At 53.3% G+C, this 57,047-nt stretch carries 53 protein-coding genes, 1 tRNA gene and 1 riboswitch (2 of these 55 cut by a window edge); of the genes, 30 read left to right on the forward strand and 24 right to left on the reverse strand.

Annotated elements, in window-relative coordinates; all coding sequences use genetic code 11:
- The 9 genes from PMI17_RS13145 to PMI17_RS24885 form a co-directional block, all read left to right on the forward strand.
- Nucleotides 1-266, forward strand: the 3' portion of a protein-coding gene (locus tag PMI17_RS13145; RefSeq protein WP_009127625.1) for a tail fiber assembly protein. 136 nt of this gene lie to the left of the window's left edge; 266 of the gene's 402 nt are visible here — the last part of the coding sequence; the start codon falls outside the window, past its left edge; its stop codon occupies nt 264-266.
- Between the two features lie 118 nt (nt 267-384).
- Nucleotides 385-1,554: a phage tail sheath protein gene (locus tag PMI17_RS13150; protein ID WP_009127626.1), complete on the forward strand. Its 1,170-nt coding sequence runs from the start codon at nt 385-387 to the stop codon at nt 1,552-1,554.
- A gap of 12 nt (nt 1,555-1,566) precedes the next feature.
- The gene (locus PMI17_RS13155; protein ID WP_009127629.1) at nt 1,567-2,082 is read left to right on the forward strand and encodes a phage major tail tube protein; all 516 of its coding nucleotides are present in this window, start codon (nt 1,567-1,569) and stop codon (nt 2,080-2,082) included.
- Nucleotides 2,083-2,135: 53 nt separating this feature from the next.
- Nucleotides 2,136-2,438: a phage tail assembly protein gene (locus PMI17_RS13160; RefSeq protein WP_009127631.1), complete on the forward strand. Its 303-nt coding sequence runs from the start codon at nt 2,136-2,138 to the stop codon at nt 2,436-2,438.
- 14 nt (nt 2,439-2,452) lie between these two features.
- Nucleotides 2,453-2,572 (forward strand): GpE family phage tail protein, encoded by a 120-nt coding sequence (locus PMI17_RS24880; protein WP_071531062.1) that lies wholly within the window; start codon nt 2,453-2,455, stop codon nt 2,570-2,572.
- On the forward strand, nt 2,565-5,711 hold the full coding sequence (locus PMI17_RS13165) for a phage tail tape measure protein (RefSeq protein ID WP_009127633.1): 3,147 nt from the start codon (nt 2,565-2,567) through the stop codon (nt 5,709-5,711). Before PMI17_RS24880 ends, PMI17_RS13165 begins: the two co-directional genes overlap by 8 nt.
- A complete protein-coding gene (locus tag PMI17_RS13170; protein WP_009127635.1) occupies nt 5,711-6,184 on the forward strand; it encodes a phage tail protein in 474 nt (157 codons plus the stop codon). Before PMI17_RS13165 ends, PMI17_RS13170 begins: the two co-directional genes overlap by 1 nt.
- A complete protein-coding gene (locus PMI17_RS13175; RefSeq protein WP_009127637.1) occupies nt 6,181-7,281 on the forward strand; it encodes a phage late control D family protein in 1,101 nt (366 codons plus the stop codon). Before PMI17_RS13170 ends, PMI17_RS13175 begins: the two co-directional genes overlap by 4 nt.
- Before the next feature lie 62 nt (nt 7,282-7,343).
- Complete coding sequence (locus PMI17_RS24885; RefSeq protein WP_071531063.1) at nt 7,344-7,562, forward strand: ogr/Delta-like zinc finger family protein; 219 nt, start codon at nt 7,344-7,346, stop codon at nt 7,560-7,562.
- A 148-nt stretch (nt 7,563-7,710) separates the two neighbouring features.
- Here PMI17_RS24885 and PMI17_RS13180 read toward each other — a convergent pair whose 3' ends face one another.
- The 4 genes from PMI17_RS13180 to PMI17_RS13195 form a co-directional block, all read right to left on the reverse strand.
- On the reverse strand, nt 7,711-8,772 hold the full coding sequence (locus PMI17_RS13180; RefSeq protein WP_009127639.1) for an FRG domain-containing protein: 1,062 nt from the start codon (nt 8,770-8,772) through the stop codon (nt 7,711-7,713).
- A gap of 69 nt (nt 8,773-8,841) precedes the next feature.
- Nucleotides 8,842-9,528 carry a hypothetical protein gene (locus PMI17_RS24505; protein WP_009127641.1) on the reverse strand — a complete coding sequence of 229 codons (687 nt, stop codon included), beginning with the start codon at nt 9,526-9,528 and terminating at the stop codon, nt 8,842-8,844.
- 368 nt (nt 9,529-9,896) lie between these two features.
- Nucleotides 9,897-9,972: transfer RNA gene (locus tag PMI17_RS13190), tRNA-Ile, on the reverse strand.
- A gap of 189 nt (nt 9,973-10,161) precedes the next feature.
- Complete coding sequence (locus PMI17_RS13195; RefSeq protein WP_009127643.1) at nt 10,162-10,944, reverse strand: SDR family oxidoreductase; 783 nt, start codon at nt 10,942-10,944, stop codon at nt 10,162-10,164.
- A gap of 135 nt (nt 10,945-11,079) precedes the next feature.
- Between PMI17_RS13195 and PMI17_RS13200 the strand changes: the two genes are divergently transcribed.
- Both PMI17_RS13200 and mug read left to right on the forward strand, forming a co-directional pair.
- Nucleotides 11,080-11,667, forward strand: coding sequence for a TetR/AcrR family transcriptional regulator (locus tag PMI17_RS13200; RefSeq protein WP_009127645.1), 588 nt, complete (start codon nt 11,080-11,082; stop codon nt 11,665-11,667).
- On the forward strand, nt 11,664-12,179 hold the full coding sequence (mug, locus tag PMI17_RS13205) for a G/U mismatch-specific DNA glycosylase (protein WP_009127646.1): 516 nt from the start codon (nt 11,664-11,666) through the stop codon (nt 12,177-12,179). Before PMI17_RS13200 ends, mug begins: the two co-directional genes overlap by 4 nt.
- Before the next feature lie 62 nt (nt 12,180-12,241).
- Here mug and rpoD read toward each other — a convergent pair whose 3' ends face one another.
- The 3 genes from rpoD to rpsU all read right to left on the reverse strand — a co-directional run bounded on the left by rpoD (nt 12,242) and on the right by rpsU (nt 16,524).
- On the reverse strand, nt 12,242-14,083 hold the full coding sequence (rpoD, locus tag PMI17_RS13210) for an RNA polymerase sigma factor RpoD (RefSeq protein ID WP_009127647.1): 1,842 nt from the start codon (nt 14,081-14,083) through the stop codon (nt 12,242-12,244).
- Nucleotides 14,084-14,444: 361 nt separating this feature from the next.
- The gene (dnaG, locus tag PMI17_RS13215; RefSeq protein WP_009127650.1) at nt 14,445-16,190 is read right to left on the reverse strand and encodes a DNA primase; all 1,746 of its coding nucleotides are present in this window, start codon (nt 16,188-16,190) and stop codon (nt 14,445-14,447) included.
- 118 nt (nt 16,191-16,308) lie between these two features.
- Nucleotides 16,309-16,524, reverse strand: coding sequence for a 30S ribosomal protein S21 (gene rpsU, locus PMI17_RS13220; RefSeq protein WP_008103436.1), 216 nt, complete (start codon nt 16,522-16,524; stop codon nt 16,309-16,311).
- Between the two features lie 281 nt (nt 16,525-16,805).
- On the opposite strand from rpsU, the gene tsaD reads away from it, so the two are divergent.
- Nucleotides 16,806-17,819, forward strand: a complete 1,014-nt coding sequence (gene tsaD, locus PMI17_RS13225) for a tRNA (adenosine(37)-N6)-threonylcarbamoyltransferase complex transferase subunit TsaD (protein ID WP_009127654.1) — start codon at nt 16,806-16,808, stop codon at nt 17,817-17,819.
- A gap of 31 nt (nt 17,820-17,850) precedes the next feature.
- Here the strand turns inward: tsaD and plsY are convergent, their stop codons facing one another.
- Entirely contained in the window at nt 17,851-18,450 is a 600-nt protein-coding gene (gene plsY / locus PMI17_RS13230) for a glycerol-3-phosphate 1-O-acyltransferase PlsY (protein ID WP_009127656.1), read from the reverse strand.
- Between the two features lie 107 nt (nt 18,451-18,557).
- Between plsY and folB the strand changes: the two genes are divergently transcribed.
- Entirely contained in the window at nt 18,558-18,917 is a 360-nt protein-coding gene (folB, locus tag PMI17_RS13235; protein WP_009127658.1) for a bifunctional dihydroneopterin aldolase/7,8-dihydroneopterin epimerase, read from the forward strand.
- A 192-nt stretch (nt 18,918-19,109) separates the two neighbouring features.
- The gene (bacA, locus tag PMI17_RS13240) at nt 19,110-19,928 is read left to right on the forward strand and encodes an undecaprenyl-diphosphate phosphatase (protein WP_009127659.1); all 819 of its coding nucleotides are present in this window, start codon (nt 19,110-19,112) and stop codon (nt 19,926-19,928) included.
- Nucleotides 19,929-19,946: 18 nt separating this feature from the next.
- Here bacA and PMI17_RS13245 read toward each other — a convergent pair whose 3' ends face one another.
- Both PMI17_RS13245 and PMI17_RS13250 read right to left on the reverse strand, forming a co-directional pair.
- Nucleotides 19,947-21,179 carry a multifunctional CCA addition/repair protein gene (locus tag PMI17_RS13245; protein WP_009127662.1) on the reverse strand — a complete coding sequence of 411 codons (1,233 nt, stop codon included), beginning with the start codon at nt 21,177-21,179 and terminating at the stop codon, nt 19,947-19,949.
- Between the two features lie 143 nt (nt 21,180-21,322).
- Nucleotides 21,323-21,946: a TIGR04211 family SH3 domain-containing protein gene (locus PMI17_RS13250; protein ID WP_009127663.1), complete on the reverse strand. Its 624-nt coding sequence runs from the start codon at nt 21,944-21,946 to the stop codon at nt 21,323-21,325.
- A gap of 204 nt (nt 21,947-22,150) precedes the next feature.
- On the opposite strand from PMI17_RS13250, the gene PMI17_RS13255 reads away from it, so the two are divergent.
- From PMI17_RS13255 to hldE, 3 genes are all read left to right on the forward strand, one after another.
- Nucleotides 22,151-23,461: an inorganic triphosphatase gene (locus PMI17_RS13255; protein ID WP_009127665.1), complete on the forward strand. Its 1,311-nt coding sequence runs from the start codon at nt 22,151-22,153 to the stop codon at nt 23,459-23,461.
- Nucleotides 23,462-23,486: 25 nt separating this feature from the next.
- Nucleotides 23,487-26,345, forward strand: a complete 2,859-nt coding sequence (gene glnE, locus PMI17_RS13260; protein ID WP_009127666.1) for a bifunctional [glutamate--ammonia ligase]-adenylyl-L-tyrosine phosphorylase/[glutamate--ammonia-ligase] adenylyltransferase — start codon at nt 23,487-23,489, stop codon at nt 26,343-26,345.
- 61 nt (nt 26,346-26,406) lie between these two features.
- Nucleotides 26,407-27,831: a bifunctional D-glycero-beta-D-manno-heptose-7-phosphate kinase/D-glycero-beta-D-manno-heptose 1-phosphate adenylyltransferase HldE gene (hldE, locus tag PMI17_RS13265; RefSeq protein ID WP_009127668.1), complete on the forward strand. Its 1,425-nt coding sequence runs from the start codon at nt 26,407-26,409 to the stop codon at nt 27,829-27,831.
- A gap of 36 nt (nt 27,832-27,867) precedes the next feature.
- Here hldE and PMI17_RS13270 read toward each other — a convergent pair whose 3' ends face one another.
- Nucleotides 27,868-28,173 (reverse strand): accessory factor UbiK family protein, encoded by a 306-nt coding sequence (locus PMI17_RS13270; RefSeq protein WP_008103418.1) that lies wholly within the window; start codon nt 28,171-28,173, stop codon nt 27,868-27,870.
- Between the two features lie 171 nt (nt 28,174-28,344).
- Nucleotides 28,345-28,494: riboswitch (FMN riboswitch) on the forward strand.
- A gap of 104 nt (nt 28,495-28,598) precedes the next feature.
- Between PMI17_RS13270 and ribB the strand changes: the two genes are divergently transcribed.
- On the forward strand, nt 28,599-29,255 hold the full coding sequence (gene ribB / locus PMI17_RS13275) for a 3,4-dihydroxy-2-butanone-4-phosphate synthase (RefSeq protein WP_009127670.1): 657 nt from the start codon (nt 28,599-28,601) through the stop codon (nt 29,253-29,255).
- 57 nt (nt 29,256-29,312) lie between these two features.
- On the opposite strand, the gene PMI17_RS13280 is transcribed toward ribB, so the two are convergent.
- Nucleotides 29,313-29,696 carry a cell wall hydrolase gene (locus tag PMI17_RS13280; RefSeq protein WP_009127672.1) on the reverse strand — a complete coding sequence of 128 codons (384 nt, stop codon included), beginning with the start codon at nt 29,694-29,696 and terminating at the stop codon, nt 29,313-29,315.
- A 329-nt stretch (nt 29,697-30,025) separates the two neighbouring features.
- On the opposite strand from PMI17_RS13280, the gene ygiD reads away from it, so the two are divergent.
- Nucleotides 30,026-30,811, forward strand: a complete 786-nt coding sequence (ygiD, locus tag PMI17_RS13285; RefSeq protein ID WP_009127674.1) for a 4,5-DOPA dioxygenase extradiol — start codon at nt 30,026-30,028, stop codon at nt 30,809-30,811.
- Nucleotides 30,812-30,849: 38 nt separating this feature from the next.
- Here the strand turns inward: ygiD and PMI17_RS13290 are convergent, their stop codons facing one another.
- From PMI17_RS13290 to tolC, 3 genes are all read right to left on the reverse strand, one after another.
- Entirely contained in the window at nt 30,850-32,013 is a 1,164-nt protein-coding gene (locus tag PMI17_RS13290; RefSeq protein WP_009127677.1) for a glutathionylspermidine synthase family protein, read from the reverse strand.
- Between the two features lie 8 nt (nt 32,014-32,021).
- Nucleotides 32,022-32,696 (reverse strand): DUF1190 family protein, encoded by a 675-nt coding sequence (locus PMI17_RS13295; protein ID WP_009127679.1) that lies wholly within the window; start codon nt 32,694-32,696, stop codon nt 32,022-32,024.
- A gap of 140 nt (nt 32,697-32,836) precedes the next feature.
- Nucleotides 32,837-34,309 carry an outer membrane channel protein TolC gene (gene tolC / locus PMI17_RS13300; protein WP_009127681.1) on the reverse strand — a complete coding sequence of 491 codons (1,473 nt, stop codon included), beginning with the start codon at nt 34,307-34,309 and terminating at the stop codon, nt 32,837-32,839.
- Nucleotides 34,310-34,522: 213 nt separating this feature from the next.
- On the opposite strand from tolC, the gene nudF reads away from it, so the two are divergent.
- Genes nudF through parE form a run of 5 tightly spaced genes read left to right on the forward strand, consistent with a single transcriptional unit; the run spans nt 34,523 to nt 38,977 of the window.
- Entirely contained in the window at nt 34,523-35,158 is a 636-nt protein-coding gene (gene nudF / locus PMI17_RS13310) for an ADP-ribose diphosphatase (protein ID WP_009127684.1), read from the forward strand.
- Entirely contained in the window at nt 35,155-35,580 is a 426-nt protein-coding gene (locus tag PMI17_RS13315) for a DUF1249 family protein (RefSeq protein WP_008103400.1), read from the forward strand. The genes nudF and PMI17_RS13315 overlap by 4 nt, the downstream gene beginning before the upstream one ends.
- A gap of 42 nt (nt 35,581-35,622) precedes the next feature.
- Entirely contained in the window at nt 35,623-36,450 is an 828-nt protein-coding gene (gene cpdA, locus PMI17_RS13320; protein ID WP_009127687.1) for a 3',5'-cyclic-AMP phosphodiesterase, read from the forward strand.
- 3 nt (nt 36,451-36,453) lie between these two features.
- Nucleotides 36,454-37,035, forward strand: a complete 582-nt coding sequence (gene yqiA / locus PMI17_RS13325; protein ID WP_009127689.1) for an esterase YqiA — start codon at nt 36,454-36,456, stop codon at nt 37,033-37,035.
- A gap of 46 nt (nt 37,036-37,081) precedes the next feature.
- Entirely contained in the window at nt 37,082-38,977 is a 1,896-nt protein-coding gene (gene parE / locus PMI17_RS13330; protein WP_009127691.1) for a DNA topoisomerase IV subunit B, read from the forward strand.
- 28 nt (nt 38,978-39,005) lie between these two features.
- On the opposite strand, the gene PMI17_RS13335 is transcribed toward parE, so the two are convergent.
- Complete coding sequence (locus PMI17_RS13335; protein WP_009127693.1) at nt 39,006-40,478, reverse strand: tetratricopeptide repeat protein; 1,473 nt, start codon at nt 40,476-40,478, stop codon at nt 39,006-39,008.
- A 94-nt stretch (nt 40,479-40,572) separates the two neighbouring features.
- Here PMI17_RS13335 and PMI17_RS13340 point away from each other — a divergent pair, with 94 nt between their 5' ends.
- From PMI17_RS13340 to PMI17_RS13355, 4 genes are all read left to right on the forward strand, one after another.
- Nucleotides 40,573-41,472, forward strand: a complete 900-nt coding sequence (locus tag PMI17_RS13340) for a LysR substrate-binding domain-containing protein (protein ID WP_009127695.1) — start codon at nt 40,573-40,575, stop codon at nt 41,470-41,472.
- Nucleotides 41,473-41,738: 266 nt separating this feature from the next.
- A complete protein-coding gene (locus PMI17_RS13345) occupies nt 41,739-43,898 on the forward strand; it encodes an Ig-like domain-containing protein (RefSeq protein ID WP_009127699.1) in 2,160 nt (719 codons plus the stop codon).
- Nucleotides 43,899-43,952: 54 nt separating this feature from the next.
- Nucleotides 43,953-44,831, forward strand: a complete 879-nt coding sequence (locus PMI17_RS13350) for an OmpA family protein (RefSeq protein ID WP_009127701.1) — start codon at nt 43,953-43,955, stop codon at nt 44,829-44,831.
- Nucleotides 44,832-45,041: 210 nt separating this feature from the next.
- Complete coding sequence (locus PMI17_RS13355) at nt 45,042-48,248, forward strand: Ig-like domain-containing protein (protein ID WP_009127703.1); 3,207 nt, start codon at nt 45,042-45,044, stop codon at nt 48,246-48,248.
- 87 nt (nt 48,249-48,335) lie between these two features.
- On the opposite strand, the gene PMI17_RS13360 is transcribed toward PMI17_RS13355, so the two are convergent.
- Nucleotides 48,336-48,647, reverse strand: coding sequence for a putative quinol monooxygenase (locus tag PMI17_RS13360; protein WP_009127705.1), 312 nt, complete (start codon nt 48,645-48,647; stop codon nt 48,336-48,338).
- Nucleotides 48,648-48,678: 31 nt separating this feature from the next.
- Complete coding sequence (locus PMI17_RS13365) at nt 48,679-49,260, reverse strand: NAD(P)H-dependent oxidoreductase (RefSeq protein WP_009127707.1); 582 nt, start codon at nt 49,258-49,260, stop codon at nt 48,679-48,681.
- Between the two features lie 159 nt (nt 49,261-49,419).
- Here PMI17_RS13365 and PMI17_RS13370 point away from each other — a divergent pair, with 159 nt between their 5' ends.
- Nucleotides 49,420-50,184, forward strand: a complete 765-nt coding sequence (locus PMI17_RS13370) for a transporter substrate-binding domain-containing protein (RefSeq protein ID WP_009127709.1) — start codon at nt 49,420-49,422, stop codon at nt 50,182-50,184.
- A gap of 112 nt (nt 50,185-50,296) precedes the next feature.
- Here the strand turns inward: PMI17_RS13370 and PMI17_RS13375 are convergent, their stop codons facing one another.
- The 6 genes from PMI17_RS13375 to PMI17_RS13400 form a co-directional block, all read right to left on the reverse strand.
- The gene (locus PMI17_RS13375) at nt 50,297-51,157 is read right to left on the reverse strand and encodes a ketose-bisphosphate aldolase (RefSeq protein ID WP_009127711.1); all 861 of its coding nucleotides are present in this window, start codon (nt 51,155-51,157) and stop codon (nt 50,297-50,299) included.
- 155 nt (nt 51,158-51,312) lie between these two features.
- Nucleotides 51,313-52,164: a class II fructose-bisphosphate aldolase gene (locus PMI17_RS13380; RefSeq protein WP_009127713.1), complete on the reverse strand. Its 852-nt coding sequence runs from the start codon at nt 52,162-52,164 to the stop codon at nt 51,313-51,315.
- Nucleotides 52,165-52,173: 9 nt separating this feature from the next.
- On the reverse strand, nt 52,174-53,265 hold the full coding sequence (locus tag PMI17_RS13385) for a PTS fructose transporter subunit IIC (protein WP_009127715.1): 1,092 nt from the start codon (nt 53,263-53,265) through the stop codon (nt 52,174-52,176).
- Nucleotides 53,266-53,276: 11 nt separating this feature from the next.
- Nucleotides 53,277-53,591: a PTS fructose transporter subunit IIB gene (locus PMI17_RS13390; RefSeq protein ID WP_009127717.1), complete on the reverse strand. Its 315-nt coding sequence runs from the start codon at nt 53,589-53,591 to the stop codon at nt 53,277-53,279.
- Between the two features lie 24 nt (nt 53,592-53,615).
- Nucleotides 53,616-54,086: a PTS sugar transporter subunit IIA gene (locus tag PMI17_RS13395; protein WP_009127719.1), complete on the reverse strand. Its 471-nt coding sequence runs from the start codon at nt 54,084-54,086 to the stop codon at nt 53,616-53,618.
- Nucleotides 54,087-54,103: 17 nt separating this feature from the next.
- Nucleotides 54,104-55,666 (reverse strand): transcription antiterminator, encoded by a 1,563-nt coding sequence (locus tag PMI17_RS13400; RefSeq protein ID WP_009127722.1) that lies wholly within the window; start codon nt 55,664-55,666, stop codon nt 54,104-54,106.
- 407 nt (nt 55,667-56,073) lie between these two features.
- Here PMI17_RS13400 and parC point away from each other — a divergent pair, with 407 nt between their 5' ends.
- Nucleotides 56,074-57,047, forward strand: the start of a protein-coding gene (gene parC, locus PMI17_RS13405; RefSeq protein WP_009127724.1) for a DNA topoisomerase IV subunit A. 1,297 nt of this gene lie beyond the right edge of the window; the window shows 974 of its 2,271 coding nt (coding positions 1-974); the start codon lies at nt 56,074-56,076; its stop codon lies beyond the right edge, outside the window.

The raw sequence follows: 57,047 nt of genomic DNA on the forward strand, positions 1-57,047 counted from the left end.
AGATTGACTTTGCGGTGTTTCCTCCCGCCTGCCGTGAAGTGGTTTTAACCAGAGAGGAAATAATTAAAAAAACGGAATTGTACAAATCCACATTGATCGATTCTGCCGGGAAAACTATCAGCCTCTGGCAGACAAAATTACTCCTTGGACGTATCAGTGATGAAGAGAAAGTGAGCCTGAACGCCTGGCTTGATTATATCGACTCGCTGCAGGCACTTGACGTAAGTTATGCCCCGGACATCAACTGGCCTCAGGTGCCAGAGTAAGAAACAGGCCCGATTCGGGCCTGTTTCTTTTGTGTCATCCGCCGTACAACGCCCACAGGATGCGCCCGCGCGCGCTACCTTTCACCATAGCGGAACCCCTTCACAGGAGAACCGCCATATGGCACAGGATTATCACCACGGCGTGCGCGTTGAGGAAATCAACGAGGGCACCCGAACCATTACCACCATCAGCACGGCGATTGTCGGGCTGGTCTGCACCGGCGACGACGCCGACGCGGCCACGTTCCCGCTTAACCGTCCGGTACTGCTGACCGACGTCCTAACCGCCAGCGGCAAGGCGGGCGAGTCCGGCACGCTGGCCCGCTCGCTGGATGCCATCGCCGACCAGACCAAACCCGTCACCGTCGTGGTGCGCGTGCCGCAGGGCGAAACGGAAGCCGAAACCACCGCCAACATCATCGGCGGCGTGACCGACGGCCAGCGCACCGGCATGAAGGCATTGCTGGCCGCGCAGGCGGTGTGCGGCGTCAAGCCACGCATCCTCGGCGTGCCGGGGCACGACACGCAGGCCGTTGCAACCGAGCTGCTGAGCGTGGCGCAGAGCCTGCGCGGCTTTGCCTACCTGTCGGCGTACGGCTGTAAGAGCGTGGAGGAGGCGATTGCCTACCGCGCGAACTTCAGCCAGCGCGAGGGCATGCTCATCTGGCCTGACTTCATCAACTTTGACGCCGTGCTGAAAGCGGACGCGACGGCCTTCGCCACCGCCCGCGCGCTCGGCCTGCGCGCCAAAATCGACGAGCAGACCGGCTGGCACAAATCCCTGTCGAACGTCGGCGTGAACGGCGTTACCGGCATCTCAAAAGACGTGTTCTGGGACCTGCAGGATCCGGCTACCGACTCCGGCCTGCTGAACCAGAACGACATCACCACGCTTATTCGTAAAGACGGCTTCCGCTTCTGGGGTTCGCGCTGCCTGAGCGATGACCCGCTGTTTGCGTTTGAGTGCTACACCCGCACCGCTCAGGTGCTGGCCGACACCATGGCCGAGGCGCACATGTGGGCGGTGGACGGCCCGCTGAACCCGTCGCTGGCCCGCGACATTATCGAGGGCATCCGCGCCAAGCTGCGCAGCCTCGTGAGCCAGGGCTATCTCATCGGCGCGGACTGCTGGCTGGACGAGAGCGTGAACGACAAGGACACGCTCAAGGCGGGCAAGCTGCTGATTGACTATGACTACACGCCGGTGCCCCCGCTGGAAAACCTGCTACTGCGCCAGCGCATCACCGATCAGTACCTGGTCGATTTCGCCAGCCGCGTCAGCGCATAAGGAGACTGAATCATGGCATTACCCCGCAAGCTCAAGCACCTGAACCTGTTCAACGCAGGCAACAACTGGCAGGGGCTGATTGAGTCCGTGACGCTGCCAAAAATCACCCGCAAGTTCGAAAAGTATCGCGGCGGCGGCATGGCCGGTGCGGTGGACATCGACATGGGCCTGGACGACGGCGCGCTGGACACGGAATTTACCTGCGGCGGCGTTGAGGCGCTGCTGTTCAGGCAGATGGGCACCCTGACCGTGGACGGCGTGCAGCTGCGCTTTACCGGCTCCATTCAGCGCGACGACACCGGCGAGGTGCAGGCGGTGGAGCTGGTGACGCGTGGCCGCCACAAGGAGCTGGACTCCGGCGAGTGGAAGACCGGCGAATCCAGCACCACCAAAGTGTCGGGCACCAACAGCTACGCGAAGCTGACCATTAACGGCGAAGTGCTCTACGAGATTGACCTGGTGAATATGGTTCACATCGTGGACGGCACGGACCTGATGGAAGCGCACCGCAACGCGCTCGGCCTGTAATTAATCCGGCAGGGCAAACCCTGCCGCCTTTACCCTTTTAGCGAGACATCATCATGACCGACAAAACTACCGAAAAAACCGTTGAGCTGGACACCCCGATCCTGCGCGGGAAAACCGAGATTAAGAGCGTCATCGTGCGCAAGCCGCAGTCCGGCGCGCTGCGCGGCACGCGCCTGCAGGCGCTGATGGACATGGACGTCAACGCGATGATCACCGTGCTGCCACGCGTCACCACCCCGGCGCTGACCGTGCAGGAAATCACCGAGATGGACCCCGCCGATCTGGTGAGCCTGTCGGTTGAGGTGGTCACTTTTTTACTGAAGAAGTCGGTGCTGTCGGATTTAGCGACGGCCTGACGGTTGACGATCTGGTGGCGGACATCGCCACCGTCTTTCACTGGCCTCCGTCCGTTACCGAGTTCATGACGCTGACCGAGGTACTGGAATGGCGGCATAAGGCGATAATGCGACACGGGACCAGCGATGAGTGATAAAGACTTGCGCCTGCAGGTTGTTCTTAACGCGGTAGACAAACTGACCCGCCCCTTCCGTTCTGCAAAGGCCAGCACCCGCGAGCTGGCCGATTCACTGCGCACCGCGCGCGCCAGCCTGAAAGATTTAGACGCGCAGGCCGCGCGCATCGACGGCTTCCGCAAAGCCCGCTCGCAGCTTGCCATCACCGCAAACAATCTTAAGGGCGCGCGCGAAGAGGCGGCAAAGCTGGCGACGCAGTTCAGCGCAACTAACCGGCCCACCGCCGCGCAGGCGAGGGTGCTGGAGCAGGCGAAGAACCGCGTGCGCGAGCTGCAGCAGAGCTATAACGGCCTGCTGGGTTCGGTGCAGCGCCAGCGCGCGGCGCTCACCGAGTCCGGCATTGATACCAAAAAGCTGAGTCAGGCACAGCGCGACCTGAAGGGCCGCGCGGACGAGGCGCGCGCGGCGATTGACCGCCAGCAAAAGTCGCTCAAGCGGCTCGGCGAGCAGCAGGCGAAGCTCAACGCGGTGCGGGAGCGCCACGCCCGATCGCTGGAGGTGCGCGATAAAATTGCCGGTGCCGGTGCGGCGACCACCGTCGCCGGGCTGGCGATGGGCGCGCCGGTGATGGCCGCCGTGAAGGCGTCGGCGGACATGGAAGACGCCATGAAGGGCGTGGCGAAGCAGGTTAACGGCCTGCGCGACAACGACGGCAACCGAACGGCTCAGTTCTACGACATGCAGGCCGCCATCAAGGCCGCCAGCGAGCAGCTGCCGATGGACAACGGCGCGATTGACTACGCCGCGCTGGTCGAGGGCGGGGCGCGCATGGGCGTGACCAACCAGAACGATTCCTACGAGGACCAGAAGCGCGACCTGCTGGCGTTTGCCACCACGGCGGCGAAGGCGTCCACCGCGTTTGAGTTGCCCGCCGGTGAGCTGGCCGAGGGGCTGGGCAAGATTGCGCAGCTCTACAAAATCCCCACGCGCAACATCGAGCAGCTGGGCGACGCGCTGAACTACCTGGACGACAACGCGATGTCCAAGGGATCGGACATTATCGACGTGCTGCAGCGCATGGGCGGCGTGGCGGACAGGCTGGACTACCGCAAGGCCGCCGCGCTCGGCTCCACGTTCCTGAGCCTTGGCGCGACGGCGGAAACCGCCGCCAGCGCGGCGAACGCCATGGTGCGCGAACTCTCCGTTGCCACCATGCAGGGCAAGTCCTTTATGGGCGGCATGGCGCTGCTGAAGCTCGATCCGAAACAGATTGAGAAGCAGATGACTACCGACGCGATGGGCACCATTCAGCGCGTGCTGGAAAAGGTGAACAACCTGCCCGCCGACAAGCGTCTTACCGCAATGACCATGGTATTTGGCAAGGAGTTCGGCAAGGACGCGGCGAAGCTCGCCAACAACATGCCGGAGCTGCGACGCCAGCTGCTGCTGACGCAGGGCAACGCGGCCAGCGGCTCCATGCAGAAAGAGTCCGACATCAACAAGGACTCGCTGTCCGCGCAGTGGCTGCTGGTGAAAACCGGCGCGGCCAACACGCTGAGCAGCCTCGGCGACACGCTGCGCACGCCGCTGATGGAAATCATGGACGCGGTGAAGCGCGTCACCGGCACCATGCGCCGCTGGGTGGAGTCGAACCCGGAGCTGGTCGGCAGGCTGATGAAAATCGCCGCCGTGGTGGCAACGGTTACGCTGGCGCTCGGCACGCTTGCCGTGGGCATGGCCGCCGTGCTGGGACCGATGCTGATGCTGCGCTTCGGATTAAACATGCTCGGCCTGAAGGGGCTGGCGACGCTCTCGCCGCTGCTGGGCGGGCTGGGCAAGGCATTCGCAAAACTGGCACCCGGTCTGGCGTCGTCCGGCGACGGCATCAAAAAGCTGTTCTCACTGTTCAGCGGCGGCGAGGCCGGGGAATCGGTGAACTGGCTGGAGAAAATCCGCGACGCGCTGGCGTCCCTGCGCGGCGGTGACGATGACGACGAGGGCGGCGGCATTCTCAACGCCTTCCGCGAGGGGGCGCTGGAGAAAATTAAGGAGAAGGCGCAGGACGCCGGGCAGACGCTGGTTGCCTCCTTCCGTAATCCGATGGCCGGTGTGCGGGCGCTGGGCGCGCAGGTACGCGGGCTGGCCGGTGCCGCCCTTGCGCCGCTGGCCGCCTCGGTGCGCGGTGCCGGTGGCGCGCTGATGTGGCTGGTGAAGTCGCCGCTGGCGCTGCTGCGCACGGTGCTGACCGGCGTAATCTGGGCGCTCGGCGCGCTGCTGAGTCCCGTCGGGCTTGCCGTGGCGGCGCTTGCCGGGGTGGCGCTGGTTATCTGGAAATACTGGGCGCCGATTAAGGCATTTTTAGGCGGTGTGGTGGACGGCTTCAGGGCCGCCGCCGGTCCCATCAGCGAGGCGTTTTCACCGCTGCAGCCGGTTTTTCAGTGGATAGGCGATAAGGTACAGGCGCTTTTCGGCTGGTTTAAAGACCTGCTGACGCCGGTACATTCCACCGCCGACGAGCTGAAGAACGCCGCCGAAATGGGCAGGCAGTTCGGGCAGTGGCTTGCCGACGGGCTGAACATGGTGATGCACCCGCTTGACTCACTTAAGGCCGGTCTCAACGATCTCCTGGACAAGTTCGGCCTCGTCAGCAAGGCGTCGGCTGGCACGAAGCTGCCGCAGGCACCGCAGGCGGCCAGCGTCAGCGCGGGCGGGGTGAAACTGCCAGCGGGCGGCTTCCCGGCGTTTGCGGGCATGTACGACACCGGCGGCAACATTCCGGCGGGCCAGTTTGGCGTCGTGGGTGAAAACGGGCCGGAAATCGTGGGCGGGCCGGTGAGCGTGACGAGCCGGAAACGCACCGCGCAGCTGGCAGCCATGGCGGCGATGACGCTCGGCATATCTGCCGGAACGGCGGAGGCGAAGCCGCTGCACCCGCTGAGCCTGCCCGCGCAGGCGTACCGGCAGGACGCGCCGCGCCAGCAGTCCGGCACAAGCGCCGCGCCCGTAAGCATTCACGCGCCTATCACTATCGTGCAGCAGCCGGGCCAGAACGCGCAGGACGTGGTGGACGAAGTGATGCGCAGGCTGGAAGCAAAAGAGCGGCAGGCGCAGTCCCGCGCCCGCAGCAGCTACCGTGACCGTGGAGGGTTTGAATAATGATGATGACGCTGGGCCTGTTTGTTTTCATGCTCAAGACGGTGCCGTATCAGGAGCTGCAGCTCCAGCGCAGCTGGCGCTTCCCGTCGAATAGCCGCGTGGGCGTGCGCCCGGCGCTGCAGTTCCTTGGCCCGGACAACGACACCATTACGCTGTCGGGCGTGCTGCTGCCGGAAATCACCGGCGGCAGGCTGTCGCTGTTCGCGCTGGAGCAGATTGCCGAGCTGGGGCGCGCGTGGCCGCTGATTGAGGGCAGCGGCACGATTTACGGCATGTTCGTGATCGAGAGCCTGAGCCAGACCAAGGCAGAGTTCTTCAGCAACGGCGTGTGCCGGCGGATTGAGTTCACGCTCACGCTGAAGCGCACCGATGAATCGCTGGGTGAAATGTTCGGCAGCCTCAGCGATCAGCTGTCGGCCATGCAGGGCGCGGCCGGTAAAGTGGGCGCGGCAGTGGGCGGGCTGTTCTCATGATGGCGGGCAGCTGGATTAACGGGCAGGCGAACGCGCCCGCCTTCAGGCTGACGCTTGCCGGGGCGGATGTTACACAGAAAATTGAGCAGCGGCTCATCAGCCTGACGCTGACCGATAACCGCGGCTTTGAGGCGGACCAGCTGGACATTGAGCTGGACGACGCGGACGGGCAGCTGCTGATGCCGCGCCGGGGCGTTGAGCTGTCGCTGGCGCTGGGCTGGAAAGGGGAGGCGCTTTTTCCGAAAGGCACCTACACCGTGGACGAAATCGAGCACAGCGGCACGCCGGACCGGCTGACCCTGCGCGCGCGCAGCGCGGACTTCCGCCAGACGCTGAACACCAAGCGCGAGAAGTCGTGGCACCAGACCAGCGTCGGCGAGGTGGTGAAAGAGATTGCCGGGCGCCACAAGCTCAAAACGGCGATAGGCGACGACGTGGCGAAAATGTCGCTCGATCACATCGACCAGACCAACGAGTCAGACGCCAGCTTTTTAATGCGCCTGGCGAAACAGTGCGGGGCGGTGGCGTGCATCAAGGACGGCAACCTGCTGTTTATCCGGCAGGGGCAGGGCAAAACGGCCAGCGGCAAAGTGCTGCCCGCCATCACCCTCGTGCGTAAAGACGGCGATGGCCATCGCTTTACCCTGGCTGACCGGGACGCCTACACCGGCGTGATCGCGAGCTGGCTGCACACCCGCGAGCCGGATAAAAAACCGGAAGCCACGGTGAAGCGTAAGCGCCGCAAGCCAGCTGCGCAGAAGAAGGAGCCGGAGGCGAAGCAGGGCGACTATCTGATCGGCACGGATGAAAACGTCCTGGTGCTGAGCCGCACCTATGCGAACCGGGCCAACGCCGAGCGCGCCGCAAAAATGCAGTGGGAACGGCTGCAGCGCGGTGTGGCAACGTTCTCTATTCAGCTGGCACGTGGCCGGGCCGATCTCTACACCGAAATGCCGGTGAAGGTCAGCGGGTTCAAACAGCAGATTGATGCGGGTGAGTGGATTATCACGACCCTTACGCACGGGCTGAGCGCGGAGAATGGTTACACGACCAGCATTGAGCTTGAAGTGAAAATAGATTCACTTGAAATGGAATAGTGCTATCTCAAAAGGGTTAAATTGAGTAATATTTATCTCAATTGGGGTTTGGAGACGACATTATGATGAATTGCCCTTTGTGCGGGAATGCCGCACATACCCGCAGCAGCTTTCAAGTATCAGCAACAACTAAAGAACGTTATAACCAGTGCCAGAACATCAATTGCAGCTGTACGTTTAAATCTCATGAAACGGTTTCTGAGATCATTATGAAACCGGGAACGATTAAGCCAGCACCTCCGCATCCTGGGAGAAACCAGCAGCAACCATTGTGGCTATGATTTTGGTTAAAAATTTGACTTTACTATAACTAGTAAAATATTTCCTAAATAAGAAAAAAAGGAATTTTTAGGGATAAGGTGCAACTAAGTATGGCTGCACCTGAATAATTGTGATTATAAAGTTAACATGATTTGATGCTTTTTCTCTTCAGACCCTACTGCCTACATATTCTAAAATGTTTGGTAATTTATTAGGATACTTATCTTTTAATTCAAGAAGCTTACCATAGAATAAGTCTTCTTTAGTGTTTGGAAACATGTATGCTGGCTGCTTTTTACCATTGTAATCAAAGTCTGCATCAAGTCTTATTATGAAGTCAAGATCTGTTATTGCTATGTTTCTTTCATTATCCATAATTAATGGTAAGCCGCAATCCTGTCTTAATATTCTTTCTGGATTGTATGTTTTAAATAAATCAAAATCTTTAATTAAAAATTCCGTTTTCGGGACAGATGGATCTCTGAAACAAAAACCATAGATGACTCCTTGGTGTTCGCCTTTAGAAACTTTAGTATGATATGCTTTTCCATCCGATTTATAATTTAATTTATGAGTGGCAAAGAATATGGCTGTCTCAATATCAAAAGATATATCTAACCCGGATGTTTGAGTGGCATAATGTTGCTCAGTGCGCATAAGATCATAGGAATAGTTACTATCTAAATAAATTCGAGGGTTATTAGGTTCAAGTTCATTTAAAAACTTAACAAAACTTCGCTCTTCTTCGGGCTTGATATTAAATGAATAGTTGTGATTACTTTGTCTGTATAATCCTGGAAATATTGATAACTCTTTTCCATCATCGTTAGCTCTAACTGGACTAGGTATTTTTCTCTGGAAATAATATTGTGATGTTTGCCCGCGAAATGAGAGTCGACCTTTATCAATATAGTGTCGTCTTTTTGATTCTGATAAGATGGACTCTATCTCATTGTAATTCTTAACAGTATATTCGTTGAACTGAGTTAGTTTTTCGAACGTATTGTTGCCTCTGATGTAATGAATGAATTCTTGTATATCGAGGTGGCCACTAAATTGTTTGTTCCCATACATTCCATCACCTACAACTTCGTAATTTGTACCAGTGAAAGGATCTAGAGAGTGAACTATTGTATAACCAGAGTCTATCACATCATTTATCATTTCCTCTGGAATGTTTTCATTGCGCATTATTTCTATTAATCTATTGTTGTTATTTTTAATTATCATTCTGCATCTCCATCTTTTACTTTTTATTTGGTTTTTCTTAGTGTATTTAAATATATTAACGCCTTAAACTTAATCTTCGTCATATGCTACATTGCGTCTATACATAGTTATAGGTCTTGAACCGAAGCGGCCCCTTCCATGTCCAAAAATCATTGATATTACAACTAGCAACGACATTACTGTACTGGTAACTACGAACCAATTAATAGAATTGGTTTCTTTAATTGACCTAATGAGATTTTGATCTAATAAGTATTTTACTCCAAGAAGAGCCCATACTAAGACAAAAACACTGCTCACAATTTCATTTATTTTAGAAACTGAATAAGTCTGGGTTGGGTAAACAGTTTTATATAATGGCCCAGTAAAGGCATCTTCAAGTAAATCAACATGAACCTCCCAGTGGCGTTGCCAAGTTTTACTACCTATATTAGTAAAATGCCATGCTAAAGATAACACAAATCCAATGCATATTAAAAAGTACACCTCGACATGATTAAACTTATCTGGCTTGATGTAGTTTTCAGAGGAAATTAGAGCGAAGTATCCAACAAATGTACTTGCTATAAAAGCCCAAAAATATGTTGCTCTTTTCCAATACATTTCAATTTCAAAATTTCTAGTGGCCCAAGCCATTTCGAAAGCTCTCTTGGCTATTTCCGAATCTGTTCCAATCAACTGCTCATAATATTCTCTTTTACTAAGCTTAACTAACTCAGATGGTTTATTTGAAATAAAATATTTAAATATATTCATAAGTTATTAACCTATACGTCTAAATGAAAGGAACGCATTTTGTAGAACAGATTGCAAAAAGCTGCACTCAACTCTTTTTTTTGCTAGAGATGTGTGGTTTTCAGTAATTTTTACGAAAAGGTGAGTTGTATCATCCATTGATTGGTTCTTGTTTCGAAAGTAGCGTAAGCATAATAAGCATATAATTTATCTGAAGACTCTTTTCAAGAGATGAATTTTTACTTTTAGGGTAAAACTTCATACACCAATCGTAGGTCGTTATAGAGTTAACATAAAACCTGCTGCCATTTTGCTGCCAATGGCGAATTCATAAAACAAAAAAGCCACCTCAAAAGGTGGCTTAACTGCATGATTTACATCAATAAATTTGGTGGCCCCTGCTGGGTTTGAACCAGCGACCAAGCGATTATGAGTCGCCTGCTCTAACCACTGAGCTAAGGGGCCAGCGGAGCGGGGATTATAGAGTATCTTGTTGGGGTGATCCAGAGTTCGCCATTTGGATGGCGAAAATTACAGCAATGGCTGAGCCCTTGATCTCAAAAAGAAAAATCCATTATCGCCCGCTTTAACGCGCATATAGCGCTCAATCATCCTCGCTTTTTGAGACCAGACTGACTAAAAAGGTCATCATTGCTATAAATAACGCGATGCTGGCTTGTTTAATGAAATAAAAGGCAATATTGCGCGGCGTGCGTCATCGTAAGTCTGCCAAAGGTCCATGTCTTCCACTGATGGGATGGTCACTAGCTCGCCGGCATCAAGTCCATGCAGGGCCGCTGAGACTAAATCATCTACCTCCATCAGCATTTCTTCGGGAAGGTCATTGATAGATTTACCCGCGCGTTCGAAGATCTCGGTACGTGTCAGACCGGGCAACACAGCCTGCATACGTACGCCACTTTCGGCTAATTCACGATGCATATTGCGCGTTAGGGATAGTACATAAGCTTTGCTGGCGTTATACGCGCCATTCGCAGACTCATTTACCAATGCTAATACCGATGCAATATTCACAATTGTGCCCTTACGGCGCGCTCGAAAGGCCTGCGCGGCACTGTGAGCCAGCTGTGTTAGTGCAACGATGTTTAGGGTCAGCATGGTTTGTATTTTTACGATATCACCATCAACAAATTCGCCTTCTACCGTCATGCCAGCGTTGTTAACCAGTAGCGTGATCAGCTTATTTTCCTGAATTTCTCGCTCGACTTTTTGCACATCATCCTGATGCGTTAGGTCTGCAGTTAATACGCTGACCTCCACGCCGTGCGCCTCGCGCAGAGATCGTGCCAATTGATTAAGTCTGGCTTCATCGCGTGCCACCAGAATGAGGTTGCTTCCGCGTGCTGCTAGCTGTTTGGCATAGGTGGCGCCAATACCACTTGATGCGCCGGTAATCAAAGCCAGTTGTTGTGACATGTTAGGTTCCTCGAGATGATGGTTATCATATTTGCGTAGTTTAATATGACGATCATAATATTTATCGTCAAGCTGGAATATGATGATCGTAATAATTACACTGATTGCCATAAACGATGAGTTAGGGAAGTGGAGATGGAAAAGCTGAGCCACAAAGCACGTACGCGGCAGCGCATCTTGAATGAGGCAGCGGTGGTGATGCGCGAGAGCGGTACTGAAAGCATTGGCGTAGCCGCGCTGATGAAGCGCGTAGGCTTAACGCACGGTGGTTTTTACGCGCATTTCACTTCACGTGAGGATTTGGTACAAGCCGTGATTGCAGAGATGTTTGCCGATTCAGCCCGCCGCTTCGCTACTATTACTGCCTTAAAAGATCCGCTGGAACGATTTAATCAGCTGATTGATAGCTACCTGTCAGAGCAGCATTGTGACTCGCCGGGTGAAGGCTGCCCGCTACCTGCGCTGGTGAGTGAAATGGCGCATCTGCCATTGGATGCGCGCACGCTGTTTTCTCAGCAGCGTGCAGCGATGCGACAGCGTTTAGCGCAGACGCTACGTGAGCTTAATCACCCGCAAGCAGATGACGCCGCAACGACGATTCTGACTGAGATGGTCGGGGCAGTGGCGCTGGCTCGTTCTTGTGCTGATAAAAAGGAAGCAGGAAATTTGCTGGCGCTCAGCCGTCGTTCCGTGAAACAACGTGCCGGAGTGGAGACACCATGAGTGAGCACGATATCCGCGATATCATCGCGCCCGATTTGCAGGTGCTGTTTTGTGGTATCAATCCGGGAAAATCATCAGCACATACCGGTTATCACTTCGCGCATCCTGGCAATCGCTTCTGGAAAGTAATCTATCAGGCGGGATTTACCCGGGAGTTACTTAAGCCCGAGCAGGAGCAGCGACTCATGGAAACCGGCTGTGGTATCACCATGCTGGTGGAGCGTCCGACGGTGCAGGCCAACGAACTGGATGGTGATGAGTTACGTGACGGTGGTTCACGTTTGCAGCACAAGATTTTGCATTATCAACCGCGCGCGTTGGCGGTATTGGGCAAGGACGCCTTTCAGAAGGCGTTTCGTCAGCGCAAAGTGGAGTGGGGCGAGCAGCCGCAAATGTTGGGTAAGACGCGATTATGGGTGTTGCCCAATCCCAGCGGTCTAAATCGTGCGACGCTGGAAGAGATGGCGGCATCCTATCGTCAGCTGCATGATTGGCTACAGGGCAATAGGTAAAAATGCGGTTCTGCAGATAATAAAAAACCCCGGCAAGCCGGGGTTTTTCGTCTCGACGCTGATTAATCGTCGAGGAAGCTACGCAGCACTTCAGAGCGGCTTGGATGACGCAGTTTACGCAGCGCCTTCGCTTCAATCTGACGAATACGCTCACGCGTTACATCAAACTGTTTGCCTACCTCTTCCAGCGTGTGGTCGGTGTTCATATCGATACCGAAACGCATACGCAGAACTTTCGCTTCACGCGCGGTCAGGCCAGCCAGCACATCGTGGGTGGCTGAGCGCAGGCTTTCCGAGGTAGCGGAATCCAGCGGCAGCTCCAGCGTGGTGTCTTCGATAAAATCGCCCAGATGCGAATCTTCATCATCACCAATCGGCGTCTCCATCGAGATAGGCTCTTTAGCGATTTTCAGCACTTTGCGGATCTTATCTTCTGGCATCAGCATGCGTTCGGCCAGCTCTTCAGGCGTCGGCTCACGACCCATCTCTTGCAGCATCTGACGCGAGATACGATTGAGTTTGTTGATGGTCTCAATCATATGCACCGGAATACGGATGGTACGTGCCTGGTCCGCGATGGAACGGGTGATAGCCTGACGAATCCACCAGGTGGCGTAAGTTGAGAACTTATAACCACGACGGTATTCAAACTTATCAACCGCTTTCATCAGGCCAATGTTGCCTTCCTGAATCAGATCGAGGAACTGCAGACCACGGTTGGTGTATTTCTTAGCGATAGAAATAACCAGACGCAAGTTTGCTTCAACCATCTCTTTCTTCGCACGACGCGCTTTGGCCTCGCCGATAGACATGCGACGGTTGATGTCTTTGACCTGCTCGATGGTCAAGCCGGTTTCCTCTTCGATCTGCTGCAGTTTGTACAGCGAACGATTCACATCATCTTCAACTTCGAGCAGTTTTTCCGACCAAGGCTTATTCATGGCCAGCGCGGCTTTGAACCAGCTTGGATTGGTTTCATTGCCGGTAAACAGCGTGATGAAGTTCTTCTTCGGCATTTTGCACAGTTCAATACACAGCTTCATGATCAGGCGCTCTTGCGTACGCACGCGCTCCATCATTTCACGCATATTGTTCACCAGGTAATCGAATTGCTTCGGTACCAGGCGGAACTGTTTAAATACTTCAGACAGATTTTGGATTTCAGCGACGGCGTCTGCGTGGCTGCGACCTTTAGCTTTAATTACGGTACGCGTTGTTTCGTACTGCGTACGCAGGTCACCAAACTTCTCGCGAGCCAGTTCTGGGTCGATGGAGTTGTCATCATCAGAACTGTCGTCATCCTCTTCGTCTTCTTCTTCATCATCATCGCGATCTTCCTGCGATAACTCAGAACCAACGTGAGTCGCGGTCGGCGCAATATCTTCTTCGGCGTTAGGATCGATAAAGCCGATGATTAAATCAGACAGGCGAGAGTCGCCCGCTTCTACGCGATCGTACTGATCGAGCAAATAGGTGATCGCTTCCGGATATTCGGCAACAGAGCATTGAACCTGGTTGATACCGTCTTCGATGCGCTTAGCGATGTCAATTTCGCCTTCACGCGTCAGCAGTTCAACGGTACCCATTTCACGCATATACATGCGCACCGGGTCGGTGGTACGGCCAATTTCAGATTCAACACTGGATAAAACCTGAGCGGCGGCTTCTGCAGCATCTTCGTCAGTATCGGAGCTGTTTTCATTCAGGATCAGGTCATCAGCATCAGGCGCTTCTTCAACGACCTGAATACCCATGTCATTAATCATCTGAATGATGTCTTCGATCTGATCGGAGTCGACGATATCTTCCGGCAGATGGTCATTGACCTCAGCATAGGTCAGATAGCCTTGCTCCTTACCACGGGTGACAAGTAGCTTAAGCTGTGACTGCGGGTTTTGCTCCATAAGACGGTATCCACACTTCTGTTAATTAGATTGGTGTCGGTCGGCGCGAGCCAACTATAACAGTGAAGGCGTTGTGTTTTTGCCGCTGCCTACATCGCGGCCAGGGCCTTTGCCCTCATATAATCGGCACTTAAGCCGCTTGAATTCTGTTCGGTCCTGGCTTACTCGTCATTTTCGTCCCCGGCAGTGCTCGCAATCCTCACGTACTTCAGTACGCTCCGGTTGCTGTGCGCTGGCGGTAACGAAACTGACTTCGACGCCTACGGCCCTTGTTCCGGTTTCGCTTATAAAGAGCCTTGTCCGGATAACGAGTTAGAAAAAGAGCTTTAAGAGCGCTAGCTGTTCTAACTCAGTAAAAATCTTATTTTTTCGCTAATGCCTGGATTAACGCTTTGATTTCACTACGTTCTGATAAATTTGAGCCTTCGGTACGCTGTCGTGCAATCAGTTCTTCTAAACGCAGCTCCAATGCAGAATCAAAAACATGAGTCAGAGAATCTCTAAACTCAGCTTCTGCGTCTTCATCAGTAATAACGTTGTTCCAGGTGGCCAGTGTTTCAAGGGGCTGGCTAAAATTTGTCCCGCGATATAACTCTAGTAGCTGTCCGGTAGTCAGGCCAGGATTCTCTGTACAACGGCTGACTAACTCCACAAATAGCGGTAAACCTGCCATTTTCGACTGCTCCAGTCCATCCAGCGTCGGTACGATGGAGGCGAACTGTGGATTCTGCACTAATAACGCAATCAGCACGCGCATGGTGGTACGCTTCAGCGGTGGTGCAGTGGGCAGCGCGCCACTTTCGGCCAGCTTCGGCATCAGCTTGTCTAACTGGTTATCGTCAAGAATACCGAGTTTATTACCCAGAGTTTGGCGCATATAAATACGCAGCGTTTCACCGGGAATCTGACTAATCAGCGGTAACGCAAGTGTCGCCAGCTTGGTCTTACCATCGCGGGTACTCAAATCTACCTGCGGCATCAGGCTGTCGAACAAAAACGTGGAGAGCGGTGTAGCCTGCTCCATCCGCGCTTCAAAGGCTTCTTTGCCCTCTTTGCGTACCAGCGTGTCTGGATCTTCGCCATCGGGCAAAAACATAAAGCGTAGCTGACGACCATCATTCATGTAAGGCAATGCGGTTTCGAGCGTACGCCATGCTGCTTCGCGTCCGGCGCGATCGCCGTCATAACAGCAAATCACGGTATCCGTTGAGCGGTACAGCAGCTGAACGTGCTCAGCGGTAGTCGAGGTGCCCAGCGATGCTACGGCATAATCGATGCCAAATTGCGCGAGCGCCACCACGTCCATATAACCTTCAACAACCAGCAAACGCGCAGGCTGCGGATGATTTTTTTGCGCTTCATAAAGTCCGTATAACTGGCGGCCTTTATGGAAAATCGGTGTTTCAGGTGAGTTCAGATACTTCGGCGTATCGTTGCCCAGCACGCGACCACCAAAACCAATGACGCGGCCGCGCTTATCGCGGATAGGGAACATCACGCGATCGCGGAAACGATCATAGGTGCGGCCTGAGTCATTGCTGACCAGCATGCCGGCTTCCATCAGTGATTCGCGATCGTCTTTTTGCTGACCAAAACGCTTCAGTGCATTATCCCAGCCGGCGGGCGCATAGCCGATAGCAAAGTGATCGATCACTTCCTGGCTGAGTCCGCGCGTGGCGAGATATTTCTGGGCAGATTGCGCTTGCGGATTACGCAGGCTCTGTTGATAAAAGCCGTTCAGGCCTTCCAGCAACTGATAAAGACTTTGACGCTGATGGCGCTCCATCGGGCTAGGACCGTTGCCCGCTTCATACGGCACTTCTAAGCCGTGAAGCGTGGCCAGCTCTTCAACGCTCTCAACAAATTCCAGACGATCGTGATTCATCAGGAAATCGATGGCGTTGCCCTTGGCACCACAGCCAAAGCAGTAATAAAACTGCTTCTCACCGCTTACGGTGAAAGAGGGCGTTTTTTCGTTATGAAAAGGACAGCACGCGTGATAATTCTTACCCTGCTTTTTCAGCTTAACGCGGGCATCGATAATATCCACGATGTCCGTGCGGGCAAGTAAGTCGTTGATAAATATGCGTGGAATTCGTCCAGCCATAAGCCCCGATTTTTCAGCTCATAAACGACAACAAGCCGCGCTTCCTTTCGGAAAGCACGGCCTTTTACTTGACTCTGTCTGCGTTTATCACGCGGCGGAAGCGAACTTCCGCAAGAAATTAGTACAGACGAGTGCGGCGTGCGTTTTCGCGAGCCAGTTTCTTGGCGTGACGCTTAACTGCAGATGCTTTAGCGCGCTTACGCTCAGTGGTAGGCTTCTCGTAGAACTCACGGCTACGAACTTCTGCCAAAACACCTGCTTTCTCGCATGAACGCTTGAAGCGACGCAGTGCTACGTCGAACGGCTCGTTTTCACGTACTTTAATTACCGGCATGTAACTCTTACCTCGATAAAATTCGGTTTTTGCTGCTGACTGCGGCGCCAGCACATTTCAAAATGGTGCAGCATTTTACTCCAGCCGCGGCTGACTTGTAAAGCACCATGTATAATTTAGAACCAACAGGGGCATTTGCCATCGCGGCTGCCGGTTTTTTCAGGCCGTGGAGTATAGCGCACTCTTTATGCGACAGAAAAACACTTTTTCCTGGCCAAAGTCTCTGGGGTGTGATTTGCCTGTGCTACACTGCGCGCCGCAAGAAGAGGGTGATAAAAGCTATGCGAGTTCTGGGTATTGAAACGTCCTGCGATGAAACCGGCATCGCGATTTATGACGATGCGTCCGGTCTGCTGGCAAATCAATTATATAGCCAGGTTAAACTGCATGCCGATTACGGCGGCGTGGTGCCGGAACTGGCATCGCGCGACCACGTGCGTAAAACCGTGCCGCTGATTCAGGCGGCACTAAAAGAAGCGGGTCTTGAGCCACAACAAATTGATGGTGTTGCCTATACGGCTGGACCGGGCCTGGTCGGTGCGTTGTTGGTGGGGGCAACCATTGGCCGCGCGTTGGCGTTCGCCTGGAATGTGCCGGCGGTGCCGGTCCATCATATGGAAGGGCATCTGCTGGCGCCGATGCTGGAAGAGAATCCGCCTGAATTCCCATTTGTGGCGCTGCTGGTTTCCGGCGGTCACACGCAGTTAATCAGCGTGACCGGTATTGGCGAATATACTTTGCTGGGCGAATCGATTGATGATGCAGCCGGTGAAGCGTTCGATAAAACCGCCAAGCTGCTCGGTCTGGATTATCCCGGCGGGCCAATGTTGTCGCGTATGGCGCAGCAGGGCACGGCAAACCGCTTCAAATTCCCGCGTCCGATGACCGATCGTCCGGGGCTGGATTTTAGCTTCTCCGGGCTAAAAACCTTTGCGGCGAATACCATTCGCGAGCATCAGGGCGACGAACAAGCACGTGCTGATATTGCTCGCGCGTTTGAAGATGCGGTGGTCGATACCTTAATGATTAAGTGCAAACGCGCGCTGGAGCAGACCGGTTTTAAACGTTTGGTGATTGCCGGCGGCGTCAGTGCCAACCGCACGCTGCGTGAGCGGATGGCCGAAATGATGCAAAAGCGCGGTGGCGAAGTGTTTTACGCGCGCCCTGAGTTTTGCACAGATAATGGCGCGATGATCGCTTACGCTGGCATGGTGCGGCTGAAAGGGGGCACGCGTGGAGAACTTGGCGTTAGCGTGCGACCGCGTTGGCCGCTATCCGAATTGCCCGCCATCTAAAACGAAAAAAACCGGCTTTGCGCCGGTTTTTTTATTTCTTCTTCTTCCGTTTCCAGATTTTCGTTTCCTGGCCGCGCCACAGGCGTTGAATGTTGTCGTGATGTCGCAACAGAATCAAACAAGAGAGCATGGAAACGGGGAAGGTAAATTGCGGTTTAAACCACCACACATAAAACGGTGCGATCAGCGCACTGACAATGGCGCCCAGCGATGAATAGCCGCTCAGCAGTACCGTTAACAGCCAGGTACCGGTCATTAATCCCGTTAAATCCCAGCCAATCGGCGCAATTGCGCCAAATGCGGTCGCTACGCCTTTACCGCCGCGAAAACGAAAGAATACCGGATAGATGTGACCAAGGCAGGCGGCAATCGCCGTCAGCCCAAGATAGAGGGGCGCAACGTGCAGCAGGTAGGCGATCCACACTGGGAGCATGCCTTTCGCCACGTCGAAAATAAGTACCGCCGCAGCGGCAGCTTTGCCACCAATGCGCAAAACGTTGGTAGCGCCAGGGTTGCCTGAGCCTTGCGAGCGCGGATCGGGTAAACCAGCCAGTTTACAAACCAGTATCGCACTGGAAATCGAACCGCAAAGATACGCGAAAATAATCATACCAAGCGCGATAGCACTCATAGCTTCGTACCGTTCCTTTTGGGTCGTTTTGTTCTCGATAAGCGTGGATAATACGCATAATCCGCCGGAAGTGGTATCCGGCTTAGCCAAAAACAGAGACTGACATCATGGATATCGTATTTATCGAGCAGCTTACCGTGTTCACGACTATTGGCGTTTACGACTGGGAGCAGGGCATGCAGCAGAAGCTGGTGCTCGATGTCGAACTAGCCTGGGATAACCGCCAGGCCGCCGCCAGCGACGATGTGAATGATTGCCTGAGCTATGCCGATGTCACTGAAGCGATCCTCAATCATCTGCAAGGCCAGCGTTTTGCCCTCGTTGAAAGGGTAGCGGAAGAAATCGCCGTTCTGTTGATGAATCGTTTCAAAACGCCTGGAGTGCGCATAAAGGTAGCAAAACCGGGGGCTATCGCCCAGGCGGGCAGCGTTGGCGTGCGTATTGAGCGCGGGACTATTCCGAAATAAATCTTCCGTGATTGCCATCACAATGAAACCAAACCAAATTATGGTGTGTCTCACTTGAGGCCGCTGCGCTAACTAACAGATCGTGCCCGAATTTCTTAAGGTTTCCTTCAGCGTGGCGCAGGCATAATTTCAGGCGGTAGCCCTTTGCGACCGCCTTTTTACTGTTTAAAACGGATAGAGGAAATAATTTTGATGGCAGACATTCATCAGCTTTGGGTAGCTGCAATCCTGGGGATTGTAGAAGGCCTCACGGAATTCCTGCCGGTCTCTTCCACGGGCCATATGATTATCGTTGGCCACCTGCTGGGCTTTGAAGGCGAAACTGCAGAAACCTTCGAAGTGGTGATTCAGCTGGGTTCAATCCTGGCGGTGGTGGTGATGTTCTGGCGTCGCCTGTTTGGCTTGATCGGCATCCACTTCGGTGAGGTTAAGCACGAAGGCGTCGGCACCGGGAAATTGACGCTGATTCATATTTTGCTGGGTATGGTGCCGGCGGTGGTGATTGGTCTGCTGCTGCACGATCAAATCAAAACGCTGTTTAACCCGATCAATGTGATGTACGCGCTGGTTGTCGGTGGTGTGCTGCTGTTGGTCGCGGAATATTTCAAGCCAAAGCAACCGAAAGCCGTCGGCGTGGACGATATTACTTATCGCCAGGCGTTTATGATTGGCTGCTTCCAGTGTCTGGCGCTGTGGCCGGGCTTCTCGCGCTCGGGTGCAACGATTTCAGGCGGTATGCTGATGGGCGTGAGTCGTTATGCGGCGTCGGAGTTCTCGTTCATTCTGGCGGTGCCGATGATGATTGGCGCTACCGGCCTCGATCTCTATAAGAGCCTCGGATTCCTGACGATACAGGATCTCCCGATGTTTGCCGTTGGTTTTGTCACCGCCTTCATTGTGGCGCTACTGGCAATCAAAGTGTTCCTGGAACTGATCAAGCGTATTTCGTTCGTCTCTTTCGCCATCTACCGCTTCATTGTCGCGGCAGTGGTTTACGCCATCTTTATGTAATGCGTAACACGCGGCCAGTTAAGCTGGCCGCGTGTTAATCAACTCCGCTTGCAGCACCGCAACACGTCGACGCGTTAACTCTTCCCGCACTTCTGCCCCTTTAAAACCTGCGGCCACCACATCTTTGGTTGGCACGGCTTGCGCCAGCGTAAACGCCCGACGTAAATAGTCACCTTGCGGATAAGCCATACTTTCCAGACCTGCACGACCACGCGCATCGGCTTCACTGGTCAGCGCCATCTTTTCCACACGATCGGGCTTGCGCCATGCATCAATACGATCAAACAACGCGATCAGCGCCTCAGCTGGCTGACGCTCAATGGTGTGCACCACATCGTGAAATTCGGTTACCACTAACGCTAAATCACGCACCTGATTGGGCACACGCAGGCGCTGGCACAGCGCTTCAACCAGCGGTACACCCGCCAGGCCATGACCATGATGACTCGGCCATTTCTCTGGAGGCGTTAGCGCTTTGCCAATATCGTGGAATAGCGTGGCGAAACGCACGTCAAGTTGATCGGAAAGCGCAGCCGAGAGGGTGAGCGTCATCAGCGCATGCACGCCAGTATCAATTTCGGGATGCCACTTAATCGGTGCGGGAATGCCGTACAGATTATCGATTTCCGGGAACAGCACCTGCAGCGCACCGCAATCACGCAGCACCTGGAAATAGACCTGTGGATTACGCGTCAGCAGCGATTTTTCCGTCTCTTTCCACACGCGTTCGGCGGTGAGATGCGCCAGTTCGCCACTGCTGGCCATTTCACGCATTAGCGCCTGAGTTTCATCTGCAATGCGGAAATTAAGGTGGGCAAAGCGGGCGGCAAAACGCGCCACGCGTAATACACGCAGCGGATCTTCATTGAAGGCGGCGGATACATGGCGCAGCAGGCGTTGAGCCAAATCGCGTTGACCACCATAAGGATCGATGAGTTCGCCGCTGTCGCTTTGTGCGATGGCGTTGATAGTGAGATCGCGGCGCTGTAAATCTTGCTCCAGCGTGACATCTGGCGCGAATTGCGTCACAAACCCGGTGTAACCGTTACCGCTTTTGCGCTCGGTACGTGCCAACGCATACTCTTCACGGCTACGCGGATGCAGGAAAACTGGAAAATCGCGCCCAACCTGCTGATAACCTTTAGCCAGCATCGTATCGGGCGTAGCGCCCACCACGACCCAATCTCTATCTTTTACCGGCAAACGCAGTAAGGCATCGCGCACTGCGCCACCGACCAGAAACGTCTTCACTCAACCACTCCAGAGGCAAATCAGAAATTGCGTGCTCAACACGCTTGTTACTTTATTGTTGCATACTTTGGCTAAAAATCGGGCACGCCAAAAAGGGGCATCTTACGATCCCCTCAAATAAAAGAACAAATCTGCGTGGAGTATTAGTTCATCCAGCGATCGTTTTTCTTGCGGCGCGGCACCATGTGCGGCAGCAACAGACCCAGCAGCAGACCAACGCCCAGCACGCCGCCGCCATACATAAACCACTGCATGATGATGGTGCGCTGCTTGTCATCCAACTGCACATTGGCGGCACTGACTTTCTTCTGCGCGACAATCAGCTCGTTTTTCAGCTTTTGATTCTCAGCTTTCAGGCCATCAATGGTGCCGTCGCTATTGGCGACTTTGTTCTGCATTTCAGAAGTGCGCTGATTCCAGCTGTTATCAATGTTCGCCAGCTTAGCTGTCAGGTCTTTAACCTGCTGCTCCAACTGCGGCACGCGGGTGCGCAGGCTGGGATTGGCGCTCAGCTGTGACAGTGGGATCCAGTTAGTTTTGCCTTCTGCATCACGAATCTGGCCATATTGCGAGTCGTTGTTGGTTTGCAGCAAGGTCACTTCCTCTCCGGCGTTCAGCTTGCCGATCAGGCGATATTGATCGCCCGGACCGCTGCGCACCCAAGTGGATAATTCATCGGAGATGTAACGCTTTTCGTCAGCAGCATGAGCAGGTGTGACGGCGCTGAAAGCCAGCAAAGAAAGGGCAGCAAGTGTGATTTTTTTCATTCGATGTCGTTTTTTCTTAATGGCGTAAAATTACCGGCACAGTCTGGAGACGCTTCTCATAAATCTGAATGAGAACTATCCTGGTCTCAATCTGGTGCGAAAAGGGTCGTAAAAGCACAAGAAAGCGGAGACAGCGGGCTTCCGGTGCATTACTCTTCGCCAGATTAAACTCGTAAGTGCCAGCAGCGTATTGAATAAAAAATTATGACCATTGAAATCGAATTAAAGTTCATTGCCACACCGCAAGCCGCCGAAAAACTGGCTGAAAAGCTTGCCGCCTGGCCACATCAGCACGTCGCCGCGCGCGATCTGACCAACATCTATTATGAAACCGACGATAACCAACTGCGTCGCTGGGATATGGGCCTGCGTATTCGGGGTGTTGACCAACGCTATGAGATGACGTTAAAAGCCGCCGGTAAGACCGTTGGCGGTCTGCATCAACGTCCGGAATACAACGTCGATATCACTGAGCCGCAGCTGGATATTGCGCGCCTGCCGGCAGAGATCTGGCCACAGGGCACCGATGTCGCCCTGCTGCAATCGCGGCTGGAACCACTGTTCAGCACACACTTCCAGCGTGAAGCCTGGCTGGTGCAGTTTGGCGACAGTGAAATTGAGGTCGCGTTTGACCGCGGCGCAGTAACAGCGGGTGAGTTCAGTGAGCCGCTTTATGAAGTCGAGCTGGAGCTCAAAAGCGGTCAGCGCGCAGATATATTGAAATTTGCCGAAGCGCTTATCGCCATGGGGGGATTACGTCTCGGCAGCCTGAGTAAAGCAGCACGCGGTTATCAACTGGCACAGGGCAACCTGCCACGTCCACGTCGTCCACTTCCGCTGCAGAAGATTGCCGCCAAGGCTTCGGTAGAGCAGGGCATGATTAATGCCGTGACCGCTGCGCTGAATCATTGGCAATATCATGAGGAAGTGTGGCTGCGCGGCAATAAAGAAGCTAAAGCGTCGGTGGTTGAAGCGCTGGAAACGCTGCGCCAGGCATTCTCGCTATTCGGTGCATTGGTGCCGCGCAAGGCGAGCAGCGATCTGCGACAGCAATTAACCCGTCAGGAAGAGCTGCTGGCCGACGAAGAGATAAATGCCGAGGCCGCATGTTTCTCATCCATCTCCGTTGAAGCTCAGTTAGCGCTTACTCACTGGCTCGTTGAGTCACAATGGCAAAGCTGGCTCGATGACAAGAGCAAAAGCAAGCTGCAGGGATCGTTCAAACGTTTTAGCGACATTATGCTGAGCCGTATTGCGGCCGATCTCAGAGAAACCTTCGTCGACGTGCAACTCTTTAATGAGTTCCAGGATAAAGCCACACGTTTGAATCGCCAGCTGCTGGCGGTGAACTTGCTGGCGGGTGCTTATCCAGCTGAAGAGGTAAACAGTTGGCTGGAAGGCTGGCTGGAGCTGCAGCATGCCATTCGCATCAAGCAAAATCACGGTTTGATTCAGCTGGTTAATCTGGCAATTAAAACCACGCCGTTCTGGCTTAACAGCGGAACCAAACGCTAACGAAAAATCCAATCAGGGAGAGAAGATGTTGTTACCGTTACCGGCGCTAATGCAGGCGCAGTTAGCTAATGTGGTAGAGAGACTTAATTTGCCGCCCTCAGCGTTCACGCCAGAGCAGGCAGGTGCGCTGACCTTTAGTGACTTTATCCTTGATAACCTGCAGCAGCATCCCGAATGGTGGCAGCATCTGCAGCAACAAGCCCCTGCGCCGGATGAGTGGCAGCATTACGCCCGCTGGCTGAGCGATGCGTTGCAATCTGTTGATAATGAAACCTCCCTGATGCGTGAACTGCGATTGTTCCGCCGTCATATGCTGGTGCGAATCGCCTGGATGCAGGCGCTGCAGCAATCCAGCACCGAACAGAGTTTGCAACAACTGAGCTCGCTGGCGGAGATTCTCATCGCCGCGGCGCGCGATTGGGTTTGGCAGGATTGCAGCCGTGATTTCGGTACGCCTTGCAATGCTGCCGGTGAAGCCCAGCCAATGCTGATTCTTGGCATGGGTAAACTCGGCGGCTGCGAGCTTAACTTCTCATCTGATATCGATCTGATTTTTGCCTGGCCGGAAAACGGCGTGACGCAGGGCGGTCGGCGCGAGCTCGATAATGCGCAATTCTTTACGCGCATGGGGCAGCGGCTCATTAAAGTATTGGATCAGCCAACGGTGGATGGATTTGTCTACCGCGTTGATATGCGGCTACGTCCCTTCGGCGACAGCGGTCCGCTGGTGCTGAGCTTTGCTGCACTGGAAGATTATTACCAGGAGCAAGGTCGCGACTGGGAACGTTATGCCATGGTTAAAGCGCGGCTGATGGGCGACGATCACGGTCATTGGAGCCAGGAGTTGCAGCAAATGCTGCGTCCTTTTGTCTATCGACGTTACATCGATTTCAGCGTGATTCAGTCGCTGCGTAACATGAAAGGCATGATTGCACGCGAAGTGCGTCGGCGTGGACTGAAAGACAACATCAAGCTCGGTGCTGGCGGCATTCGCGAAACGGAATTCATCGTGCAGGTGTTTCAACTGATTCGAGGCGGACGTGAGCGCTCACTACAACTGCGCTCCTTGCTGCCGACGCTAAAAGCTATCGGCGAGCTGTCTCTGTTAAGCCAGCAGCAGGTTGATCATCTGCGCGCAGCCTATCTGTTCCTGCGTCGGCTGGAAAACCTGCTGCAAAGTATTAATGACGAGCAAACCCAAACGCTGCCGGAGAATGAACTCGATCGTCAGCGTTTAGCCTGGGCAATGGGCGCGGCAGATTGGGATGCATTAATGGCGCAGCTCGAGCAGCAAATGGCAGGCGTGCGCGCTATTTTTGATGAGCTGATTGGTGACGATGCACCGGATGTGGACGATCAGCCACAGTTGGCCGAATTTGCTGGCCTATGGCAGGACGCGCTGGAAGAGAGCGATCTCATCCCCGTCGTACCGCAGTTAGCGGATGCGCAACGTCATGCGCTTTACCATGCCCTTAACAATTTCCGCCAGGATGTTAGCCGTCGCACTATCGGCCCACGTGGTCGTCTGGCACTCGATCAGCTAATGCCGCGTCTGCTCAGTGAAGTCTGCCCACGCGATGATGCGGATGTCCTGCTGAACCGACTGACACCGCTGTTGCTGGGGGTGCTGACGCGCAGTACCTATCTTGAGCTGCTAACCGAATACCATGGCGCACTGCGTCATCTGATTCGCCTGTGCGCTGCATCGCCGATGGTTGCCAGCCAACTGGCGCGCTATCCGCTCTTGCTCGACGAGTTGCTTGATCCTGCCACGCTCTATCAACCCACCGCTACCGATGCATACCGCGACGAGCTGCGTCAGTATCTGCTGCGTATTCCCACCGATGATGAAGAGCAACAGCTGGAAGCTTTGCGCCAGTTCAAACAGGCGCAGCATCTGCGCATCGCCGCTGCCGATATTGCTGAAACTTTACCGGTAATGAAAGTGAGCGATCACTTAACCTGGCTGGCTGAGGCGATTATCGAGTCGGTGGTGCAGCAAGCCTGGCAAATGATGGTGCAGCGTTATGGTCGTCCATCGCATCTCACCAGCGATAGCGAGCGCGGTTTTGCGGTTGTCGGTTACGGCAAACTCGGTGGCTGGGAGCTGGGTTATAGCTCGGATCTCGATTTGGTGTTCCTGCACGACTGTCCAGATGATGCTGAAACCGATGGTGAACGCGTTATTGATGGCCGGCAGTTCTACCTGCGCCTGGCGCAGCGTGTAATGCATCTATTTAGTACGCGAACGTCGTCAGGCATTTTGTATGAAGTTGATGCGCGCCTGCGTCCTTCAGGTGCCGCAGGCATGCTGGTGAGTACCTTTGCTGCCTTCGATGAGTATCAGCGCAGCGAAGCCTGGACCTGGGAGCATCAGGCGTTGGTGCGTGCGCGTATCGTGTTCGGCGAACCCGCGCTGTGTGAACGCTTTGACAATATCCGACGCGGCATTCTATGCCTGCCGCGTGAGGCGGGCGTGTTGCAAACAGAAGTGCGCGAAATGCGCGAAAAAATGCGTTCCCATCTCAGTAACAAACATAAAGGCCGCTGGGAAATTAAGACCGATGAGGGCGGTATCACTGATATTGAATTCATCGCGCAATACCTTGTCTTAGGCTACGCCGCCGATCAACCGGCGTTAACGCGCTGGTCCGATAACGTGCGTATTTTTGAACTGATGGCACGGCATAACATTATGCCGGAAGAGGAAGCGCAGGCGTTGACGCATGCCTACGTGACGCTGCGTGATGCGCTGCATCACCTCGCGCTGCAGGAGTTGCCGGGACATGTCGCCCCTGATGCCTTTGCCGCAGAGCGAGCGGTGGTAAACAACAGCTGGCAGCGTTGGTTAAGCGCTGCCGAATCTGATCGCGCGGAACGGTGAGCCACAAAGCTTATATGTTATTATCCGCGCATAATTTTGACCGTAGTCTGGAGTCTCTGGAATGAAAGTAACACTGCCCACTTTTGGCAAGGCCACTGTGCTGGTCGTCGGCGATGTCATGTTAGATCGCTATTGGTATGGCCCTACCAGCCGTATTTCTCCGGAAGCGCCGGTGCCGGTGGTCAAGGTGGATACCATTGAAGAGCGTCCAGGCGGAGCGGCTAACGTTGCGATGAACATTGCTGCGCTCGGTGCCGCTTCACGCTTAATTGGCCTTACCGGCGCAGATGATGCCGCGCGTGTGCTGAGTGAAACCCTGCAGCAGGTGAATGTCGACTGCGATTTTGTGGCGGTAAAAAGCCATCCAACCATCACTAAACTACGCGTATTGTCGCGCAATCAGCAGCTCATTCGCCTCGATTTCGAAGAGGGTTTTGAGCAGATTGACCCGCAGCCGATTCACGATCGTATGCGTCAATCGCTGACTGAGATTGGTGCGCTGGTGCTGTCTGATTACGGCAAAGGTGCGCTAAACAGCGTCCAGACAATGATTCAGCTGGCACGTGAAGCCAAAGTGCCAGTATTGATTGATCCCAAAGGCACCGATTTCGAGCGTTATCGCGGTGCGACGCTGCTGACGCCAAATTTATCTGAATTCGAAGCGGTAGTGGGCAAGTGTAAAACCGTCGACGAAATCGTTAGTCGTGGTATGCAGTTAATCGCAGATTACGAACTCTCCGCACTGCTGGTGACGCGTTCAGAAAACGGCATGACGCTGCTGCAGCCAGGCAAAGCACCGCTGCATCTGCCAACGCAGGCGCAGGAAGTGTATGACGTTACTGGTGCGGGCGATACGGTAATTGGCGTGCTGGCTGCCGTGCTGGCGGCGGGTGACAACCTTGAAGAAGCCTGTTTCCTCGCCAATGCTGCAGCTGGCGTGGTGGTCGGCAAGCTGGGTACCTCAACAGTTAGCACGGTTGAACTGGAGAATGCGATCCATGCGCGTCCGGAAACCGGATTTGGTGTGATGACCGAAGCCGAGCTGAAAACTGCCGTTGCTCATGCGCGTCAGCGCGGTGAAAAGGTGGTTATGACCAACGGCGTGTTTGACATCCTGCATGCGGGACACGTTTCATATCTGGCGAATGCGCGCAAGCTGGGCGATCGACTGATTGTGGCTGTTAACAGCGATGCTTCTACCAAACGTTTGAAAGGCGAAACGCGTCCAGTCAATCCGCAGGAAAACCGCATGATTGTGCTCGGTGCTTTGGAAGCGGTCGATTGGGTGGTGTTGTTCGAAGAAGATACGCCGCAACGTCTGATTGCTGAAGTGCTGCCGGATTTGCTGGTGAAAGGTGGCGATTACAAGCCTGAGGATATCGCGGGAAGCAAAGAAGTGTGGGCGAACGGCGGCGACGTGCGTGTGCTCAACTTTGAAGATGGCATCTCAACCAGCAACATTATTAAAACCATTCGTAGCCATTAAAGACTAGCGGGCGGGAGAGGGCTCCCGCCCAAGAAATCACTGTGGCGTATCGATTTTACCAGCAGGATCTGGCGTGATAATCGCTGGGGCTGGTGCCGCAGGACTTTCACTCTCTAATTTCGCCAGGCGCTGTTCCAGTGCGGCTAATTTCTCGCGGGTACGCAGCAGAACCTGTGTCTGCACATCAAACTCTTCACGGTTAACCAGGTCCATACGCGTCAACTGCGCCTGCAGGACCTGACGGATTTTCTTTTCGACATCGTCGCCAAAATCGCGAATACCTTTCGGCATAGCTTCATGTACCTGGCGAGCCAGTTGTTCAATTTTTTTCGTGTCGATCATGATTATTTCCTGGTTACGGTGGCCGATAGCAGCGCGTGTTCGGACTCAATAAGTATTAAGTGTAATGCCTGAAACGAAAAGGTTAAACCTGAAATCAGCAACGCAGGAAATGCAAAAGCATTTGCACTTTTGTCGATTGCCCGACCAGATGATTGGCGTTATAGTTTACCCGCTTATTCTCAGGGCGGGGCGAAATTCCCCACCGGCGGTAAATCAGCTTCGGCTGAAAGCCCGCGAGCGCTTTCTCTGCAAAGTGAAAGGTCAGCAGATCCGGTGTAATTCCGGAGCCGACGGTTAGAGTCCGGATGGGAGAGGGTAACGACATCAGCCGGGCTTCGCCCGCGTCACGTTTTTGCCATGTGTTTTGTACGCACTCCTAAGCACGCCCTGGTTCTGGTAACTCATATTTTATAAGGTTTTTTACCATGAATCAGACGCTTCTTTCTGAATTTGGCACGCCTGAACAGCGTGTAGAACGCGCCATTGATGCGCTGCGCAACGGCCGCGGTGTAATGGTGCTTGACGATGAAAATCGTGAAAACGAAGGTGATATGATCTTCCCGGCAGAAACCATGACCGTTGAACAGATGGCATTAACCATCCGTCACGGCAGCGGTATTGTTTGCCTCTGCATCACTGAAGAACGCCGTCAGCAGCTTGAACTACCGATGATGGTGGAAACAAATACCAGCGCTTACGGCACCGGTTTTACGGTGACGATTGAAGCCGCGACCGGCGTGACAACCGGCGTTTCTGCCGCCGATCGCATCACCACTATTCGTGCTGCGGTAGCAGATGGCGCTAAGCCTTCGGACTTAAACCGACCGGGCCATGTTTTCCCGCTGCGTGCGCGTGAAGGCGGGGTTTTATCACGTGGTGGACATACTGAAGCCACCATCGATCTGGTAACGTTGGCTGGATTTAAGCCGGCAGGCGTACTGTGCGAACTCACTAATGATGACGGCAGGATGGCGCATGCGCCAGAAGCAATCGTGTTTGCGAAACAACATGATATGCCGGTAGTCACTATTGAAGATCTGGTTGCATATCGTCGTCAGCGTGAAACGCGTCAGGCCAGCTAACCGAAGTGATTGAGAAGAAAGAGGCCGGATGAAATATCCGGCCTCTTTTTTTATGGCTTAACGGCTGGCGTAAAAAACATGATTGCCAATGACAACCGTGCGTTCGAAGGAGTGACGCCATGCGGGTTTAACGCTATGAGCATGAAAAAAGGTTGCTCCTTTCGTTACGTCCTGTAATTCCCCTTCCACAATTTTCTTTGCCAAATTTCTGGCGCGTTGCCAGCTTTTGTCCTCTTTAGGTGGATGACGATAGGGATCTTTCTTTAGAGACGTCCAGGAGAACTGTTTAGGTGCGTACACCACGGGACAGATCTCTTTGACATCCCAGTTGGCCCGATTCATGGTCACCGTGCCAACGGCGATTTGCCCTTTAATCGGCTCTCCACGCGCTTCATGGTAGATATTCAGCGCCAGACACAATATTGCTCCCTGAATTAACATAACTTTCCATTGCTCATTTTTCTAAAATCGCGTGGAGTTTAGAAACAGGATTCAATGGATGTAACAAGACCGGTCTGGCTCGGTCTTACGTGTTAGCTATATCACTGATATTTCAAAAGAGCTGGCACCATATTGCGACAAATCTTGCATCGGCTTTTCCAACGAAGTTCCGTAAGTCCCTTCTTTATCTTTTAAAGAGTACTGATTTTTATGCGTTATTTTTTATTCAAATTCCCTGATGAAGATCATCACGCTTATCAGCGTTAATCCCAGCGCCAAAGCGCGTATCGTAGCGATTAACAAAGCAACACTTCGTCAGAGGATTAATTATGAGTCACGCTCGCATGCCCGCGCTTTTCCTTGGCCACGGTAGCCCAATGAACGTACTGGAAGATAATCGCTATACCCAAGCCTGGCAGCAGCTGGGCGAGATATTGCCACGCCCACGCGCTATTCTTGCCGTTTCAGCGCACTGGTATACACGCGGCACGGCGGTGACGGCGATGAAAAATCCACGCACTATTCATGACTTCGGCGGTTTCCCGCAGGCATTGTTTGATGTGCGCTATCCAGCACCAGGTTCGCCTGAACTGGCTCAACAGGTGATTGATTTACTTTCGCCGATTGCTGTTCATGCCGATCAGGAGTGGGGCTTTGATCATGGATCCTGGGGCGTGCTGGCAAAAATGTATCCAGACGCCGATATTCCGGTCGTGCAGCTCAGTATCGATGGTACTCAACCTGCCGAATGGCACTATCAGCTGGGCCAAAAGTTGGCGTCATTGCGTGACGAAGGGGTAATGATCGTTGCCAGCGGTAACGTGGTGCACAATCTGCGTATGTTGCGCTGGCAGGGTGCTGAAACCGCGTATCCGTGGGCAGAGAATTTTAATCAGTTCGTCCGTGAAAATTTAAACTTCAAGGGCGACGCAGCAGATCATCCGTTGGTGAACTTTATGCAGCATCCCGATGCGCAGCAGTCCAATCCAACGCCTGAACACTATTTACCGCTGCTGTATATCCTGGGTGCACGCGCTACGGATGAGGCGATCACGATTCCGGTGGAAGGAATGGAGATGGGTGCTATCAGTATGCTGTCGGTACAGATTGGCTAAAAAGCGCAGCCGCCCGATAATCGCGGGCGGCGCAGCCTTTAATCGATAAAGGTGTGTGGATAGAAACGGGAGAGATCCTGAGTGATCAATGCGCGATCTTCTCGCAAACCGATGCCGGCAGGCTGATCGTCAATTAGCCAGCTACCAATCAAGGTGTAGCTATCACCAAATTTAGGTAACGGGTAGAACTGCTGGATAATCATGCCTTCTTCGCCATATGGCCCATCGGCACGCGCGATTTCCTGCCCGTTTTCAATAATGCGAATATTGGCGCCTTCGCGCGAAAACAGCGGTTTCACCACATACTTGTCCATCTGCGGGGCATTTTCATCATCGGCGAAATAGGCTGGCAGCAGGTTGGGATGATTAGGAAACATCTCCCACAGCAGCGGTAACAGGGCTTTATTGGAAATAATGCTTTTCCACGCGGGTTCAAGCCAACGTACGCCCGCATCTGCTAGCTTGGTAGAGAACACCTCGCGAAGCATGAATTCCCACGGATAGAGCTTAAACAGATTACTGATGACCTGATCGTTTACATCAGTAAACTGGCCTCTTTCACCCAAGCCTATCTCATCAATAAAGAGAAATTCACTCGGCATACCGGCTTCAGTCGCGCAGTCTTGCAAATATTGCACTGTCGCGCGATCTTCATCGGTATCGCGGCAGCAGGAGAAGTGCAGCCAGTTGAAACCATGCTGCTGATGTAGCGTGGCGAAGCGCTCAATCAGTTTTTCTTGCAGGCTATTGAACTGATCGCTGCCCTGCGGCAGATTGCCCGCCTGGATTTGATCTTCCAGCCAGATCCATTGAAAGAATGCCGCTTCGTAGAGTGAGGTTGGCGTATCGGCGTTATTTTCCAATAGCTTAGCGTCACCCTTACCATCCCAGGCGAGATCAAGGCGCGAATAGAGCGAAGGTTGGCGCAGCTTCCACGAGTCACGCACGAAATCCCATGTGTGCTTAGGAATGCAGAAACGCGTGAGCAGCGCATCGCTGTTCACCACTTTTTCTACCACTTGCAAACACATCTGATGCAGTTCGGCGGTGGTCTCTTCCAGCTGTTCAACCTGAGCAAGCGTGAACTGATAGTAAGCATCTTCACACCAGTAAGGCTCGCCATACATGGTATGAAACTGAAAACCGTACTCGGCTGCTTTTTCACGCCAGTTGGGGCGTTCGGGGATGGCAATACGTTGCATGCTACGACTTAGCCTCCCAGCGAGCGGCTGCCCGTGCCGGAGGCACTGCTGCGCTGCATGGTGTTTTGTTTTGCCACGCTGTCACCAAAGCCACCGCGAGTAATGGTGGAAGTGGTCGCCGGTTTAGGCGCCATTGCCGTTTTCGGCACGTTCATGGTGCGGCCCGAGGTAGCATTGCCGTAATTTTTTCCCGCCGCATCAACAAATTTACCGTTTGCCGGGCTGTTTGGATTTTTCGGTGAGAAGAGCGGCTGCTGAGCAAAGCCTGCACCGCCACTCATCATTCGGCCCATCATGTAACCGGCCATCAGCGGCATCCAGAAGCTACCGCTCTGCTGCGCTTCTGCATTGTTAGCGGTGGTACCCACGCCTGCTTGCGCAGGTGTTTGCTGACACTGATTTTCGCCAAACTCAGCAACACAATCTTCGCGTGTCTTATATTTTGGCGCCGTGCGTTCGGCTTCTTTCAGAGCGTTGTTATACGCAGTGGTACATTGCGCGCTCTGGCTTGGGTTGGCTTTTGCACAATCATCGGCGTTTTGATACAGCGATACCGTTTCATCACTCTGCTCGCAGCCTGCCAGCATAAACACTGCGCTAACGGCAAATGCGACCGGCGTTAAGTGGCGTGCCTGCCAGCTTTTACGAAAAGCAGCATGGCGAATATTTTTCGTCCGTTTCATTATTTTCATCCTGTGCCCAAAGGTGGGTTTAGGATAGGGGATGAGCGGTGGAAAATGAAGCGCGAAGCCAGATGGGGAAAGGATCTTTACGAAGCTATACGAATGAATGCGAAAGGGGCCGCATGCGGCCCCTTAGGGAATTAATTACCGAATGGATTTCCGCTGCTGCGCGCGGCAGCTGGACGGGCTTGTGCGGCGGCTGAAGGCGATGACGCCTTAGGACCGTTATCCACACGCGCGGCTTGCTGATTATTCTCCGGCGCTACCACTTCTGGCGTCGTGGTTATCTCTTTGCCCAGCGTGCTGTTCAGCTGCTGCAGGTCCTGCTCGTTCAGCGTACCCAGCGCATATTTAATATTCAGCTGGTTAATCAGATAGCTGTAACGTGCATCTGAAAGCTGCTGCTTGGCATTAAACAGCGTAGTGGTCGCATCCAGCACATCAACGATGGTACGGGTACCAACCTGATAGCCAGCTTCCATCGCATCTAATGAGCTTTGCGCAGACACGACAGCCTGCTTATAAGCATCAATGCTGCTGATCGACGCATTCACGTTGTTGAATGACGAACGTACAGTCTGCACAGCGCTACGGTGTGCGCCTTCCAGTTGTTCGCTGGCAGCGACATAGTTGTACTGCGCCTGTTTCACCTGAGAGGTGACCGAGCCACCGCTGTACAGTGGCATGGTGAAGCTCAGACCAACCTGGTTTGAACCGGTGATTGAATCAGTGCTGCCTGCGCTCTGGTTAGCGCGGCTACCGCCGTATTTACTGTTGGACATACCGGTTGAAGCGGTCAAATCCAGCGTCGGCATATGGCCGGTTTCTGCGGAGCGAATCTGCTCACGTGCCAGGTCCTGGCTCAGACGCGCTGACAGCAAAGTCAGGTTGCGGCTTTCTGACTCTTTCAACAGGTTGGCAACGGCGTCCGGACGTGCGGTTTTGAAACGATCGATATTCAGTGAAGCCAGCGACAGATAATCCATGCCGGTAATCTGGCGCAGAGATTCCACGGCGTTATCAAGATTGTTACGCGCGGTGACTTCATTAGCCAGCACGGTGTCATATTGCGCACGGGCGTTTTGCACGTCAGTGATTGCCACCAAACCTACGTTGAAGCGCTGAGTGGTTTGATCCAATTCGCGGTAGATCGACTGTTTCTGTGCTTCGGTGTAAGAAAGCGTATCGATTGCCTTCAACACGTTGAAATAGGCAGTTGCGCTGTTCAGAATCAGGTCTTGCTGGGCAACCTGATAAGTGACGTCTTGAATACCGGCTTGTTTTTCCTGCAGCGACAGCGCACGCCATTTCGACATATCGAAAATAGTTTGAGTTAATTGCAGAGATGCGCTGGTCGTGTTGGAATGAAGTCCGCTGCTGTCACGGTAACCGTTGTTATAAGTGTAATCTGCGCCCAAGCCTAACTGCGGCAATAAAGGACTACGCGCTTCATTGATTTTCTCAAATGCAGCGTCGCGGTCAGCGGCGGAAGCACGCAGATCGGGGTTGCTAAGGCGCGCCTGCTGGTAGACCTGCAACAGGTTTTCTGCCTGGCTGGCAAGGCTGAATCCGCCCAGGCTCAGTCCAATAAAAAGTGGGAGCAGTTTTTTCATTTGCATTCCTTTTGTTGCAGCAAAATGCACGGGTAGTGCTGCAGGTAAGCCAAAAAAATAATCGCCGATTCTACAGAGGCGGCGTCAGAGATAAGTTGGCTGAACGTGCCTTCTTCCCCTAATTTACGTAAATAATTCAAAAAGAACCACTCGGACGGAGCGGTATACTTGGCTTTTCTTTGCTCCATCCCAATCTGCATAAGGAATCAGACGATGATGAGTGAAAAAAAATCCCCTGTGACTTTCACAAAAAACGATGTAGAAATTATTGCACGCGAAACGCGTTACGATGGTTTTTTTTCCATTGTCAGCTACCGTTTCCGCCACCGTCGTTTTAATGGCGAAATGAGCGGTGAAGTGGTGCGCGAAGTTTTTGAGCGCGGACACGCCGCCGTGCTGCTACCCTATGATCCCTTACGTGACGAAGTGGTGCTGATCGAACAGATCCGCATCCCGGCTTTTGATTCCAGCCCAACGCCCTGGCTGCTGGAAATGGTGGCTGGGATTATCGAGCCCGGCGAAACGCCGGAAGATGTCGCTCGGCGTGAGGCAGTAGAAGAAGCTGGCCTCAAGGTTGGCCGTGTAAAACCGATAGTGAATTACTTAGCCAGCCCAGGCGGAACGTCTGAACGTTTGTCGGTGCTGGTGGGCGAAGTGGATGCCAGCCTGGCAGAGGGAAATCACGGGCTGGAGGAAGAGAATGAGGATATTCTTGTCCATGTAGTAAGCCGCGAACAGGCTTACCGCTGGGTGGAAGAGGGGATTATTGATAACGCAGCATCTGTCATCGCCCTGCAATGGCTGGCGTTGCACCATGAAAAACTACGACAAGAGTGGAAGCTAAAATGAAACAGCGCTATACCCCTGACTTTCCCGAAATGATGCGTCTGTGCGAAACCAATTTCGCCCAGCTGCGTCGCCTGCTGCCGCGCAATGACGAGGCAGGTGCATCGGTGATCTATCAGGTGAATGGCGCCAGCTATCAGCTCACCATCGAAGAATCAACGCGTTACACCACGCTGGTTGAAGTGCGTCAGGTGGCACCCGCGGTGAGCTACTGGAGCCTGCCTTCTATGTCGGTGCGGCTCTACCATGATGCGATGGTCGCTGAAGTGTGTTCCACTAAACAGATCTACCGATTTAAAGCGCGCTATGATTATCCTAATAAAAAATTGCATCAGCGCGATGAAAAACATCAGATTAACCAATTCCTTGCGGATTGGTTGCGTTACTGCTTAGCGCACGGCGCTGTGGCTGTACCGGTCTGCTGATAGCGTGAAACGCAACAATGGCGTGGAGATTAAGGAAACGCTTTGGATAGCCTGCTAACTCTTCCTGCGGTAGATGGGTCTGGTATCAGGATTTTACAAATCACGGATACCCATCTTTTTGCAGGAAAACATCAATCGCTGCTTGGGGTGAACACCTGGTCGAGTTTTGCTGCAGTGCTGGATGCCATTGAGGCACAACAGCAGCATTACGATCTGATTATCGCCACTGGCGATCTCGCTCAGGATCATACCGTTGAAGCCTACCAGCACTTTGTAGCGGGCATTTCGCGTCTGCCAAAGCCTTGCGTCTGGCTACCGGGTAATCATGATTTTCAACCGGCGATGGTTGATACGCTGGCCGATGCGGGCATTAAGTCGGACAAGCACGTTCTTTTAGGCGATCACTGGCAGTTAGTATTGCTGGATAGCCAGGTGTTCGGCGTGCCGCACGGCATGTTAAGTGAATATCAGCTGGAATGGCTGGATACCGCGCTGCGCAAATATCCGGAGCGCCATACTTTGGTGCTGCTGCATCATCATCCGCTGGCGTCGGGTTGTACCTGGCTGGATCAGCACAGCTTGCGCAATCCCCATCAGCTGGAAGCGGTATTGCAACACTTCCCGCGCGCACGAAATCTGGTGTGTGGCCATATCCATCAGGAACTCGATCTCGACTGGCATGGGCGCCGCGTCATGGCTTCACCTTCCACCTGCGTGCAGTTCAAACCCCATTGCACTAACTTCACTATTGATACGCTCGCCCCCGGCTGGCGCTGGTTTACCCTGCAGCCTGACGGCACGCTGGAAACCGAAGTGAACCGCCTGCAAAGCGACATGTTCCGTCCCGATCTTGATTCCGAGGGCTACTAAGCCATGGCGGCACTGATTTATCTGCACGGCTTCAACAGTTCTCCGCAATCGGCGAAAGCCACGCAGCTGCAGCAATGGCTTAGCGAACAGCATCCGCATATTCATGTCATGGTGCCACAATTACCGACCTTCCCGGCTGAAGCCGCCAGTATGCTGGAAGAGTTGGTAATGCAATATGCGGGTGAACCCCTTGGTCTGGTGGGATCGTCGCTCGGTGGCTATTTTGCCACCTGGCTGTCGCAATGTTTTATGCTGCCGGCGGTGGTGGTGAATCCCGCCGTGCGGCCGTTTGAGCTGCTGGTGGATTACCTGGGAGAAAATCGTAATCCCTACACCGGCCAGCAATATGTGTTAGAGTCTCGCCACATTTACGATCTGAAAGTGATGCAGATTGACCCTCTCGAAGCGCCCGATTTACTTTGGCTGCTGCAACAAACCGGCGATGAAATACTCGACTATCGCCAGGCGCTGGAGTATTACAGCGCATGCCGCCAGACGGTTGAAGAGGGCGGCAATCATGCCTATATCGGATTCGAACGCCATTTCGCACAAATAGTTGATTTCCTGGGGTTAAATCCTCAGTAACGCTGTGAGATGGGGCCATTTTCCTATTGCCAATCAGACATATACGATGAGCCAATCAAGCTATAATGCCGATGCCATTGAGGTCCTGACCGGCCTTGAACCGGTGCGTCGTCGTCCGGGGATGTACACCGATACCACGCGCCCAAACCATTTGGGCCAGGAAGTGATCGATAACAGCGTCGATGAGGCGCTGGCCGGTCACGCCAAACGCGTGGAAGTGATTCTTCACGCCGATCAGTCGCTGGAAGTTATTGATGACGGTCGTGGCATGCCGGTGGATATCCATCCCGAAGAGGGCGTGCCTGCGGTTGAGCTGATTCTTTGTCGCCTGCATGCGGGTGGTAAATTCTCCAACAAAAACTATCAGTTCTCGGGCGGCTTGCACGGCGTGGGGATCTCGGTGGTGAATGCCTTATCAAAGCGCGTAGAAGTGACCGTACGCCGTAACGGCGAAATTTATCAGATCGCCTTTGAAAACGGCGATAAAGTGCAGGATCTTACCGTTACCGGCACCGTCGGAAAGCGTAACACCGGCACCAGCGTGCACTTCTGGCCGGATGAAAGCTTCTTTGATAGTCCGCGTTTTTCGGTTTCTCGTTTATCACACCTGTTAAAAGCGAAAGCAGTACTCTGCCCGGGTGTAGAAATTGTCTTTAAAGACAAGGTCAACGACACCGAACAGACGTGGATGTATCAGGATGGCCTGACAGATTATCTCTGCGAAGCCATCGACGGCTTGCCGACGCTGCCAGAAAAACCCTTCGTTGGCAGCTTTGCCGGTGACGTTGAAGCGGTGGACTGGGCGCTGCTGTGGCTGCCGGAAGGCGGTGAACTGCTGACGGAAAGCTACGTCAACCTGATCCCGACCATGCAAGGCGGCACGCACGTCAACGGCCTGCGTCAGGGATTGCTGGATGCAATGCGCGAGTTCTGTGAATTCCGCAACATTCTGCCGCGTGGCGTGAAGCTCTCGGCGGAAGATATCTGGGATCGCTGTGCGTACGTGCTGTCGGTGAAGATGCAGGATCCACAATTTGCCGGTCAGACCAAAGAGCGCTTGTCATCACGTCAGTGTGCGGCGTTCGTCTCAGCCGTAGTAAAAGATGCCTTCAGCCTGTGGCTGAACCAGAATGTGCAGGCTGCTGAAATGCTGGCCGAGCTGGCGATCTCTAGCGCCCAGCGTCGTATGCGTGCCGCCAAGAAAGTGGTGCGTAAAAAGCTCACCAGCGGGCCGGCATTGCCTGGCAAGCTGGCTGACTGTACCGCGCAGGATCTGAACAAAACTGAACTGTTCCTCGTCGAAGGGGATTCTGCAGGCGGATCGGCCAAGCAGGCGCGCGATCGCGAATATCAGGCGATCATGCCGCTCAAGGGTAAGATCCTCAATACCTGGGAGGTCTCTTCAGACGAAGTGCTGGCCTCGCAGGAAGTGCATGATATTTCAGTGGCGATCGGTATCGATCCTGATAGCGAAGATTTGAGTCAGCTGCGTTATGGCAAGATCTGTATTCTGGCGGATGCGGATTCCGATGGTCTGCACATTGCCACCTTGCTCTGCGCGCTGTTTGTGAAGCATTTCCGCTCGCTGGTGCAGCACGGCCATGTCTACGTAGCGATGCCGCCACTCTACCGCATCGATCTCGGCAAAGAAGTCTATTACGCGCTGGATGAAGATGAGAAAGAGGGCGTTCTGGATCAGCTCAAGCGCAAGAAAGGTAAGCCTAATGTGCAGCGCTTTAAAGGTTTGGGTGAGATGAACCCGCTGCAGCTACGCGAAACCACGCTCGATCCCAATACGCGTCGTCTGGTCCAGCTCACGGTCAGTGACGAGGATGTCGATCAAACGCTGCGTGTGATGGATATGCTGCTGGCGAAGAAACGTTCGGAAGATCGCCGCAACTGGCTGCAAGAGAAAGGCGACTTAGCCGACCTCGAAGTGTAAAAATCAGGGACGCCAAGGCGTCCCTTTTTCATGGCTGCAACGCGTGTTTTACGCGTGCGATCACGTCGCTCCACTCTTCATCCTGCCCACGCGCAAACAGTCGCATCTGCGGGTACCACGGTGAATCCTCGCGACCCGCCAACCAGCGCCAGTCACGTGCCCATGCCGGTAGCAATACCCAGCAAGGTTTGCCCAGCGCACCCGCCAGATGAATCACCGAGGTATCCACCCCAATGACCAGATCCAGCTGTGAAATGACCGCAGCGGTATCCTGATAATTGGAGAAGCGGGCGCCATAAGGTTGCACCTGCGGGAAATCAATAACCTCCTCCTCGCCCGCGCCTTTTTGCAGGCTAATCCAATGCGTATTCGGCAGATCAAACAACGGCGCAAGTTGTGACAGGTGTGCAAGCGAGCGCTGGCTATCATTTTTATGTCCGCTCGATCCTTTCCACACGACACCGATTTTTTTGCCAGTTCCTGCAATCGGCCACTGTTCCTGCTGCTCAGTTGAGCTGAACAAATAGGGATGTTCGGCGCCAAAAGGCTGTGGCGAGTCGAGGAAATGCTGCGGCAGATCTAACAGCGAGCACCAATAATCGACTTTGGGCAGTGAATGCTGTTTATCTTCCCGAACCAGATAACCATCAACATGTGCTAGCGTCGCCATCAAAGGTTTGAGGGCGTTACTGCCCAGCATAAGCACCTTGTCAGCCTGCTTTTCCGTTTTCACCCGTGAGAGAAAACGACAGAACTGAATCTCATCTCCCAGTCCTTGCTCGGTGCGCACCAGCAGCGTTTTACCGCGCAGATCTTCGCCCTGCCAGTAAGGAAACGGCAGCGTAGGTAAGGAAAAGAAACGATCGGGATTATCTAAAGCGTAACGAGCCTGATAATTGCGCCAGCCGGCGGAAAAATTGCCCTGTTGCAGCTGCACCATGCCAAGCGCATTACGGCAGCGGCGATCGCTGCGTCGTTCACGCAGCACCTGCTGCATCAGACTTTCGGCTTCCGGCAGCTGGCCCATATGCGCGAGCAAAGTGCTCATGCCGTAGCGGGCTTCGGTATAATCCGGCTTGATATGTAGCGCCAGGCGATATTGTGCGAGTGCGGCGTGATAACGATGCTGTTTATGCAGCAGAATGGCGTAGTTATTGTGACAGGCAGCGTAATGGGTATGTGCCTTAAGCGCAGCCTGGTAACAGGATTCTCCTTCAGAGAAACGCCCAGCGTCATAGTGGGTTAAACCTAAGCCATTCAGTAATCCGGCATCCTGCGGCGTCACTTTTAACGCGCGCTGATAGTAGCGCTGCGCCAGCTCCAGTTCACCGTTGCGTCGCGCCAGACGTGCGGCCTCATGCAGAAACCAGCTATCGTAAGGTACCAGCGTCAGGTGCGCACGGATCTTGCGCCAGGCTTCATCCTGTCGTCCTTGCTGCAGCAGCTGAGTTACTGCCTGCTGCTGACGTAGCTCGTTACTCATCCGAGGTTTATGGCGCATTATGTTATCCTGCCGCTGGTGAAAGTGGCGTAATCTACGGCAAAAGTTGCTGCTCAGGCGCTAAGACAGGTCTTGTTCTCAGGGAGATGGAAGAGTGAAAATCACGCTGGAAGAGTTACGCGCATGGGTGGCGGTGGTAGATACCGGTTCGATCACGGCGGCAGCGGAACAGTTAGAGCAAACCAGCTCCGGTATCAGCCGTGCGTTGAGTCGTCTGGAAGGCAAGCTGCAAACCACGCTCATGCATCGCACCACCAGACGTCTGGCGCTCACCGAAGAAGGGCTGATTTTTCTCGACCATGCGCGGCAGATTCTGGCTTCCGTTGAGCAGGCAGAAGAGCACATCGCCCAGCGTCGGGATATTCCTTCAGGACGGCTGCGCGTCAACGCTAATACGCCTTTCACGCTGCACGTGATTGTTCCGCTGGTAGCGGAGTTCCGCCAGCGCTATCCGCAGATTCAGCTGGAACTGAACACGGATGACATTGTGATCGATCTACTGGAACAGCAAACCGACATCGCCATCCGCATCGGCGAACTGCGAGATTCAACCCTACGTGCGCGTGTGCTCGGCAGCAGCGCCATCCGCCTATTAGCCAGTCCCGGCTATCTGGAAAAGTTTGGTGTCCCTGAAGATGTTGCGGCGCTGGCAAATCATCAACTGCTGGGTTTCAGTCAACTTGATGCCCATAACGTCTGGCCGGTGTGGCAGCGTGAAGGTGAGTTTTTGCGCATCAAACCCACGCTGTCAGCTTCCAGTGGCGAGACGCTGCGCCAGCTGGCGTTAGCCGGACAAGGCATTGTGCGCTTATCTGATTTTGTCAGCCGCGAAGATCGTGTCAGTGGCCGCCTGGTGCAGGTTCTACCCGATGACACTCGCGAACTGCGCTTACCCATCCACGCTGTGTATTACCGCAACCAATCCCTCACCTCCCGCATTACCTGTTTTCTGGATTTTTTACGTGAAAAAATTCAGGAAAACCATCTGCTTTAGTCCTCTTCCTGACTCATCCCTCACCATATTTATTCTCCGGTATTTTCATTAAATAACCATTAATTCAATTAGTTAATGAGTTAATCCGTTTTTGGGCAACGTTTGGAATTATTTATTTCTTAACGGGACGTTTCTTATGTCTCGGAAATCTCTCTTTCCGGATTATGACGCTCACTTTGAGCCCACATCCGTGGGTTAAGCCAGGGAGATTGCTGCGCTTGTCCGCAATCGAGCAATCAAAATTTAATGTACGGAAGGGATTAACCATGAACGTTTCGCCCGTGAGTGTTGCTGTTATTGATAAAAAAACAATAACTAAGGCCGAAGTATTACGTACCGGCAAAGATGGCAAGGCGGCAAAAGTCCAGGCCATTACTAATGGCAAATATTTGCTGACTCAAAATAATGACGGTGTTGCGCCAGAAAACATTACCGTCAAGCGCGTAGGAAAGAATCTGTTAGTGATGCTGGAAGGCTCTGACGCTAACGATCCCGATCTGATTATCGAAGACTTTTTTGCCAAATCTGGCGCACTGGTCGGTAAAGCCGAAGATGGCGAAATGCATGAGTACGTCGCTACCGATGGCGATTCCGATCATGATGCTGCCGCGTTGGCTGATGGCGAAACCAGCTCGCTGGCCTTAGGCGAAGGAGCTTATGTTGATACCGCAGGCGGCTTTGATCTGGCCTCCGGCTTTGAATGGTCACCTGCGCTGATTGCGCTGGGTGGCTTAGCAGCCATTGCGGCGGCGGCTGGCCTTGGCTATGTGGCGGCGAAAGAGCAGTATCAGGACAGCAATAACGGCGGTAACAGCGGTAATGGCGGCGGTGATAACGGACAAGGCGGCGGCGGTAGCGGCGGCAGAGACGTACATGTTCCGGTCGTGAAAGGGCTATTCGATGACGTAGGCAGCATCACAGGTCCAATCGCCAAAGGTGGCAGAACGGATGATGTGACTCCAACGCTTAACGGTACGGGTTCTAAAGGTAATGTCATCGAGATTTGGGATGGCGAGAAGAAAATTGGCGAAACGACCGTCGGTGCAGACGGCACCTGGTCATTTACGCCAGGCACGGCGCTGGGCGCCGGCGAGCACAGCATCACTACGCGTGAACGTAATGAAAAGGGCGTGGTAAGTGAGAAAAGCGAAGCGTGGAAATTTATCGTTGATCTGACCGCACCCAATCACGGCACCATCGATAAGATGCTCGATGATAGCGCTAATCCAGCGAAAGAGATTAGCAATGGTGGCGTGACCAATGACAAAACGCCCGTTTTGTCTGGCAAGGCTGAAAAGGGCTCTACCGTCGAAATCTGGAAAGATGGCAAGTTAGTAGGTACGGCGAAAACCGACAGTGAAGGTAACTGGAAATTTATCAGCCCGGAGTTATCCGAAGGCAAGCATGATTTCAGCGCTGTGGTGGTTGATGAAGTAGGTAATAAAGGCCGACCATCGGACCCGTATATTGTTGAGATTGATACCACAGCGCCAGAAAATAAAGGCATCGGTAAAATCAGCGATGACGATGGTAAGCCCATCGAAAATGGCAACGAAACGGAAGACAGAACGCCTACCTTTGGCGGTGAAGGTGAGAAGGGTGAAATCATCACCATCATCGATAACGGCAAGCCAATTGGTAGCACCATTGTTGGCGATGACGGCTCATGGACTTTCACACCCGAAAAACCTATTGATAACGGCGAGCATGAATTCCAGATTATCGTAAAGGATCCCGCCGGTAACGAATCTGAGCTGTCGGATAAAGTCATTATCGATATTAAAGATCCGGAAGGCCCTGTAAATCCGGGTGAAGTGATCCCCGATCCGAACGTGCCCGTAACCGGTAGCATTGAGGCCCTGTTCAAAGATAATAATCCAGGAGGCACGAAATTCTTGGTAGGTAATCATATCTCTAATGACACCACGCCAATTATCGAAGGTAAGGGAGTTGCAGGGGATACCGTTTATCTGTGGGTTACCGGTTCTAAAGGCCACACCTACTACTCCACGACTATAGGTGCTGATGGTAAATGGAGTTTTACCTTCCCGGAACTGGCTGAAGATAAGTACAAGCTTGAGGCCGCTTTCAAGGATGCTGATGGTGTCGTAACCGCAAAAACACCTGTTTTTGATTTTGAAATCGATATTACGCCGCCGCCGCGACCAATCCCTAAAATTGATGGGGTCGATTTTGATGAATTAGGCTTATCCGATTTGCTGTCAGATCAAGGTCATTCTCTGTTTAGCGATCAGCAGGAAGAGAGTGTTCTACTTCATGATTTGAAAGCAATGTTGCTAAATGATATTTCGTTCAGCGCTGATGCCAGCGGAAATAGTGACTCGGGTGTATTGGCTGCGAATAGTTCAGCGAATAATAGTGCTCATCAAATGAATGAGCTCCTTGATCAGATATCACACGACTAATTATTGAGATAAAGAGAAACAGGTATCTTTTGATACCTGTTTTCCGGAGTTATTATGAAAAATAAATCTATGATGATATTGGCTGCATTTGCTTCATTGTCCGTAATGACAGTATGCAATGTGCAAGCACAAAATAATTTTGGTCAGACCTGGCGTTCAATGCCTGCCGCAGCGGCTGATCAAGTACGGATTGTTTATTATCGTCCAGCAGATGCTATGGGTAATTCACCGGCAAATATTTATGTGGATGGTGAATTCCAGACTTCATTGCTTGCCGGTGGATACAGTACTTTCTGTTTAAGCCCAGGCGTGCATTCACTGGGAAGCTTTACCAATGATGCGCCATCGTATCAGGGCAAGCAGCAGCAACCGTGGCGCGATAATCTGGCAGCCGGAAAAACCTACTATATTCGCGCTAGCCTGGATGGATCGGGTCGTCCATTAGTGACCAGTACCACAGACGCGCAGCAGCAATTGGTTGGTACCCGCCAGCAAACGCATTTGTTGTCACGTGCTTCATCGGTTGTTGCTTGTCAGCAAGGCACAACACAGTCTTATGATAACTATACATTTTCATCAGACCTGCTGTTTAAATTTGCTAGCGCCAACAGTGATGATATTTCCGATGAAGGCCGCAGGGCTATTCAACAATTTACTGCCATGCTGAAGCAGCAATCCAACATGCAGGCGCATATCGTTGTATCTGGTTTCACCGATCCTATTGGTGATGAAGAGAGCAACATGAAATTGGGCCAGCGTCGTGCTGATGCGATTAAGAAATTACTGGTCAATAATGGCCTGTCCAGTGCCAATATTTCTTCTCAAAGTATGGGAGAAAGCCAGGTATCTAAACAGTGTCAGGGCACACGTAAAGAGCTGGTAGCCTGCTATGCAAGTGAGCGTCGCGTTATTATCAGTGTGGAAAATAAATAACACTCCTGTAATTTTCTTATTATTAACCAAAGGCCTTCCGATATTATTTGGAGGCCATTTATTTTAAATCTAACCTTCTGGTTGTGAAATTATTAGCGTTCGGGATTTGAGACATGTCCTGTGTAACGAATTACGCTAACCAGGAGAAAATTATTTCGTTCCGGAGGGATATCCGGAGTCCGATAACCACACATTGAAAGGAATATAATCATGGCGAAAAATATTATTAACGAAGATCCAGAACTGGAATATCCAGCGATTATTATTAATACTAAAAACACCGCTTACAAATGGGAAGATCAGTTAACAGGCGAGCCCTATGGCACGGCTGAAATCGTCATTGATGGTTACTCCAAGACCATTGAGCTGGGCGCCGATGGTAAATGGAGCTATGATCCAACGTCAGTATGGGAAAGTGGTAAATGGGCGGAAGGTGAACACGTTATTCAGGTGCGAACCTTTGATGCCGGCGGTAACGATGGCGACCCTTTGCTGTACATTTTAAACATTGACAACACCCCACCTGCAGCGCCTGAGATTTGGCGTGTTGTGGACAATACCGGTAGCGATATGGGTAACCTGACGCCGGGCCAAACCAGTGATGAACGTAAACCTGTCATCTCGGGTGTGGCTGAGCCGGAATCCATGGTTTATCTCTATGATAAAGACGGCACCACGCCGATTGGCGAAGCGCGTGCAGACAAAATGGGTGCATGGACCATCACTCCTGAACTGGGCGATGGCGACCATATCCTGACCGTCACTTCGCAGGATGCGGCTACCAATACCAGCGTCAAGTCAACCCCATTCAATATGACGATCAGCGGTGGCGCTGTGGTCTTTGCCGAAAAGGGAGTGGCTGAAGCCTCTGAAGTCGCAAACGAGACTGCTGGAGTGGGCACTTTTGAGGAGAGCAAAGATTCCCTTACCACACCACGCACCTATCTCAGCAGTGGCAAATTGGAACTTGGAGATAACACCGGCGAAGGATTCGTTAAGGTGCAGGTCGCTATTGGTGATTATGCTCACACTTTCTATGCTGACGCCAACGGCGACTGGAGTTTCAACGGATTCCCGGAGCTGCCGGATGGCACTTATGTCTATCAGGTGCGCTACTGCGATCTGGGCGATAACTGGGGTGAGCCGCTGCAACAGATCTTTGTGATCGATAGCTCTTTACCGGAAAAACCGCAAATCATGCGCGTGATTGATGACAACGGGGCAACGGATTGGCTGACATCAGGTCACTACACCAATGACACAACCCCAACCATCAGCGGCGTGGCTGCGCCAGGCTCGACAGTCTTTATCTACGATATCAACTCAAGTGCTCCCATCGGTTCTATGACCGTAGGCGCAGATGGCCGCTGGACCTTCACCACGCCAGAACTGGTTGGTGACACGCATGCATTTACTGCGGAGTATAAAGATCGCCACGGGCGCACAAGTCCTAAATCCGATAACTTCGTTATCAAGTTAGATACCTCTACACCGGTTGTGCCGAAAGTGGAAAAGGTTTGGGATGATGAGGGAACTGTAGGACTGGTGGAATCCGGTAAGGCCACTGATGATAAAACGCCGATTATGTCGGGCGCAGGCACGGCGGGATCCACAGTGCGTATCTGGGAAGGCGATAAACTCATTGCCAGCACCATCGTTGACCAGCAAGGCCGGTGGGAAATCGTCCTGCCAGACCAGGACGACGGTACCCACAACCTGCGTATTGATGCGGTGTCGAAAGGCGGTACCGAGTCAGCTGGCTCCGATAATTTCCAGCTGGTAGTTGATTCAAAAATGCTGCCACCGACACAAATTGACGAAGTTATTGCCAATAACGGTCCAGAGGATGTCGTCATTAACGACGGTGACACCACTGGCGATGCAACACCGGTTCTGCGTGGTAAAGGTAATGATGGTGAAATCATCATTATCTCTGACAACGGCAAACCTATTGGCTCAACGGTCGTTGAAAACGGCAAGTGGGAGTTTGAAATCCCTGAGGCTGATAAGCTTGACGACTCTGAGCACAAGTTAGTGGTTCGCGTTGAAGACCCAAATACGGGCAAGAGCTCCGGCGACTCTGATCCGGTGACTATCGTGGTTGATACCACACCACCAGAGAAACCTTCTGAACCGACCATCATCGATCACGAAGGTGACAACTCAGGTCAGATTGTTGCTCCGGGTGAACCGATTGATGATAGCCGTCCCGAGTTTGGTGGTGAGGATGCTGACAAAGACGATATCGTAAAAATCATCATTCGCGATGAAAACGGTAACGATACGGTAATTGGTACGACCATCGTCGGTGAAGGTGGCGAATGGACCATTCGTCCAGAAGAGCCAATCCCTGATGGTGATTACGAAGTTATCGTAGTTATCACCGATCCAGTGGGTAATGAATCTGATAAATCGGATCCGATTCAGTTGATTATCGATACCAAAGAGCCAGGCGCATTAACCGATCTGGTCCTGACCGATAACGTCGGCTTGATTACCGGTCGGATTGAAAATGGCACTGAGACCGACGATGACAAGCCTGTTCTGACGGGTAAAGGTCAGGATGGCACCAAGGTCATCATTTACGATGGTGAAGATGAAATCGGCAGTGTCATCGTTGAGAATGGTGAGTGGTCATTTGAGCTGCCACAGCTTGCAGAAACTGAGCATAGCATCAAAGTGCAGCCAGTGAGTGGCTCAGGTAAACGTGGCGAAATCGTTGATGTAGCTGATTTCATTGTCGATACCTCAATACCGACCTCAGGCACCTTTGACAGCGTTCATGCTGACAATAAATTAGATCCAGATACTAAGCTGCCTGTAGAAAGGGATGCGACGGCTGGACCTGGTGAAGTCAATGACCAGACCTTGATCATGCGCGGTACCGGTACCGATGGCGACCTGGTAATCGTTTATGGTGATCAGGAACGTACCAACATCATCGGCAGTACCACGGTAGAGAACGGGGTGTGGAGGCTGGATACGGAGGAACTGCCTGAGGCTTGGTACCACTTTACCGCAAGCTTCTTTGATAAAGCGGGTAACGAGTTGGCGATTGACGCAGACTTTAAGGTTAAAGTCGATATCACTCCGCCAAAAAGGCCAAGCCCTGTTCCAGCTAGCATCAATGAACTGGAAGAAGAAGATCTGATGCACATGTCACTGAACGACATTATTGCTAACAGCAATGATTCACTGTTCATCGACAACGGCAAAACGCAGCTGGTGGTATCTGAGAAAGCCGGTAAGGAAGTGACGCTGGAAGACATCCTGCCGAAAGGTGAAGATGTGAATAACTGGAGCCAGGCGAACGGCACCGTAACCGTGGCAGGCGTTGAGTATGACGTTTACCAGAATAACGGTGGTGATGCGGAAGTGCTGGTACAGCACAACCTGATCCAGGAGCAGCAGCACTAATCTCTGATTAACTGCTAAACAAAAACCCCAATCGAAAGATTGGGGTTTTTTTATGCTTGATGCGGATACAAAAAATGAACCACTGACCTATTTCTTTGCGTCTTCCAGCACCAGAATTTTCACATCAACCACTTCATCTTTAATGATTTCGCGATGCGCATCCATATGCGGCATTTGCTGATGCTGCTCCAGATGGCGCAGCGATTCCCACAACTCCAGCATAAAAATCGAGTCTGGCGAATTCTGTTTCCACGGCACCTGCGCTTGATGATCCACCAGCGCATTGTATTGATGGCAGCCATCCTCTTCCAGCACGGTTGGAATCAGTTTATTAATAGCATCCAGCACCACCTGACGGCGGCCTGGCTTCACACAAATCTCTGCGACGACGGTTAACATAGTGCTTCCTCTTTTCCCTGGGTGCTTACAGTTAAGCAAAGATCTGGCTGAGATGAGTCCGATAACGCTCAATATCGCGCGGCACGTCCGGCATCTTAATCACATCGTTACATATAAAGGTCGGCAGAGCTTCCATTCCGAGGAACTGGTTAGCTTTATGGAAGTGCAGATACAAACCATCCACGCCGACGCCTTCAAAGAACTGCTCTGGATCGTTAAACGCTTCCAGCGGTGCGTTCCAGGTCAAGGACAGCATATATTTTTTACCCTGAATCAAGCCGCCCGAACCGTACTTTTTACCGGCATCGCTGCGCGTGCGGCCATCGCTGGCATACAGTGAACCGTGACCTTCGGTGAAGACGTCATCGATGTACTTTTTCACCGTCCACGGTTCGCCCATCCACCAGCCAGGCATCTGATAAATCACCACATCGCTGTCGAGATATTTCTGCACTTCTTCAGTCACGTTGTAATCGCTATCGGCAAGGGTGACTTGTACCTGATGTCCCAGGTCGCGCAGCTGACTGGCCGCCACGTCGGTTAACGTATGATTCAGCTCGCCTTTCGAATGGGCAAAAGTTTTTCCGCCATCGATAATTAAAATATTGCTCATGTTTCGCTCCGTTTCTCGTTGATGGCGCCCACTCTACGCGCGTGCGGGAGAGAGAAAAATGCGTGATTGATCACAACACTTTTGCGAATACAGCAATAATGCGCCCGCTTATGAAACAATCTGCGCGCAAACCAACATCAACTCGAAAAAGAAGAAGCCATGAAAACCGCGATACTGAGTGCATTACTTCTGGTGACGGGCGCTGCTCAGGCGCAATCCCACCTTGATGAAATCCGTGCCAGCAAAACCTTAAAAGTCTGTACCACCGGCGATTACAAACCTTACAGCTATCTGCGCAGCGATGGCCAATATGAAGGGCTGGATATCAGCATGGCGCAATCGCTGGCCGCCAGCCTTGGCGCAAAAGTGCAATGGGTGCCGACCACCTGGAAAACCCTGAGTGATGATTTTGTGGCGAAGCAGTGTGATATCGCCTTGGGCGGCGTCTCGGTTACGCTCAAACGCCAGCAGATTGCCTGGTTTGCCCAACCGCTCGGCGTGGATGGCAAAATCCCTTTGGTGCGCTGCGATGACAAAGCGAAATATCAAACGGTTGAACAAATCAACCAGGCCAGCGTGCGAGTCATTGAACCGGCCGGCGGCACCAATGAAGCCTTCGTCCACAGCCATCTGCCGCAGGCGACGCTGCAACTGGCCGATAACGTCGGCATTTTTCAGCAGCTGGTGGATAACAAAGCCGATGTGATGATCACCGATGCGTCTGAAGCGCTGTTACAGCAAAAGCACTATCCAACGCTGTGCGCGATCAATCCGGAGAAGCCGATGCAGTACGGCGAGAAGGCGTACATGATCCCGCGCGATGATATGAGCTGGAAGCTGTATGTCGATCAGTGGCTGCATCTCAGCACCGCCACCGGCGAATATGCACAGATTGCCGGACAGTGGTTAGGGGTGATTAAGTAAAAAAAATGCGCGATAAATCGCGCCGCTACGGTTTTGTGCACTGTTTGGGCACAAGCCTCAATACGTGCACTTACTGTAGCGGCGCAATTTATTGCGCAAGGTAGCATAATGATCAGTACAAACTCGCCTTACCCAATCCACCAAACAGATTCATTTTGTAGCGAATCACCGCTTTCGCGGCAGTAATCGCATCCGGATAAATCACGTTCGGATCCCACCAGGTCTCACGCGCCAGAATTTCACGAAGCTTATCGAAATAGGCAAATTTCATATCGCTGGAAATATTGATTTTACCCACCCCAAGCGTCACCGCTTCAGCGATCTCCGCATCCGGATTGGCTGAACCGCCATGCAGCACCAGCGGAATGGTTACGCGCTGTGAAATGTCTCGCAGAATATGCATCTGCAGTTCCGGCTTCATATTTTTGGGATAGATGCCGTGCGCGGTACCAATCGCCACCGCCAGCGTATCCACGCCGGTGCGCTGCACAAAATCCTCCGCCTGCGCCGGTTCGGTGTAGATCACTTTACTCACGCCGCCTTCCACAGAAGTACCGGTATCGCCGATGGTGCCGAGTTCACCTTCCACCGACACCCCCACCGCGTGCGCTAGCTTCACCACCTCTTTGGTCAGCGCCACGTTCTCTTCATAGGGCAGCAGCGAACCATCGATCATCACCGAAGTAAAACCGCACTGAATGGCGCGCAACACTTGGGCGATAGACGCGCCATGATCGAGGTGGAGGGTAAACGGCACTTTGCTTTTTAGCGTGCGTTCACGCACATAGCCAAAGAACGCATCGGTGACAAACTCCAGCTCGCTCGGGTGGATGGAAATTATCGCGGGCGTGTTTGTGGCTTCGGCTTCTTCCACTACCGCACGGATAAAGCAGCTGTCCGCCACATTAAAAGCGCCAATCGCATAACGGTGTTCACGAGTCGGTGCCAACATCTCTTTCATTGAAATCAACATGTTAATTTTTCCTCAGCGTGATGTTTACCGGAGCCGACGCGCGCGCCGACCCGATGATGGAGAGTGATAAGGTGATTTTTAAAACCGGGTGCGCCTAAATGCGCACCGTACAATGTTGGGTCGCCATTAATGGCGACCGCCAGCCAGCGCCGTTGCTAAACCTTGCCCGCCGAGCCCGACCAGCTCAGATACTCAACCACCACTTCGCGGCAGGCGGACTCCATCAGCGCAAGGAGATCGGCGAGCTCCGCGTGGGGGTGCTGTTTCAGCGCCTGTTCAACTGCCATTTTCCCGGCATCAAACACCGCCGCGCCGACGTTAATCTTGGCGACGCCAAACTCGCTCACGCGGCGAATATCTTCGGCCGGCGTGCCTGAACCGCCATGCAGCGCCAGCGGTCGGGTGGAAACCGCCTGCAGCTCCTGCAAGCGCTGGAAATCAATTTTTGGCTTTACGCCCGCCGGATAAAGCCCGTGCGCCGTGCCGACCGAAATCGCCAGCAGATCGATATCGGTCTGCTCGATAAACGGCAGCACATCCGCCACCTGCGTCATCTTTACCGAAGCATCCGCCAGCGCGTAGGTGGGCGCATCGGCGATATGCCCTAACTCGCCTTCCACGCAAACGCCGGCGGTGTGCGCCATCTTTACCACCGCGGCGGTCTGGCGAATGTTCTCAGCGAGTGGCTCCGATGAGGCATCAATCATCAAGCCGGTAAAACCGGCGCGAAACGCCTGACCAATCAGCGGAAACGCTTTGCCGTGATCGAGTGCCAGCGCCACTGGCACGCGGGCGGTATCGGCCAGCGCTTGGACTAACGGCACTGCGATCGCTGGCGGAAAGTGCGCGCTATGCCCCTGATAAACATTGAGGATCAGCGGGGCGCGCTGCTGTTCGGCGGCCTGAATGGCGGCTCGCGCGGTTTCAAGGTTGAAGCAGTTAATCGCCAGCACCGCGTAGCGCTGTTGGGCAGCGGCCTGAATCAGGTCATTCATCATGGCAAACATGGTGGCTCCTTATTCCAGAGTGAATTTGATCTCTTCATCGCGGACGCCTGGGGCTTCCACGTCATCGAACTCTTCATCTGCTTGGGTGACCGGTTTTTTCAGCACCGCCAGCATCACGCCGCACACCGTGGTACCGATGCCGAGCGCTAAGCAGAACAGCCAGGGTTTGGTGAACAGCGGCACCACAAACATCCCGCCGTGCGGCACCGGTGCGCCCACGCCCCACACCATAATCAGCCCGCCGGCGAGGGCGGAGGCCACCACGCAGCTGCCAACCACGCGGAACAGGTCGCGCGCCGCAATCGGAATCACCCCTTCGGTAATCATGCAGATGCCCATCGGGAAGGCGGCTTTCAGCGCCTCTTTTTCCGCTTTGGTGTATTTGTTGCGACTCAGCAGATACGACAGCGTGATGCCGAACGGCGGAATCATCGAGCCGACAAACTTCACCGCTTCCGGCCCGTAGATGCCGTCAACCAGCATGCCGTCGGCGAACAGCGACATGGTTTTATTCACCGGTCCACCGAAGTCGAAGGTGGCCATCGCGCCAAGAATCGCGCCCATCATAAACTTCGAGCCGCCCTGCATCGATTCCAGCAGCGCAATCAGTGCCTTTTGCAGCCAGACAATCGGCTGGCCGATAAAGGTCATCATCAACAGCCCGGCAATGATGGTGCTGAGCACCGGCAGCACCATAATCGGCATTAAGCCCTGCATCGATTTCGGCAACCTGATGGTGCGGCGCAGCAGCAGCACCGTGTAACCCACGAGGAAGCCACCGAGAATGCCGCCGATAAAACCGGTGCCGATCTGTCCGCAGATAAAGCCGACGATCAGGCCGGGCGCAAAACCGGGACGATCGGCGATCGAGTAGGCGATCGCTGCGCTGATCAGCGGCACGATCAAGCCCATGCCCCAGCCGCCAATCTGATTGAGCATCCAGGCGAGGCTACCGGTCTGTTTGCCGACATCCGGCCCGCCGATCACCTGGCCGAGCGCGATACAGATCCCGGCGGCAACGATCAGCGGGATCATCCAGGAGATGCCGGTGAGCAGATGCCCTTTGATCTCCTGGCCGTACTGGCGTTTGCTATCACTCATGCTGGATCTCCTCAGGCGCGCGCCAGTGAATCCGCCACTTTTTCGAGGAATTTAACCGGTGACTTGATCACCACTTCGGTTTTCACTCGCACAATGGGTTTGCCCTGAAAGCGCTCCTCGCCTTTAATCTTCACGTCGACGGCGAGGATCACCACGTCAGCGGCGGCAATCTCCTCCGCCGTCAGTGGCGTTTCGGTGCCGATGGTGCCCTGCGTTTCCACGTGGATGGTGTGGCCCAACGCGTGGGCCCCCTTAATCAGTTTTTCGCGCGCAATATAGGTATGCGCGATGCCTGCCGTGCAGGCCGCTACACAGACGATATTCATGTGTCACCTCAGAGAGTTAGGCGGTTAACAGAGGTCGGTTTCGGCGTACTGACTAAACAGCCGGATGATATTGCTGGCATCGTTTTCCACCAGCAGTTGGGCTATCACCTCATCATCGGCCAGCGCGCTGGCCACCTGCGACAACAGGCGAATATGGGTAGTGTTCTGATCTTCCAGCCGCACCGCGAACAGGATGATGCAGCGCACCTGGCTGCCATCCAGCGTTTCCCATGGAATGTCATGTTGGGTGCGGCCGATGGCGAGTGTGGTTTGTTTCACCGCCGCAGATTTACCGTGCGGGATGGCAATATGGTTTTCGAAGCCGGTAGAACCTTCGGCTTCGCGCAGCCAGACGTCCTCAATAAAGGCGGCGCGGTCGCTGATGGCGCCGTCGTGGTAGAGCAAATCGGTCAGCTCAAGAATCGCTTCTTCTTTGCTGGTGGCGGTCAGCGCCAGGTTAACGCGGCGCGGCGTCAGAATGCGGGAAATATCCATGGTGAATCCTCATGCAATTAATGTTCAGCCAAGGCGCAGAAGGCGCCGTCAGGTAGCTGGCTACCAATCATGGCGTCAGTCACCCGCCGGATATCGTCATCGTTAAAGAAGGCGCTGACATACACTGCCGGAACAGCCCCGGCGGGGAGGTGAATGGTGGTAATCACCAAATCCACCGTTTCTCGCTGGCAAAAGTCAGCCTGATTACTGGCCGAGACGACGCCAACAATTTCCCAATCCGGAAAGGCGCGCAGGATGCGGCTCTTAAGCAAATGCGAGGTGCCAACGCCGCTGGAGCACACCACCAGAATGCGTTTGTGAGCGATTTGTCGCTCCAGCGCGGCCTGGAAATGCACGCACAGATAACCTATTTCGTCATCCGCCACCGATGAAAGTCCCTGGCTGCGTGCAGTTAATTGCATCGCCTGTTTAGTCAAAGAAAATATCTCTTTCATCTCCTGCTGAATATCTTCCAGCAGCGGATTGCGAATATGAATATGGTATTTGAGTCGATTTAATAATGGTTTTATATGTACCAGCAATCCTTCAAATAATAATCGGTCCTGCACTAAATCCTGCTGAATAAAGGATGAGAAACGATCAATTAATTCACAGGTTATTTTTACGGATTCAGCAGTGGAAAATTGATTATGCAGCGGTGCATTATCACCGCGCTCTTCCACCACAATGCCGGATGAGACGATATATTGATAAATAAAGCCCACCTCATCGGCCGGCAGCGCGCAGCACATACGCTGCTCAATCTGGGTCACCATCTGCCTGGCGATGGTGAGAATACGTTGATCGAGATCCTGCGCGCTGGTCAGGGTTTCCAGCGCCAGCGCGTTTCCTTGCGCCATGCGATGCATCATGATCAGGATATGGGTGCAGAGATTGAGGTACCACGCATCGCCCAGCGGATAACTCAATTGCTGCTCCATGTGCTGCAGCAGTGCCTGCACAAAAGCCACATCCTCATCGCCAAAATAGTGCACCAGCGCTTGCTGGCTGCCGGGATCGAGCCGCGGTAGCAGCGGGGTGCCGGCAACGTTTTGCTGCATCACATCGTTAATCAGCGACACCATCGCCTGGCGCAGCGCCTGCTCATTGCCTTCAATGTGCGTGCCGCCGGGGCCGCGCTGCAGCTGCAAACCTAACGGCTGCAACCACTCCTCAATTACCTTCAGATCATTGACGATGGAGGCCTGGCTAATGAAGTAGCGCTCGGAAAGCTTGCTGATCGAGGTGGCGCGCGGTGCGTCGCTCAACAGCTGCGAGGCGATTTTCACCCGGCGGCTATTATGGCCCAGCGCATCCGGGCTGCTTTCATCGCCGTTAAGCTGCTGCTCCAGCAGCAAGCGCTGCTGAATATCATCCACTCGCAAACGTACGCCGCGTCCCGGCGTTTTTTCCAGCTGCAGCGACCAGTTGCTGAGCCAGCTCTCAAGCCACTGCAAATCGCGCTGAATGGTTTTCTCAGACACGCGAAGCTGTGACGCTAACTCTTTACTGGGCTGCGGTGCGGCATGATGCAGCAGCAATTTCACTAATCGGTGTTGTCGCGAAGTCAGTATTTGCATGCGGTCACCCTTATTTCGGCAAAACGTTAATGGCGAATTGATGTTTATATTTATTCCATGCCAGAAATCAGAAGCGCAAAAATGTGGGTCTTGTGGAGTATGAATTTAGGAGAGTCATCGGCAAGCAACAATACTAAATGTTGTCCGCGCGCGCGGACATTATTAATAGGGTGTTGTCGGTGTGGCGTTAATTGCGAAGCTGCTCACATATTATTGGGGATGTTCAGTGTGATATAGCTCCCATTCCTTTTTAAATTTCTAACCAATATCACGTTATTTAATATGAGACGAATCTGTTCGCTGCACTGGCTTCTTTGTGACTAAACCGCACGAATAAGGTAATATCCTCGCCAAATGAGCGCCGGATGTCCCGCCGTTGCGGGCCACGAAGTGAGGATGCGAGCTTAATGAGCGAATTGACGCAGGATGGTGCAGAGCGTCTTGCCCTGCACAAGTTTACGGAAAACGCGTACCTGAACTACTCCATGTACGTGATCATGGATCGTGCGCTGCCGTATATCGGCGACGGTCTAAAACCAGTGCAGCGCCGCATTGTGTACGCCATGTCGGAATTGGGCCTCAATTCCACTGCCAAATTCAAGAAATCGGCGCGTACCGTGGGTGACGTGCTGGGTAAATACCATCCGCACGGCGACAGCGCCTGTTATGAAGCGATGGTGTTGATGGCGCAGCCGTTCTCCTATCGCTATCCGCTGGTGGATGGCCAGGGAAACTGGGGTGCGCCGGACGATCCGAAATCCTTCGCTGCGATGCGTTATACCGAATCGCGCCTGTCTAAATACGCTGAAATCCTGCTGGGTGAGTTGGGTCAGGGCACGTCCGATTACATCCCGAACTTTGACGGCACCCTGCAGGAGCCGAAAATGTTGCCGGCGCGCCTGCCGAACATTCTGCTGAACGGCACCACCGGCATTGCGGTGGGGATGGCAACCGACATTCCGCCGCACAACCTGCGCGAAGTGGCTGAAGCCGCAGTTAAACTGATCGACAATCCCAAAACCACGCTGAATGAGCTGTTGGATATTGTGCAGGGGCCGGATTATCCGACCGAAGCCGAAATCATCACGCCACGCAGTGAAATCCGTAAGATCTATCAAAGCGGTCGCGGTTCCATCCGCCAGCGCGCGGTGTGGAAAAAGGAAGACGGCGATGTGGTGATCACCGCGCTGCCGCATCAGGTTTCCGGTGCGCGCGTGCTGGAGCAAATTGCCAACCAGATGCGCAACAAAAAGTTGCCGATGGTGGAAGATCTGCGTGATGAATCCAACCACGAAAACCCGACGCGTCTGGTGATTGTGCCGCGCTCTAATCGCGTGGACGTGGAGCAGGTGATGAACCATCTGTTTGCCACCACCGATCT

The sequence above is a fragment of the Pantoea sp. GM01 genome (genome assembly GCF_000282675.1).
Taxonomy (GTDB): Bacteria; Pseudomonadota; Gammaproteobacteria; order Enterobacterales; family Enterobacteriaceae; genus Pantoea; species Pantoea nemavictus.

Excerpts from the sequence above, each read along its gene's own strand:
- PMI17_RS13150 (WP_009127626.1), top strand. The coding sequence starts at position 385 with ATGGCACAGGATTATCACCACGGCGTGCGCGTTGAGGAAATCAACGAG.
- PMI17_RS13155 (WP_009127629.1), top strand. The coding sequence starts at position 1,567 with ATGGCATTACCCCGCAAGCTCAAGCACCTGAACCTGTTCAACGCAGGC.
- PMI17_RS13160 (WP_009127631.1), top strand. The coding sequence starts at position 2,136 with ATGACCGACAAAACTACCGAAAAAACCGTTGAGCTGGACACCCCGATC.
- PMI17_RS13165 (WP_009127633.1), top strand. The coding sequence starts at position 2,565 with ATGAGTGATAAAGACTTGCGCCTGCAGGTTGTTCTTAACGCGGTAGAC.
- PMI17_RS13170 (WP_009127635.1), top strand. The coding sequence starts at position 5,711 with ATGATGATGACGCTGGGCCTGTTTGTTTTCATGCTCAAGACGGTGCCG.
- PMI17_RS13175 (WP_009127637.1), top strand. The coding sequence starts at position 6,181 with ATGATGGCGGGCAGCTGGATTAACGGGCAGGCGAACGCGCCCGCCTTC.
- PMI17_RS24885 (WP_071531063.1), top strand. The coding sequence starts at position 7,344 with ATGATGAATTGCCCTTTGTGCGGGAATGCCGCACATACCCGCAGCAGC.
- PMI17_RS13180 (WP_009127639.1), bottom strand. The coding sequence starts at position 8,772 with ATGATAATTAAAAATAACAACAATAGATTAATAGAAATAATGCGCAAT.
- PMI17_RS24505 (WP_009127641.1), bottom strand. The coding sequence starts at position 9,528 with ATGAATATATTTAAATATTTTATTTCAAATAAACCATCTGAGTTAGTT.
- PMI17_RS13195 (WP_009127643.1), bottom strand. The coding sequence starts at position 10,944 with ATGTCACAACAACTGGCTTTGATTACCGGCGCATCAAGTGGTATTGGC.
- PMI17_RS13200 (WP_009127645.1), top strand. The coding sequence starts at position 11,080 with ATGGAAAAGCTGAGCCACAAAGCACGTACGCGGCAGCGCATCTTGAAT.
- mug (WP_009127646.1), top strand. The coding sequence starts at position 11,664 with ATGAGTGAGCACGATATCCGCGATATCATCGCGCCCGATTTGCAGGTG.
- rpoD (WP_009127647.1), bottom strand. The coding sequence starts at position 14,083 with ATGGAGCAAAACCCGCAGTCACAGCTTAAGCTACTTGTCACCCGTGGT.
- dnaG (WP_009127650.1), bottom strand. The coding sequence starts at position 16,190 with ATGGCTGGACGAATTCCACGCATATTTATCAACGACTTACTTGCCCGC.
- rpsU (WP_008103436.1), bottom strand. The coding sequence starts at position 16,524 with ATGCCGGTAATTAAAGTACGTGAAAACGAGCCGTTCGACGTAGCACTG.
- tsaD (WP_009127654.1), top strand. The coding sequence starts at position 16,806 with ATGCGAGTTCTGGGTATTGAAACGTCCTGCGATGAAACCGGCATCGCG.
- plsY (WP_009127656.1), bottom strand. The coding sequence starts at position 18,450 with ATGAGTGCTATCGCGCTTGGTATGATTATTTTCGCGTATCTTTGCGGT.
- folB (WP_009127658.1), top strand. The coding sequence starts at position 18,558 with ATGGATATCGTATTTATCGAGCAGCTTACCGTGTTCACGACTATTGGC.
- bacA (WP_009127659.1), top strand. The coding sequence starts at position 19,110 with ATGGCAGACATTCATCAGCTTTGGGTAGCTGCAATCCTGGGGATTGTA.
- PMI17_RS13250 (WP_009127663.1), bottom strand. The coding sequence starts at position 21,946 with ATGAAAAAAATCACACTTGCTGCCCTTTCTTTGCTGGCTTTCAGCGCC.
- PMI17_RS13255 (WP_009127665.1), top strand. The coding sequence starts at position 22,151 with ATGACCATTGAAATCGAATTAAAGTTCATTGCCACACCGCAAGCCGCC.
- glnE (WP_009127666.1), top strand. The coding sequence starts at position 23,487 with ATGTTGTTACCGTTACCGGCGCTAATGCAGGCGCAGTTAGCTAATGTG.
- hldE (WP_009127668.1), top strand. The coding sequence starts at position 26,407 with ATGAAAGTAACACTGCCCACTTTTGGCAAGGCCACTGTGCTGGTCGTC.
- PMI17_RS13270 (WP_008103418.1), bottom strand. The coding sequence starts at position 28,173 with ATGATCGACACGAAAAAAATTGAACAACTGGCTCGCCAGGTACATGAA.
- ribB (WP_009127670.1), top strand. The coding sequence starts at position 28,599 with ATGAATCAGACGCTTCTTTCTGAATTTGGCACGCCTGAACAGCGTGTA.
- PMI17_RS13280 (WP_009127672.1), bottom strand. The coding sequence starts at position 29,696 with ATGTTAATTCAGGGAGCAATATTGTGTCTGGCGCTGAATATCTACCAT.
- ygiD (WP_009127674.1), top strand. The coding sequence starts at position 30,026 with ATGAGTCACGCTCGCATGCCCGCGCTTTTCCTTGGCCACGGTAGCCCA.
- PMI17_RS13290 (WP_009127677.1), bottom strand. The coding sequence starts at position 32,013 with ATGCAACGTATTGCCATCCCCGAACGCCCCAACTGGCGTGAAAAAGCA.
- PMI17_RS13295 (WP_009127679.1), bottom strand. The coding sequence starts at position 32,696 with ATGAAACGGACGAAAAATATTCGCCATGCTGCTTTTCGTAAAAGCTGG.
- tolC (WP_009127681.1), bottom strand. The coding sequence starts at position 34,309 with ATGAAAAAACTGCTCCCACTTTTTATTGGACTGAGCCTGGGCGGATTC.
- nudF (WP_009127684.1), top strand. The coding sequence starts at position 34,523 with ATGATGAGTGAAAAAAAATCCCCTGTGACTTTCACAAAAAACGATGTA.
- PMI17_RS13315 (WP_008103400.1), top strand. The coding sequence starts at position 35,155 with ATGAAACAGCGCTATACCCCTGACTTTCCCGAAATGATGCGTCTGTGC.
- yqiA (WP_009127689.1), top strand. The coding sequence starts at position 36,454 with ATGGCGGCACTGATTTATCTGCACGGCTTCAACAGTTCTCCGCAATCG.
- parE (WP_009127691.1), top strand. The coding sequence starts at position 37,082 with ATGAGCCAATCAAGCTATAATGCCGATGCCATTGAGGTCCTGACCGGC.
- PMI17_RS13335 (WP_009127693.1), bottom strand. The coding sequence starts at position 40,478 with ATGCGCCATAAACCTCGGATGAGTAACGAGCTACGTCAGCAGCAGGCA.
- PMI17_RS13345 (WP_009127699.1), top strand. The coding sequence starts at position 41,739 with ATGAACGTTTCGCCCGTGAGTGTTGCTGTTATTGATAAAAAAACAATA.
- PMI17_RS13350 (WP_009127701.1), top strand. The coding sequence starts at position 43,953 with ATGAAAAATAAATCTATGATGATATTGGCTGCATTTGCTTCATTGTCC.
- PMI17_RS13355 (WP_009127703.1), top strand. The coding sequence starts at position 45,042 with ATGGCGAAAAATATTATTAACGAAGATCCAGAACTGGAATATCCAGCG.
- PMI17_RS13360 (WP_009127705.1), bottom strand. The coding sequence starts at position 48,647 with ATGTTAACCGTCGTCGCAGAGATTTGTGTGAAGCCAGGCCGCCGTCAG.
- PMI17_RS13365 (WP_009127707.1), bottom strand. The coding sequence starts at position 49,260 with ATGAGCAATATTTTAATTATCGATGGCGGAAAAACTTTTGCCCATTCG.
- PMI17_RS13370 (WP_009127709.1), top strand. The coding sequence starts at position 49,420 with ATGAAAACCGCGATACTGAGTGCATTACTTCTGGTGACGGGCGCTGCT.
- PMI17_RS13375 (WP_009127711.1), bottom strand. The coding sequence starts at position 51,157 with ATGTTGATTTCAATGAAAGAGATGTTGGCACCGACTCGTGAACACCGT.
- PMI17_RS13380 (WP_009127713.1), bottom strand. The coding sequence starts at position 52,164 with ATGTTTGCCATGATGAATGACCTGATTCAGGCCGCTGCCCAACAGCGC.
- PMI17_RS13385 (WP_009127715.1), bottom strand. The coding sequence starts at position 53,265 with ATGAGTGATAGCAAACGCCAGTACGGCCAGGAGATCAAAGGGCATCTG.
- PMI17_RS13390 (WP_009127717.1), bottom strand. The coding sequence starts at position 53,591 with ATGAATATCGTCTGTGTAGCGGCCTGCACGGCAGGCATCGCGCATACC.
- PMI17_RS13395 (WP_009127719.1), bottom strand. The coding sequence starts at position 54,086 with ATGGATATTTCCCGCATTCTGACGCCGCGCCGCGTTAACCTGGCGCTG.
- PMI17_RS13400 (WP_009127722.1), bottom strand. The coding sequence starts at position 55,666 with ATGCAAATACTGACTTCGCGACAACACCGATTAGTGAAATTGCTGCTG.